The sequence below is a fragment of the Alloyangia mangrovi genome (genome assembly GCF_002300555.2).
Lineage (GTDB): Bacteria > Pseudomonadota > Alphaproteobacteria > Rhodobacterales > Rhodobacteraceae > Salipiger > Salipiger mangrovi.
Genome location: NZ_NTHN02000020.1, coordinates 1 through 56910, shown reverse-complemented (window position 1 = coordinate 56910; position 56910 = coordinate 1). Strand labels below are relative to the sequence as shown.

Genomic DNA, 56910 nt, shown 5'->3' with positions numbered 1-56910 from the left:
AAGGAGGTCGGCGTCTCGGTGCCGCAAATGCGGGCGCTGGCGGTGCTGGCAGAGAGCGGACCCTACACGATCACCGAGCTCTCGGTGCTGACCGTCATCAAGCAGCCGACCCTGTCGCGCACGCTCGATGCGATGGAGAGCGCCGGGCTGGTCCGGCGCGAGGCGCAGGACGGCGACAGCCGGTTCCGCAAGATCAGCCTCACCGACGCGGGCCGCGCCGCCTACGAGACCGCCTGGCCGGCGATGCAGGCGATGCGCGACCGCATGCTGCAGGTGCTCGACGAAGGCGAGCGCGCAACGCTGAACGATCTGCTGCAGCGCGTGCTGCACGACATCCGACACCACGATTTCTGACACGAAAAGACCGGACGGGCCCCACCTCTGAACGGCCCGCGACCGGCACCCAAGGAGACCACCCATGGCCGAGCGTTCCTTTGCCAAGGAAGTCCAGAAGCTGAAGCAGGGCGAGGGCGAGACCTTCACCGGCGAGGGCATCCTCGCGATCACCAAGGCGCTGCTGGAGAATGGCGTCGGCTATGTCGGCGGCTACCAGGGCTCGCCGATCTCGCACCTGATGGACGTGCTGGCCGACGCGCAGGAGATCCTTGGCGAGCTCGGCGTGCATTTCGAGGCCTCGGCCTCGGAGGCCACCGCGACTGCCATGCTCGCCGCCTCGGTGCACTATCCGATCCGCGGCGCGGTCACCTTCAAGTCGGTGGTCGGCACCAACGTCGCCTCGGATGCGCTGTCGAACCTGGCCTCGGGCGGGGTCACCGGCGGCGCGCTGATCATCGTCGGCGAGGATTACGGCGAGGGCTCGTCGATCATGCAGGAGCGCACCTACGCCTTTGCCATGAAGAGCCAGGTCTGGATGCTCGACCCGCGGCCCAACCTGCCCTCGATCGTCAAGGCGGTGGGCGACGGCTTCGAGCTGTCGGAGCTGTCGAACACCCCGGTGATGCTGCAGGTCGGGATCCGCTCGTGCCACGTGCACGGCCATTTCGAGGCCTCGGACAACAAGCGCCCCGAGATGACCGTCTCGGAGGCACTGGAGAACCCCAAGCGCAAGCTCGACCGCATCGTGCTGCCCCCGGCGACCTATATCCACGAGGCCGAGAAGCTCACCAAGCGCAAGCCCGCCGCCGAGACGTTCATCGTCGAGAAGGGCATCAACGAACGCTTCGGCAACGCCGCTGGCAAGGTCGGGCTGATCCTGCAGGGCGGCACCTACAACACCGTGGTGCGGGCGCTGAACCGGCTTGGCCTCGCCGATCTCTACGGCGACACCGAGATCGACATGCTGGTGCTCAACTGCGTCTACCCGCTGGTCGATAGCCAGATCCTCGACTTCTGCGCCGGCAAGGACGCGGTGCTGATCATCGAGGAAGGCCATCCCAACTACATCGAGCAGCAGGTCGCCCACATGCTCTACCAGTCGGGCAAGACGGTGAAGCTCGAGGGCAAGGGCAAGCTGCCGATGGGCGGCGAATACACCGGGCAGGTCATGGTCGAGGGGCTTGGCGCCTTCCTGTCCGAACATGCGCCCGACCTCCTGCCGGTTGCCAAGGTGGCGACCAACGAGGAGCCCGTCGCCATCCCCGACCTGTCGAAGACCCTTCCGGCCCGCCCGCCGGGGTTCTGCACCGGCTGCCCCGAACGCCCGATCTTCGCCGCCACCAAGCTGGTCGAGGAAGAGCTTGGCGCGCACCACATCTCGTCGGACATCGGCTGCCACCTGTTCTCGATCATGCCGCCCTTCGACATCGGCGCGACGACCATGGGCTACGGGCTCGGCCCGGCCTCTGCCGCCGCCTTCCACAACGAGAACAAGAAGGGGCGCCGGGCGATCTCCTTCGTCGGCGACGGCGGCTTCTGGCACAACGGGCTGACCTCCTCGGTCGGCAACGCGGTGTTCAACAAGTCCGACAACGTCATCGTCATCGTCGACAACTTCTATTCCTCGGCGACCGGCGGGCAGGACATCCTGTCGTCGCGCGCGGTCAACAAGACCAAGCAGACGCAGAATTCGATCGTCGACGCAGTAAAGGGCATGGGGGTGAAATGGGTGCGCCAGATCGATCGCACCTATGACGTGACCAAGATGCGCGACACCCTCAAGGAGGCGCTGACCACCGAGGAGGAAGGCCCCAAGGTCATCGTTGCCTCGTCGGAATGCATGCTCAACAAGCAGCGCCGTGTGAAGCCCGAACTGGCCAAGGCCGCCAAGGAGGGCAAGCGCGTGGTCCGTCCCCGCTTCGGCGTTGACGAGGATGTCTGCACCGGCGATCACGCCTGTATGCGTCTGTCCGGCTGCCCGTCGCTCTCGGTCAAGGACACCGGCGATCCGCTGCGCGACGATCCCGTCGCCGCCATCGACCAGAGCTGCGTCGGCTGCGGCAACTGCGGCGAGGTGGCCGATGCCGCCGTGCTCTGCCCCAGCTTCTACCAGGCCGAGATCGTCACCAATCCCACCGAGCGCGAGACGCGCCGCGCCGCGCGCAGCCGCAGGATCATCTCCTGGCTGCAGCGCCGCCGCGACGCCAAGCGCGTCGTCTTTGCCTGAGGCTATGCCCATGAACATGCAGACCAAACCGCTCATCGCGCGCCGCTCCCCGGGACCGGACGGCGAGAAGATCATCACCCTCGCGGCGCTCGCCGTCGGCGGACAGGGCGGCGGCGTGCTGACCAACTGGATCGTCGACGTGGCCGAAGCGAGCGGCTACCGCGCGCAGTCGACCTCGGTCGCGGGCGTGGCGCAGCGCACCGGCGCCACGATCTACTACGTCGAGATGTGCCGCGACACCGGCCGGATGCCGGTGTTCTCGCTCTCGCCTGCCATTGGCGATGTCGACATCCTCATGGCCTCGGAGCTGATGGAGGGCGGGCGGGCGATCCTGCGCGGCTTCGTCACGCCGGGCCGCACCACGATGATCGCCTCGACCCACCGCATCCCCGCCGTCTCCGAGAAGATCGCTCCCGGCGATGGCCGCGCCAACGGCCGCGAGGTGATCGAGGCCATGGGCATCGCCGCCGACCATGTCGTCGCCTTCGACATGGAGACCGTGGCGAAACAGGCGGGCTCGGTGATCTCGTCGTCGCTGCTCGGCGCGCTGGCGGGGTCCGGCGCCCTGCCCTTCCCCCGCGAGAGCTACGAGGAGGTGATCCGCAAGTCGGGCCGCGGGGTTGAGGCCTCGCTGCGCGCCTTCGGTGCCGCCTACGAGATTGCCACCGGAGTGAGCCCTGCGCCGGCCCCCGAGGCCGAGGCAGTGGCCCCGGTGCCGGTCCTGCACGTGCCCGAGAAGCTGCGCGCGCAATGGGCGGCGCTGGAGGCCCGGCTCGCCACCCTGCCTGCCGAGGTCCGCGAGATGGCCGCGCTCGGCCTGAAGAAGGTCGTCGACTACCAGGACATGGCCTATGGCGCCGACTATCTCGGCATGGTCGAGAAGGCCGTCGCCGTCGATGCCGCCCCCTTCACGATGAGCGAGGCCGCGGCCAAGTACTGCGCCCGCGCGCTCTGCTACGATGACATCCTGCGCGTCGCCGACATCAAGACCCGCGCCGCCCGCTTTGCCCGGGTCAAGGACGAGGTGCTGGTGAAGGACGATCAGATCCTCATGCTCACCGAGTATTTCCACCCGCGCTTCGAGGAATTGGCGACGACCATGCCGCGCGGACTCGGCCGCTGGATGCAGTCCCGCAAGGGGCTCGAGGCCTGGTACGGCCGCCACTTCGACAAGGGGCGCCGGGTGCGCACCGACAGCCTCTCGGGGTTTGTGCTGCTCTGGCTTGTGTCGTCGCTGCGGCCGCTGCGCCGCCGCCTGCTGCGCCACGACAGCGAGATGCGCCACGTCTCCGCCTGGTTCGACACGGTGCTGCAGACCGCCGCGAGTGACCGCGCGCTGGCGACGGAGTTGCTGGCCAACTACCGGCTGATCAAGGGATATTCCGACACCCACGCCCGCGGATTGTCGAAATTCGCCAAGGTGATGGGCGCGCGCGACCTGCTTGCCGGACGCCCCGATGCTGCCGATTGGATGCGCCGCCTGCGCACCGCCGCGCTCGACGATGTCGAGGGCACGAAACTCGACGGCGCCCTCGCCACCGTCCGCAGCTTCGCGGCGTGAGCGCCATGCCGGGTCCCATCCTCATTATCGGCGCCGGGATAAACGGGCTGGTCGCCGCCGCGGATCTCGCGGCGCGCGGCAAGCCGGTGCGGGTGCTCGAACGCGGCCCCACCCCGGGCGGCGCGGTGCGCACCGAGGAGCTCACCCTGCCCGGCTTCCGCCACGACGTCGCGGCGATGAACCTGTCGATGTTCGCCGGCTCGGCCTTCATGGCCCGGCACGGCGCCGAGATGGCCCGGCACGGCCTGGAGTTCGTGCCGGTCTCGCACCCCTTCGCGCAGGCGCTGGAACCCGGCGACCATGTCGGCATCTCCACCGACGTCGAGGAGACGCTGGCGGGCTTCGCCTCCGAGGCGGACAAGGTGACCTGGCGCGCGCTGATGGCCGAGTTCCCCGAGCGCGCCGGCGTGCTCGGCGGGCTGCTCGGCACGCCGATGCGCCGCGGTCCGCTGGCCCGGTTTCTCTGGCAGAGCTGGCGCAAGCTCGGCACGGCCCGTAGCCTCGACATGGCGCGCTTTCTCATGACCTCGCCGCGCAGCTGGCTGGAGGAGACTTTCGAGGACCCCCGCCTGCGCACGGCGCTGGCCTCCTGGGGCATGCATCTCGATTTTGCCCCCGACATCGCGGGCGGGGCGATCTTCCCCTACCTCGAGGCGATGGCCGGTCAGGCGATGGGCATGGTGATCGGCAAGGGCGGCGCGGAGGTCGCCACCCGCGCGCTCGTCAGCATGATCGAGGCGCATGGCGGCTCGGTCGAATGCGACGTCGAGGTCGAGCAGATCCTGCATGCGAACGGCCGCGTCACCGGTGTGATCGCGTGCGGTAAAACGATTGAGGCTTCAACCATTCTTGCCGGTCTTGCCCCGAAACACCTGCGCCGGATGCTCGGCGATGGCTCGGGCGATGCGCGCTTCGACCGCGGGCTCGAGAGCTTCCGCCACGCCCCCGGCACGATGATGCTGCACCTCGCGCTCGACGCGCCGGTACCCTGGGCCGCCGAGGCGCTGAAGCGCTACGCCTATGTCCACGTGGGCCGCTCGGTCGAGGTTGCCGCCAAGACCTATGCCGAGGCGCTGGCCGGGCAACTGCCCGCGACGCCGCTGCTGGTGGTGGGTCAGCCGACGCTGTTCGATCCGAGCCGCGCGCCGGAGGGCAAGCACACGCTCTGGGTCCAGGCCCGAGTCGTTCCCGCCGCCATCAGGGGCGATGCCAAGGCAGAGATTGTCCAGAGAAATTGGGAAGATGCGAAGGCACCGATGACCGAGCGCATCCTCGATCTGATCGAGGAACAGGCCCCCGGATTCCGCCAGACCATCCTCGCAAAGACCGCCGTCTCGCCGCTCGATCTCGAGGCCGGCAATCCCAATCTCGTCGGCGGCGACCAGATCTGCGGCTCGCACCACCTGACGCAGAACTTCCTTTTCCGCCCGGTACGCGGCTTTGCCGACGGGCGCACGCCCATCGCCAATCTGCACATGATCGGGGCAGCCTGCTGGCCCGGTGCCGGAACCGGCGCGGGATCGGGCTTCTTTGCGGCGCAGGGCCTCAAGTAGCCCATGCCAGAGGCGCCGAAATGCGCTTTAATTCTTTAAGTACAGACTTTTGAAGACCGAATCCAAATCCACCGAAGAGCCCAGGCAAACCGGGCCACATAGACCAACAGGAGACAGAAAGATGACCTCCAGCCTACCTCTATCCCGGCGCGGCTTCATGGGCGCCTCGGCTGCGCTCACGGCGCTTTTGGCGACCGGCAGCAGCGTGCTCGCAGAGGGTGCCGACAGCCTGACCATCGCCTACAACCTGCCCGTGCAGAGCTGGGATCCGACCACCGGCCCCGCCGCGGTGAACCCGGCGCTGCAGTCGGTCTACCTCGCGGTCTTCGACCGCTACATCGCGCAGGCTCCCGACCTGTCGTTCGGCCCCGGGCTGCTGACCGACTGGGGCTTCAGCGAGGACAAGTCGCAGATCACCATGACCGTCCGCGAGGGCGTCACCTGGCACAATGGCGACGCGCTGACCCCCGAGGACATCGTCTGGTCGCTGGCCCGCGCGGGCGATCCCGCAACCGGCAACCCCATGCAGTTCGTCTGGGGCAAGATCGGCAACTTCAGCGTCGACGGCAACGTCATCACCGCCGACGTCAAGGAATTCGAGCCGGCGCTGTTCAAGTGGATGGCCTTCCTGACGGCCTTCGTGCTGCCCAAGGCCTACTACGAGAAGGTCGGCGCCGAGGGCTTCGAGAAGGCCCCTATCGGGACCGGCCCCTACATGGTCGATGCCTTCGAGCAGGGCGCCTACGTGCGGCTCAAGGCCTACCCCGGCTACTGGGGCGAAAAGCCTGCCTTCGAGACCGTGACCATCAAGTTCGTCACCGACGCCGCCTCGCGCGTGGCCGAGATCGAGTCCGGCAACTCCGACGTCACCTCGAACATCCCCTACGAAGAATACGACCGGCTGATCGCCAAGGACGGGCTCGAGGGCGAAGCCGTGCCGATCACCGACATCGGCATGATCTTCCTCAACGATATCGACGTGATGCTCGACAAGAACGTGCGGCTTGCCGCCCATCACGCCATCGACAAGCAACTGATCATCGATCGCCTTCTGCGCGGCTACGGCGTGCCGCTCTCGACGCTCGAGGTGCCGGGTTATGCCGCCTATGACGAGAGCATCACGGTCGACTACGATCCCGAGAAATCCAAGGAGCTGCTGGCAGCCTCGGGCTACTCCACCGACACCCCGGTGAAATTCACCATCCAGACGACGCGCGGCTTCAAGCCCAAGGACTACGAGATGATCCAGGCGATCGTCGGCATGTGGCGCAAGGTCGGCATCGAGGCCGAGATCGAGGTCTACGAGATCGCCAAGCACTACGAGCTGCGCGCCGCCGACACGCTTGCCCCTGCGGCCTTCTACAACTGGGGCAACTCGATCGGCGATCCCTCAACCTCGACCGGGTTTGCCATGTTCGGCCCCTCTCCGCACGCGGTCTGGGACAGCGCCGACCTGGTCGAGAAGATCGGTCCGCTCTTCGGCGAGCCCGACGAGGACAAGCGCATCGCCGGCTACAAGGACGTCTCGCGCTACATCGCCGAGGAAGGCTACGTCATCCCGCTGCTGCAATACGTAATGCCGGTGGTGTTCCGCAGCGCGGTCGCGGTGACGCCCTATACCTCGGGCGACCTGCTGCCGCAGGCGATCTCCAAGGCCTGATCCCCCGCATCGCGCAAGACCGCCCGGGCCGAGCTTAACCTCGGCTCGGGCGCATTGGAGGGCCCTGACCCCATGCTGCTGAAGACGATCCTGATCCGCCTTCTGACCACCGCTGTCACGCTCTTCGGCGTGGCCGTCGTGGTTTTCGTGCTGGTGCGCGTGGCGCCCGGCAACCCCATCGCGATGATGCTGCCCCCCCGGCGCGACCGAGGCCGACATCGCCACGCTCGAGGCCCTCTACGGCTTCGACAAGAGCCTGCCCGAGCAGTTCGTCATCTGGCTCGGCGGCGTGCTGCAGGGCGATTTCGGCACCTCGATCACCCTGCGCCGCCCGGTCGACGAGCTGGTGCTCTCGCGTCTGCCCGCCACGCTGGAGTTGTCGGTGATGGCGCTGGCCATCGCAGTCGCGCTCGGGGTCGCCATCGCGGTGATCGGCGCGCGCCGCCGCGGCACCGCCACCGAGGTCGGGCTCGACCTGACCAGCGGCGCGGTGCTCTCGGTGCCGGACTTCCTCTGGGGGCTGGTCTTCGTGCTGCTCTTCGGGGTGCTCTGGCCGGTGCTGTCGATCTCGGGCCGGATCGATCCGCAGATCGACGTCGATTTCACGTCCAACTTCTACACGTTCGAGGGGATCGTGCGAGGGCGCTTCGATGTCGTCCAATCGACCCTGTCGCACATGCTGATGCCCGCGCTGGCGCTGGCCCTGCCGCTCGCGGCGATGATCGCGCAGCTGCTGAAGCAGAACCTCAAGGAGGTGCTGCTGCAGGATTACACCACGCTTGCCCGCGTCCGAGGCTTTTCCGAGACCTCGGTGATCCTGCGCGAGGCGCTGCGCAACGCGCTCTTGCCGACGCTCACCCTTGTCGGGGTGCAGTTCACCTTCCTCATCGGCGGCACGGTGATCGTCGAGCGCATCTTTTCCTACGAGGGGCTCGGGAACATGGCGATCGACGCGGTGATCAACCGCGACCTGCCGCTGATCCAGGGCATCGTGCTGCTCTTCGCGGCGCTCTTCATCGTCATCAACCTGCTTGTCGACCTGTCGTACACGCTGCTGAACCCGAGGCTCCGCCATGGCTGACATCACCGCCGCCGCGCCGCGCCGCCGCGCCCGCAGGCTCAACCTCCGGCTCTGGCTGCCACTGCTCTGGCTGGGCGCCGTGGCGCTCGCCGCGATTTTCGCCCCGCTGGTCGCGCCGCAGGATCCGCTGATGCAGGATCTTATGCTCGAGCGGCTGCCTCCCGCGTTCATGGACGGCAGCGAGCCCGGCTACTGGCTGGGCACCGACAGCCTTGGCCGGGACGTGCTGTCGCGGATGATCCACGGCGCGCGCATCGCGCTTTTCGTCAGCCTCGTCGCCGCCACCGCCACCTGTCTCTTCGGCGCGGCGCTCGGTCTGGTCGCGGGCTATTTCGGCGGCTGGTGGGACCGGGTGATCTCGCGACTCGTCGACATCTGGATGGCCTTCCCGCCGGTGCTCTTCGCGGTGCTGCTGGTGGCGGTCATAGGCACGGGACTCACCTCGGTCATTGCCGCGATCGCTCTGATCGACTGGACACGGTTTGCCCGGGTGATCCGCGCCGAGACAATGGTGCAGGCGCGCATGGACTACGTCGACAGCGCCCGCATCGGCGGCGCCCGGCGCCTCACCACGCTGATCAGCGAGATCCTTCCCAACGTGCTGCCCTCCATCATCGCCCTGCTGATGCTCGAGATGGGCATCGCGGTGATCGTCGAGGCGATCCTCAGTTTCGTGAACCTGTCGATCTCCTCGGACGATCCGACCTGGGGCTCGATGATCGCCGAGGGGCGCAACGCCATCCACTTCGCCTGGTGGGTGCTGCTCTTCCCGCTGATCGCGCTCTTCCTGACGGTGCTGAGCTTCTCGACCCTCGGCGAGGGTCTCAAACAACGCTTCGATCCGGTGCTCCAATGACAGGCTCGCACACCCATCCCAACACGCTCGACGTGATGCAGCTCGGCATCGCGCTCCCCAACGGCCACCGCCTGCTGCGCGACGTCTCGCTGAGCCTGCGCCCCGGCGAGGTGCGTGCCCTCGTCGGCGAGAGCGGTGCCGGCAAGTCGATGATCGGCAAGGCGGTGCTCGGCATCCTGCCGCAGAACCTGCGGGTGACCGGGGGCGAGATCCTGCTCGAGGGGCAGCACCTGGGCGCGATGACCCCCTGGACCCGGCGCAAGACCGTGGCGCAGAGCGCCGCGCTCATCCCGCAGGACCCGCTCACCGCGCTGAACCCGGCGCGGCGGATCGGCCCGCAGATCACCGACCCGCTGGTGCGGATCCACGGCTGGAGCCGGGCGAAGGCCCGCGACACCGCGCTGGCGCTGCTGGACCGGGTGCACATCCGCGATCCGAAGCGGGTGATGGAGAGCTACCCCCACGAGCTTTCGGGCGGGATGCGGCAGCGCGTGCTCATCGCCGCGGCCTTTGCCCCTTCGCCCCGGCTCATCGTCGCGGACGAGCCGACCACGGCGCTCGACGTGACGGTGCAGAAGCAGATCCTGCGGCTGATCCGCGAGCTGCAGCAGGAGACCGGCACGGCGGTTCTTTTCGTCACCCACGACATGGGCGTGGTCGCCAAGATCAGCCAGAAGGTCACCGTGCTCTTTGCCGGCAAGGTGATGGAGGACGCGCCGACCGAGCGCATCTTCACCGACCCCGCGCATCCCTACACCCGCGCCCTGATCGCGGCGACGCCGAGCTACGCGGATCTCGACCGGCCCTTCTCGCCGGTGCCGCAGACGCTGATCGCCGAGCTGCAGGGTGCCATCGCCCGGGACGACGCCCGGCACCAAGGAGCCGCGCGATGACCGCTCAGACCCAGACCCGCACGACCGCAAGCGAGGCCGTGGCGCCCGCCCCCAGCCTGTTTTCGGTCCGCGACCTGCGCCTCTCCTTCCCCGACCTCGCGCGCAAACCCCTGCTCGGCGCCGCGCCGCGCAATGAGGTGCTCAAAGGTCTCAGCTTCGACATCCCGGCGGGCCAGATCACCGGCATCGTCGGCGAGAGCGGCTCGGGCAAATCCACCGCCGGCCGGGTGCTGGTGCGGCTGCTGGAGCCGGACTCGGGCAGCGTGCTCTACGAGGGGCGGGACATCGGCCATCTGGACGAGTCGGCGCTGCGGCCGCTCCGGCGCGACCTGCAGATGATCTTCCAGGACCCCATGTCCTCGCTCAACCCGCGGCACAAGGTCTGGCGGATCATCGCCCAGCCGATGAAGCGCTACGGGCTCGGCGGCACCAGGGCCGACGCGATCGCCGCGCTCGGCAAGGTCGGCCTGCCCGCCGCCTTTGCCGAGCGCTACCCGCACGAGCTGTCGGGCGGCCAGCGCCAGCGGGTCGGCATCGCTCGGGCCATCGCGCTGAAGCCGCGGTTCATTCTTGCCGACGAGATCGTCTCGGGGCTCGACGTCTCGAGTCAGGCGCAGGTGCTCTTGCTGCTCAAGCAGCTTGCCCGCGAGATGGGGCTGACCATTGCCTTCATCAGCCATGACCTCTCGGTGATCCGCCACCTCTGCGACCGCGTGATCGTGCTCAACCGTGGCGAGATCGTCGAACAGGGCTCGGTCGATGCGGTCTTCCGCGCTCCGGCCTCGGACGTCACCCGAACGCTGCTCACGGCGATCCCCCTGCCCGAGCTCGACCCCGACTGGTTGAGCTGAGGTCGACGGGATCGCGGCTTGAAAAATTGATGCGTGAAGCAGTTTACCCAGCGTCTGCTTCGCGCGACTTGCCTAAGACCCCAACATTATGGCGCAAAATTAGAATGATTTTGCCCGGTACGAAAAATTCTGATCCAGGATTAAACTTTATACTTGAAATAAAATCGCGCCCGTAGCGTGATGGGTCCAAGACCGGCACCCAGGAGGACTTCATGCTTGGCCCCAGCGCTCACACCGACAGCTTCAGCCGCGACAATCTTCCGGCGGCCGAGCTCCAACCGGTCTTCCTGCTGGAGAATTTCCCCTATCCCGACCACATCAACGCCGCGGTCGAGCTGACCGATCGGATGGTCGAGAGGGGCTTCGGGGACCGTGTCGCATTGGTCGGCCAGGGCCGCAGCCGCACCTATGCCGAGCTTGCCGACTGGACCAGCCGCATCGCCCGCGTCCTGATCGAGGACTACGGCGTGAAGCCCGGCAACCGCATCCTGATCCGCAGCGCCAACACCCCCGCGCTCGTCGCCTGCTGGCTTGGCGCCACCAAGGCCGGCGCGGTGGTGGTCAACACCATGCCGCTGCTGCGCAAGAAGGAGCTGATGCAGCACCTCGACAAGGCAGAGGTCTCGCTGGCGCTCTGCGACACGCGGATGCTCGACGAGCTGGAGGCCTGCCTGCCCGAGAGCCAGTTCCTGAAACGCATCGTCGGCTTTGACGGCAGCTCCGGGCTTGAGGCCGAGCTCGACCGCGCCGCCGCCGCCAAGCCCTCGGGGCCCTGCTGGGTCGAGACCGGGCGCGATGACGTGGCGCTGCTCGGCTTCACCTCGGGCTCGACAGGGGTGCCCAAGGCGACCATGCATTTCCACCGCGACCTGCTGATGATCGCCGACGGCTACGCCCGCGAGGTGCTGGAGGTGCAGCCCGAGGACATCTTCGTCGGCTCGCCGCCGCTGGCCTTCACCTTCGGCCTCGGCGGGCTGGCGATCTTCCCGCTGCGCTTCGGCGCCAGCGCCGTGCTGCTGGAGAAGGCCGCACCGCCCGATCTCATCCGCATCATCGAGCAGCACCGCGCCACCATCTGCTTCACCGCCCCCACCGCGTACCGCGCCATGATGCTGGCGATGGACGAGGGTGCGGACCTGTCGAGCCTGCGCTGCGCCGTCTCGGCGGGCGAGACCCTGCCTGCGCCGGTGTTCGAGGCCTGGGAGCAGAAGACCGGCAAGCCGATCCTCGACGGCATCGGCGGCACCGAGATGCTGCACATCTACATCTCCAACCGCTTCGGCGACGCCAAGCCCGGCTGCACCGGCAAGCCGCTGACCGGCTACGAGGCGAAGATCGTCGACGACGAGATGAACGAGGTGCCGCGCGGCACGCCCGGCCACCTCGCAGTGCGCGGCCCGGTGGGCTGCCGCTACCTCGCCGACGACCGGCAGACCAAGTTCGTCAAGGGCGGCTGGAATCTTCCCGGCGACACTTTCGTGCAGGACGAGGAGGGCTATTTCCACTTCGCCGCGCGCTCGGACGACATGATCGTCTCCTCGGGTTACAATATCGCCGGCCCCGAGGTGGAAGCGGCGCTGCTGGCGCATCCGGACGTGATCGAATGCGGCGTCATCGGCGCCCCCGACGCCGACCGCGGCATCATCGTTCAGGCCCATGTGGTGCTGCGCGAGGGCGTCCCCGCCGATGCGGCCACCGCCAAGGCGCTGCAGGACTTCGTGAAGGCAACCATCGCGCCCTACAAGTACCCGCGCTCGGTGATCTTCACCGAGGCGCTGCCGAAGACCGAGAGCGGCAAAATCCAGCGCTTCCGCCTCAAGGACGCCGCGCCGGCCCCCGCGGGCGCCTGACCGGCGCGCCGCGGGGCGCACCTCACAACGGCTGATCACCCGGCGCACAACCCGAGGCGCCGGGTGGCTCCCTTGTGTCATCGCGGGGAGGAGGGCAGCAATATTTTATTTTAGCTATGAATTTTACAAGGGCTGCGACGGGGCGCCATTCGACACCTCAAATGGCTAATAATCTGCGATATTTGCACAACTTCCACCAGTACGCGCACGCCTCTTAAGTTGACATTTAATTTATGTCTAAAGTAAATGTTTTACGAATGGCCGGAACTAAGGAGCGCATGCGATGTCACGGGCACGAAGCCTGACCTGGGTGATGAAACTCTGCGGCGGCATCTCCGCCACCTCGCTTGCCCTCCTGAGCGTCCTCGTGGTGGGCGATGTCGTCCTGAGGAACACCGGCCTCGTCCGCTGGTCCTGGCTCAACGAGCTGACCGAGTACCTGCTGACCATCTCGACCTTCACCGGCGCGCCCTGGGTGCTGCACAATCATGGCCATGTGAACGTCGACGTGCTGCTGCGCACCGTCAGCGAGGCGAAGGCCCGCTGGCTGATCAAGGCCTCGAACCTCTTCGGCGGCGTGATCTCGGCGATCCTGCTGGTCGTCGCGGTGCGCGTGACCTTCGACAGCTACGCGCTCGGCTCGCTGGTCTTCAAGAACCTCATCTTCCCCGAGTGGTACCTCATGACCCCCATGGTGCTCTGCTTCGGCCTTTGCACGGCCGAGTTCCTGACCCGGATCGTCACCGGGGAGGCCCGGATATGAGCTGGCTCGAGATCATCGCGCTGCTCGGCGGCGTGCTGGCGGTGCTCTTTGCGATCGGCACCCCGGTCGCCCTCGCCTTCCTCGGCGCCAATCTGATCGGCGCCTGGCTGTTCCTCGGCAGCGGCGCGGGCATCGAGCAGCTGGTGCGAAACGCCTCCATGTCGGTCAATTCCTTCTCGCTCGTGCCGATCCCGCTCTTCGTGCTGATGGGCGAGCTGCTGTTCCACTGCGGCCTTGCCTACAAGGCAATCGAGGCGATCGAGCGGCTGCTGCACCGGCTTCCTGCCCGGCTCGGCTGCGTGTCGGTGGTCGGCGGCACCGCCTTTGCAGCGCTCTCGGGTTCGTCGATCGCCAACACCGCGCTGCTCGGCGGCACGCTCTCGCAGGAGATGCTGCGCCGGGGCTATTCGACGACGCTGGCGCTCGGCCCGGTCATGGCGGTGGGCGGCATCGCCGTGCTGATCCCGCCATCGACGCTGGCGGTCATGCTCGGCTCGCTCTCGGGCATCTCGATCACCCAGCTGCTGATCGGCGGGCTGGTGCCGGGGCTGCTGATGGCCGCGCTCTTCCTGCTCTTCGTCATCCTGACCGGCCACTTCCGCCCGCAGAGCGCACCGCGCGACACCAGCGCCAGCGCCTACACGCTGGCCGAGCGGATCGTCCCCTTCCTGCGCGACGTGCTGCCGCTCTTCGGCATCTTCATCGCGGTGATCGGCAGCATGCTGGCCGGCATCGCCACCCCGACCGAGGCCGCGGGACTTGGTGCCTTTGCCGCGCTCATCGCCACCGCCCTCTACCGCAAGCTGAGCTGGGCGGCGCTGACCAAGGCGATGACCGAGACCGCAAAGGTCTCGGTATCGATCCTCTTCATCATCGTCGCCTCGACAACCTTCTCGCAGATCCTGTCGTTCTCCGGCGCCACCTCGGGGATGCTGCAGTTGATCAACGCGGTCGACCCCACTCCGATGACGCTGATCGTCTGCATGCTGCTGATCCTGCTCGTGCTGGGCTGCTTCATCGACCAGATCTCGATGATGATGATCACCCTGCCGATCTTCATGCCGCTCGCCCATGCGGCAGGGATCGAGGTCGTCTGGCTGGGGCTTATGATGCTGGTGGCGATCGAGCTCGGCATGCTGACCCCGCCTTTCGGCATCCTGCTGATGGTCATGCAGGGCGCGAGCCGCTCGGTGCCGCTGGTCAGCATCTACAAGGCGGCTGCCCCCTTCATCCTGATCGAGATCGGCGTGCTGATCCTGATGCTGATGGTGCCGCAGCTCACGCTTTTCCTGCCCGCGCTGGTGCGCTGACAGGCCCCTTTCCCAAGTCCAACAGTCCGGAGAACAACAATGAAAATCCGCTCCCTCAAGACGGCAGGCATGGCCGTGGTGGCAGCCCTCGCGCTCGGCGGCCCGCTCGCCGCGGCAGAGACCACGCTGCGCGCCATCACCGCCTTCCAGCCCGGCACGACCTTCGCCAAGCCCTTCGAGGACTTCGTCTCGAAGGTGAACGCAAAGGGTGAAGGCGTTCTGAAGATCGAAGTGATCGGCGGGCCCGAGGCCATGCCCCCCTTCGAGATCGGCAACGCGCTGCGCAATGGCATCGTCGACATCGCCAACACCACCGCCGTGTTCCACGCCAGCCTCGTGCCCGAGGGCGTCGCCATGACCCTCGCCACCCGCCCGATGTCGGAGCTGCGCGAGAACGGCGGCTACGCGCTGATGAACCAGTTGCACGAGGACAAGGCCCGGATCCACTGGCTCGGCCGCCTGACGCAGGGCATCAACTACCACATCTACCTCAACGAAGCGCCCGAAGGCGGCAAGCTCGACGGGCTGAAACTGCGCTCGGTCCCCGTGTACCAGGCGTTCTTCAAGGACCTCGGCGCCACGCCGATGCAGACCGCCCCGGGCGAGGTCTACACCGCCCTCGAGCGCGGCGTGATCGACGGCTACGGCTGGCCCTCGATCGGCGTCTTCGACCTTGGCTGGCAGGACAAGACCGGCGCCCGGGTGAACCCCGGCTTCTACCAGGTCGAGACCGGCCTTTATCTCAGCCTCAAGACCTGGGAGTCGCTGTCGGAAGAGCAGCAGGCCTTCCTCGAGGGGCTGATGATCGAAACCGAATCCTCCTCCTCGCTGGTGCAGGACCTTGCCGAGGCCGAGAAGGCGAAGCAGATCGAGGCGGGGATCGAGATGATCGACCTCGACGCCGATGCGGCCACCGAGTTCGGCGCTCTTGCGCAGGAGTCCGGCTGGAAGCCGATCCTCGCGACCAGCCCCGAGCACGGCGCGAAGCTGCGCGAGCTCTTCGCCGACTGAGCAAGGACGCGCGCTGCGCTGCATTCTGCCGGGGGCCACAAGCCTCCGGCTTTTTCTATTCCGAACATGAGCCGCGCCGAGGGTGCCGGACGCCTCCGACCGACACACCCGGGCACCGCCGCGCCACAGGCGGATTTCCGGCGATATTCCTGCCCCTACAGCGCGAAGCTTCCTTGTCGGGACAACCTGTGGCAGTCTGTGACTCATATAAAGCATCCGCAGGATTGATCGCGGAGACATCGGAAGGCCAGGACGTCCATGACGACCCAGCACAGCAGACGCGACTTCCTGCGGGGGCAAGTGTCCCGCCCCGCCGCCCCGTTGATGAGACCTCCCGGCGCGCAGACCGGGTTTTCGCAGCTCTGCAATGGGTGTGGCGCCTGCGCCAGTGCCTGTCCCGAAGCGATCATCATCCGCCATGAGGGGCCCGCGGGGCGGTCGACTCCGGTCGTCGATTTCTCGAAGGGCGCCTGCACCTTCTGCGGCGCCTGCGCCGAGGCTTGCGACACCGGCGCGCTGAGCGCCCAAGCCGTGCCCGACTGGCCCTGGCGCGCCATCATCACCGACAGTTGCCTCTCTCTGGGCGGCATCTCCTGCCGCTCCTGCGAGGACGCCTGCGAGCCCCGCGCCATCCGCTTCCGCCTGATGACCGGCGGCCGGGCCGCGCCGGTGCTCGACAGCGCGCAATGCACCGGCTGCGGCGACTGCGCCGCCACCTGCCCCGCCGGAGCGGTGACCTTCGAGCAGCCCGCACCCGCCGCGGAGGGCAGGGCATGAACATCTGCGGCTGCCTTGTCCATGTCCGTCGCGATGCGCTGCCCGCGGCCCGCGCGCAGATGGAAGCACTCAAAGGCGTCGAGGTGCATGCAGCAACCGAGGATGGCCGTCTGGTGGTCGTGGTCGAGGACACCGACGCGGCCTTTGCCTCGGACATCATCATGTCGCTGCACCAGATCCGCGGCGTGATCTCGCTGACCATCAACTACCACCATTTCGAAGAACTCCCGCACCGCCCATCCCCCGCCGCCCCCCATCCGGAGACCTGACCCATGACCATCTCGGACTCGCGCAGGACTTTCCTCAAGGCCACCGCCGCCGCCAGCACCGCCGCCGCGGCGGGCATCTCGCTCGCTCCCGCCGCGCTGGCCCAGACCCCCGGAAACTCCGACATCCGCTGGGACAAGGCCCCTTGCCGGTTCTGCGGCACCGGCTGCTCGGTGCTGGTGGGCACCAAGGAAGGCCGCGTCGTTGCCACCCAAGGCGACCCCGAGGCGCCGGTGAACCGCGGCCTCAACTGCATCAAGGGCTATTTCCTGTCCAAGATCATGTACGGCACCGACCGGCTGACCACGCCGATGCTGCGCAAGTCGGGCGGGAAATACGACAAGAACGGCGAGTTCGAGCCGGTAAGCTGGGACGAGGCCTTCGACGTCATGGCCGAGAAGTGGAAGGCGGCGCTGGCCGCCAATGGGCCGACCTCGGTCGGCATGTTCGGCTCGGGGCAATGGACGGTCTGGGAGGGCTATGCTGCCTCCAAGCTGATGAAGGCGGGCTTCCGGTCGAACAACATCGACCCCAACGCCCGGCACTGCATGGCCTCGGCGGTGGTCGGCTTCATGCGCGCCTTCGGCATCGACGAGCCGATGGGCTGCTACGACGACTTCGAGCAGGCCGACACCTTCGTGCTCTGGGGCTCGAACATGGCCGAGATGCACCCGATCCTCTGGTCGCGGCTGACCGACACCCGGCTGACCAAGCCCGGCGCGCAGGTGCACGTGCTGTCGACCTTCGAGCACCGCAGCTTCGAGCTCGCGGACAACGGCATGGTCTTCACCCCGCAGACGGACCTCGCGATCCTCAACTACATCGCCAATTACATCATCCAGAACGATGCGGTGAACTGGGACTTCCTGGAAAAGCACGTCAACATCACCAAGACCGCCACCGACATCGGCTACGGGCTGCGCGACACCAACCCGCTGCAGCAGGCCGCGGCCAACCCCGACTCCGGCGAGCTGACGCCCATCGATTTCGACGAATACGCCGCTGCGGTCGCGGACTACACGCTGGAGAAGGTCGCCGAGATGTCCGGCGTTCCGGCGCATCAGCTCGAGCGTCTGGCCGAGCAATACGCCGACCCTGACCGCAAGGTCATGTCGCTCTGGACCATGGGATTCAACCAGCACACGCGCGGGTCCTGGGTGAACGGGCTGGTCTACAACGTCCACCTGCTGACCGGGAAGATTTCCGAGCCGGGCAACTCGCCATTCTCGCTGACCGGCCAGCCCTCGGCCTGCGGCACCGCGCGCGAGGTGGGCACCTTCTCGCATCGCCTGCCCGCCGACATGGTGGTCACGAACCCCGAGCACCGCGCCCATGCCGAGGAGATCTGGAAGCTCCCCGAGGGCACCATTCCCGACAAGCCCGGCCTGCACGCCGTGGCGCAGAACCGCGCGCTGAAGGACGGCACGCTCAACGCCTACTGGGTGCAGTGCAACAACAACATGCAGGCCGCCGCCAATATCAACGAGGAAGGCTGGCCGGGCTATCGCAATTCCCAGAACTTCGTGACCGTTTCGGATGCCTACCCGACCGTCACCGCCATGTCGGCGGACCTCATCCTGCCCGCCGCCATGTGGGTCGAGAAAGAGGGTGCCTATGGCAATGCCGAGCGCCGCACGCAGTTCTGGCACCAACAGGTGATGGCGCCGGGAGAGGCCAAGTCGGACCTGTGGCAGCTGATGGAATTCGCCAAGCGCTTCACCGTCGAGGAGGCCTGGGGCGAAGAGCTGGTCGCGAAGATACCCGAGCTGGCCGGCAAGACCCTCTACGAGGTGCTCTATGAGAACGGCCAGGTGAACCAATACCCGACCGAAGAAACCGCGGAGGGTTTCGACAATGTCGAGGCCGAGCATTTCGGCTTCTACGTCCAGAAAGGCCTGTTCGAGGAATACGCCATGTTCGGACGCGGCCACGGCCACGATCTCGCGCCCTTCGAGCAATACCACCAGGCGCGCGGGCTCCGCTGGCCCGTGGTAGATGGCCAGGAGACGCTCTACCGCTTCCGCGAGGGCTACGATCCCTATGTGCCCGAGGGCTCCGAGGTCTCTTTCTACGGCTACCCGGACGGCAAGGCCAAGATCATCTTCGCGCCCTACGAGGCCCCGCCGGAGGCGCCCGACGAGGAATATGATCTCTGGCTCTCCACCGGGCGCGTGCTCGAACATTGGCACTCCGGCTCGATGACCCGGCGGGTGCCCGAACTGCACCGGGCCTTTCCGGCGGCGGTCGTCTTCATGCACCCCGAGGACGCCGAGGCCCGCGGACTCCGGCGCGGCCAGGAGATCAGTATCTCCACCCGCCGCGGCGAGATGCTGAGCCGGCTGGAGACCCGCGGTCGCAACAAGCCGCCCAAGGGACTGGTCTTCGTGCCTTGGTTCGACGAGGGGCAGCTGATCAACAAGCTGACGCTAGACGCCACCTGCCCGCTCTCGAAGCAGACCGACTTCAAGAAGTGCGCCTGCAAGGTCGAGCGCGTCTGAGTCCCGCCCGGGCCCCGCATCACGCCACGGGAGACGCCAGAGGAGGTCCGTCATGCCCGCCGCCACGCCGCTGTCGCCGCAACGCCGCAGGTTCCTGATGGACACCGCGCGGATGGCGGGTGGCTGCGCACTGGCGGGCGGCGCATTGGTCTGGCTGGCGCGGGATGCACGGGCGCTCCCGGCCGAGGCGCTGCGCCCGCCCGGCGCCCTGCCCGAAACCGATTTCCTCGGTGCCTGCATCCGCTGCGGGCTCTGCGTTCGGGACTGCCCCTATGACACGCTGGCACTTGCGGAGCTGGGCGCCGACGGCCCCGCCACCGGTACGCCCTTCTTCACCGCCCGCGACGTGCCCTGCGAGATGTGCGACGACATCCCCTGCGTCACCGCCTGCCCCACCGGCGCGCTCGACCCGGCGCTCACCAATATCGACGACGCCCGCATGGGCACCGCCGTCCTGGTCGACCAGGAGAACTGCCTCAACTTCCTCGGGCTGCGCTGCGACGTCTGCTACCGGGTCTGCCCGGTGATCGACGCGGCGATCACCCTCGAGCTGTCGCACAACGAGCGCTCGGGGCATCACGCAATCTTCGCCCCCACGGTGCACGCCGAGCACTGCACCGGCTGCGGCAAGTGCGAGAAGAGCTGCGTGCTGCCCGAGGCGGCGATCAAGGTGCTGCCGCTGCGCCTCGCGCGCGGCGCGCCGGCCGAGCACTACCGCAAGGGCTGGGAGGAAATGGAGGAACACGGCGGCCCGCTGGTCGAAGGGGTGATCGACCTGCCCGACCGCCTGCCCGGGCCGGGCACCGACAACCTTGCCGCGCCGGGTGGCTTCGAGCCCAGCTTCACGCTGCCAGGAGCGGGCGAATGAAGGAGACGATGAAACTCCCGGTCGGCGAGGAGGCGACCCGCCTCAAGGGGTGGTGGCCCGCGCACCGTTTCCTCGTCCTGCGGCGGCTGTCCCAGGCCTTCTTCCTGGGGCTTTTCCTGCTCGGGCCGTGGTTAGGTCTCTGGTGGGTGGCCGGCACGCTGGCCGGCTCGCGGACCTTCGGCGTCCTGCCGCTGACCGACCCGCTGGTGCTGGCGCAGAGCCTTGTCGCCGGGCACTGGCCCGAGCTCACCGCCCTCATCGGCGCGCTGATCGTGCTCGCCGCCTACGCGCTGATCGGCGGGCGGGTCTATTGCTCCTGGGTCTGCCCGATCAATCCGGTGACCGACGCCGCGCATTGGCTGCACGAGACGCTCGGCCTGCAGAAGGGCTGGCAGCCCAAGCGTCATACAAGGCTCTGGCTGCTGGCCATGGTGCTGATCGTCTCGGCGCTGACCGGCACCATCGCCTGGGAGGTGGTCAACCCGATCACCATGCTGCACCGCGGGCTGGTCTTCGGCATGGGCTTTGCCTGGGCGCTGGTGGCGCTGGTCTTCCTCTTCGATCTGCTGGTCTCGCGCCGGGGATGGTGCGGGCATCTCTGCCCGGTCGGCGCCTTCTATGGCCTGCTGGGCACATACAGCCTGCTGCGGGTCAGCGCACCGCGGCGCGCCGCCTGCGACGACTGCATGGATTGCTTCGCGGTCTGCCCCGAGAACCACGTCATCGCCCCGGCACTGCGAGGCAAGGACGGCGAGACGCCGCTGATCCTCTCGCCCGATTGCACCAACTGTGGCCGCTGCGTCGATGTCTGCTCGGTCAACGTCTTCGAGTTCACCCACCGCTTCGACCAGCACGTCGAAGCCCTGCCACCGCCGGAACGCTCCGGGACAACCGCCGCCTGAGGGGATTTCCCCTGCGAGACAACTAAGGAGAGCGCCCATGAAACTGACGGTCATCGCGAAGATCGCCGCCTTCGCCTCGCCCCTGCTGGTCGCGGGGCTGGTCGTGGCCCAGACGACTGGAGGCATCCACTCCCTGCGCGGCGCGGCCGTCGACCAGGAGCTCGAGCCGCCCGAGGTCTACCCGCAGCAGCTGGGCCGCGAGGTGCGCAACTATCGCCAGCAGCCGCCGACGATCCCCCATTCCATGACCCAGTACCAGATCGACCTGCGCACCAACCAGTGCCTGAGTTGCCACGACTGGACCAACGCCGGCGACCGCGGCGCCCCGACGCTGTCGATGACCCATTACCTCGACCGCAACGGCAACCAGCTCGACACGGTGGCCGGCACCCGCTGGTTCTGTACCCAGTGCCACGTTCCGCAGGCGGATGCGCCGGCGCTTGTCGGCAACGACTTCGAAGCCTCCAGCATCTCGCGCTGACGCAACGACCCAACCGGGAGAGACGACATGCCGGACAAAAACATGCACGGGGACAAGCCCGGCCGACGCAACATCCTGCTGCGCATCTGGGACGCTTTCTGGAGCCCCACCGGCCTATTCAGCGCCGGCTTCCTGCTGATCGCGGGCTTTCTGGGGGGGCATCCTCTTCTGGGGCGGCTTCCACTGGTCGCTGGAGCTGACCAACACCGAGGAGTTCTGCACCTCCTGCCACTCGATGGAGACCAACCTCGGCGAGTACCGCCAGACCGTCCATTACAACAATCACTCCGGGGTGCGGGCGATCTGTTCGGACTGCCACGTCCCGCACGAGTGGCAGTACAAGATGAAGGCCAAGGTCATGGCGGTGAAGGACGTCTACCACGAGGTGATGGGCACCATAAATACTTCGGAGAAATACGAGCACCGGAGGCTCGAGATGGCCGCGGCGGTGTGGAAGAAGATGAAGGCCACCGACAGCCGCGAATGCCGCAACTGCCATGCCTTCGAGTACATGGATTTCACCATCCAGGAGACCCGGGCCGCACAGAACCACCAGCGCGCGGTCGACGAGAACATGACCTGCATCGACTGCCACCAGGGCATCGCGCATGACCTCGCGCCGGGCTATCTCGAGGAGTACCAGCACGTCGTCGAGACCCTCGCGCAGAGCAAGCTGCAGGACGGCTCGGGCGGTGTCGATGTCGCTTCGATCAAGTCCTACCTGGGCATTTCCGCCGATTGATCCAAAAGGCGCCGGCGCGGGCCGCTACAGCCCGCCGCGCCAGCAAACTAGGGAGACACGACCATGCTGAGCCTGCTTGATCTTCTCGGCACCATCGGGGGCAGCATCCTCGGGCTGCCCGGCATCCTGGGTGTCGCGCTCGGCATGACGACGCGCAACTGGATCGTCGCGATGATCCTCGGCGGCGCGATCGGGGTGCTCTCGCCGCTGGTTCTCGGCGGGCACCATTCCGCGCATGTGCCGATCACCACGCTGGAATACAGCGTCTCGACGATCATCGGCCTTCTCGCCGGGCTGGTTGGCTGCGCCATCCGCCACAAGGGCGCGCGGGTCTGACCGGCGGCGGAGCGCCGCGCCGCATGTGAAACCGCTTAAGTCGACTGCCGTCCTGGTGTATCCTTGATCGACCTCGCGCCGGCGCCCAGGCAAACCGCCTCCCTCTGCCCGCGCCCAGGTCTGTTCATTCCAGTATCAGATTTCAGAAGATCGACGCCCGGCCCCGGCCGCCGCTCGGCATTTTCGAGAAGGAGATTGGAATTGTCGAAAAAGATCCTCGCGGTTGCCTCGGCGGGAGGGCATTGGCAACAGCTTCAGCGGATCCGCCACGCCTTCGACGGCGAGAACGTCTTCTTTCTCACCACGCTGCAGGGCTTGCCGGACGATTTCGGCGCCCTGCCCGCCGCGATCATCCCCGACTGCAGCCAAAGCACCCCGCGCGCGGCGGTCCGCTGCTTTGCCGCGGTTTGCCGCATCGTGCTGCGTGAGCGCCCCGACGTCGTTGTCACCACCGGGGCGCTGCCGGGGCTCATTGCCCTTGTCGCCGGGCGTCTGGTCGGCGCCAAGGGGGTGTGGATCGACAGCGTCGCCAACGCCGACTGCCTGTCCACCTCCGGGCGGCTCGCCCGCCATGTCGCGCACCTGCGGCTAAGCCAGTGGGAACACGTGGCCCGGGAGGCGCAGGTCGAATACGCCGGGTCCATCCTGTGATCTTCGCAACCGTCGGCACCCAGCTGCCCTTCCCGCGGCTGATCGATGCACTGGACGCGATCGCCCCGCGGCTCGGCGAGCCGGTGATCGCCCAGGTCGGCGCCTCGCTCACGGGACATTGGGCCAATCTCGACGCGCGCCGGACGCTCGCACCGCAGGAGTTCAGCGCGCTCTTCGGTGAAGCGCGGGTCGTGGTCTCGCACGCCGGAATCGGCTCGATCCTTTCGGCGCGGCGCTTCGGAAAGCCGCTGATCCTGTTTCCCCGGCGCGCCGCGCTCGGTGAGCACCGCAACGACCACCAGATGGCGACGGTCCGCCACGTGAAGGGCCTGCGCGGCGTGCACGTCGCCTTCGAACAGGGCGAGCTCGAACGGCTCCTGTTGGCGGCCGGGCTTGAGTCTGCCGGCGAAGACAGCGCCCCCAGCCCGGCGCATCAGGCGCTGATCGAGCGGCTTCACAGCTTTATTCAGGACCTGCGCTGAGCCTCGCTGCAGCCGGTCCCTGTGAGGGCTTGCGCCACAGCCTCGGTGATCACCGGGGCAATGAGATGTGCCGCCGTGTCCCGGTCAGGATGCAGGCCGTCCCTCGATAGGCCGCGTGCAGAGGGCGGCAGGGCCAGCCACCTCGGGTAAAGATCGATCAGCCCCAGCCCCATCTCCTTGGCCAGGGTCCGATATTGCAGGTAGTGGGCGCGCAGCCGCGGCCGGACCAGGCCGCGCAGCCCCTGCGCCGGGCTCATCGTCATCAGCGCGATCTCCGTACCAGGCGCGGCGCTTCGCAACGCATGGATAAGCGCAACATGCGCCTCCGCCGAGCGCCCGAGCGACACCCCCTCGGTCACATCCGCATCGTTGATCGCGAACTCGACAAGCAGAAGGTCGGGTTTCTCTGCCGCGACCCGCGCCACCTGCGTCATCCCCCAATCCGACCCGGCGCCGCTTTTCGCGACGACCGTGAGTGCCACGGGATGGCCGATGCAGGCGCCCACACGGCCCGCCACCTCGCCCGGCCAGAGCTCTCCCTCGGTCAGACTGGTGCCGAGGATCGTGAGCCTGATCGCCCGACCCTCGGGCAGGGCGACGGAGAAGGGCCGGTCCCCGAGCCGGGGCGCGGAGCGCAGCTCGACGCCTGCCCAGCAGGCCAGCACCATGCCGCCGCCCAGAATGAGACCGAGGGTGAGAAGGATCATGAGCAGAGCGTTCCCGGGCCCCGACTGCAACATCAGGTCTCGCCGGCCGCCGCGAGCCGGCTTTCGGTCTCGTCGGCGGAGGCGAACCGTCCGAACCGCCCCACCTCGATTCCCGAGCGGACGATCTGTGCCGGGTTGCCCGCGACGATGCTTCCCGGGGGGGACGGATTTCGTCACCACCGCACCTGCCGCCACCACGCTGTTGTCGCCGATCTCGACACCCGGCAGGATCAGCGCCCGCCCGCCGACAAAGCAATTCCGGCCCACTCGCGTGTGCAGGTAGAGCCCGCGCGTCATGTCATGGGTCAGGATCCGCGCCTCGAAGGCGACGTAAGTGTCCCTGCCGACATGCACGCCGATCGGAAAGGTCCGGTCGAACTTGGCCGACAGCGAGAACTGGCAGCTCGGATCAAGATCCATCTTCCAGACGTGCACGAGATAGGCGCGGCGCAGCGACACCAGCAGATTGCGCAGCGGCGCGAGCCGGTTGAGTCCCCGCCGGCGCGCCTTTTGCATTTTCGGAACGCTTTGATCCACCATGTAAATTGCCAATTCAGCAAATTTTGAAATTCTTGCAGAGCCGCGCCTCAATTACATGCCGCACCCCTCGAGTACGCCCTCCATAGCATGCAGTGTAAACCAAACAGTAACATTCTAGATAGCGCTGACTCATTATCCAATGACACCAAATTATTCGCCCAAATATATCATATAGATTCGCACGAACATCGCGCCAAGATTCGAATCTTGGCACCAAATGGTATCGCAACTATCCTCGCATTTTACCTGATACGCCATTTCTTGCCGAGCGAGCCTTAATTTCTCGCCGATCACTGCGACACTGTGCTTAATATTATGCTAGGCTACGGCAAGTTCCCCACTTGGCCAGTACGGTCCCGCAGTTGCCGGGCATTTCGACAAGGCTGGAGCCCGTGATGAACTTTCTGAACATCCTTCTGTTGGCTTATCTGGTGACCGTCCTCGTCGCGCTGACCCTCACCCACCGCGAACGCAGGCGTCACGGCCACCGGTCCGCGCTCTACGCGGTGCTCGGCTACGCGCTTTGCCTGGTCTGGCCGCTCGTCGCCGCCGTGATGGTGCTCTTCTACCGGCAGCCGGCATCGCGGACCTAGCCACGAAGGGCTCGCGGGGGGGCGAGGGCGCGGCACCCGCGTCGACCGGCGTATGCGCCTTTCCCGGGGCGACACGGCACCTCAGGCAAAGAGACGACCTTTTCCTCAGTGTCCGGTGCCGGAACAGACAACGAAGACCGTCGCCAGCATGATGCGCAGGTCCGTCTTCAGCGACAGGCCGGTGTTGTAGCCAGTGTCGAAACGGGCACGGTCGGCAAAGGAACTCTGGTTGCGCGCCTCGATCTGCCAGAGCCCGGTGATGCCGGGCCGAAGCTCGAAATAGTCAATGCCGGGGTAAAGCGCACGCTGGGTTTCCAGCATCGGACGCGGGCCGACCACGCTCATGTCGCCAAGGAAGACATTCCAGAACTGCGGCAACTCGTCGAGCGAGGACCGGCGCAGGAAGTGACCGAGCCTGGTGATCCGCGGGTCCTGCTTCAATTTCTGGTCGCGCTCCCACTCCTCGCGCGCTTCGGGACAGGCCGCGAGGTGCGCCTGGAGCAGCTCTTCCGCGTTCGGCACCATCGACCGCAACTTCCACATTCGGAAATGCCGCCCTCCCCGCCCAAGCCGGATCTGGCTGAAAAAGGGGTTGCTGCGGTCCGTCGCAACCAGAAGCGCAAGCGGCAGAAGCAGGACAAGGGTCACCGGGGCAGAGAGCAAGACCAACGTCAGGTCCAAGACCCGCTTGCCGGCCTTGCGGTAGAACTTGTGTCCGAGGCTCCCGTCCCGGGCACCGAAGACCGGGTCGAGCTCCAATGGCCCATTCTGGAGAAGGGTCAACCAGTCAAACGGGATACCAAATCTTCTAATTTTCATATTGGATCCCCCAAAAGGATTTCCAATTAAGACGCGGATCACGCGCCGGAAATCATCGATTCCAGGATGAAAAGCAAAGATCGCTATGGAAATTTTTCACACGACATTTCACAGGGTCCGGGCAATATGCCTTGCGCAGAGCGCGGCTCCTGCCCTTCGTCATCACGTTGACGAAGCACCGTATATGCATGAAATTTACATCGGCGGGCCGCAGAAAGGTTGTTGGAGGTCCCGGAGGCGCCGACTCCCTATAATTAATTCATGGCGCGCCAATTTGCACGTCTAGGTCGTGTCACCTGCGGGATTTCGCTCATGGCGGTTGCTGGACGCATTGCCTTGTCGGGAAAGGCCAATTCGGTGGGCGGGCGAAGGACAATTGCGGTGCGCGCCCTCCGGCCCGGGAAAATCACCGAAACGTTACGGCTGGATATCCCGGTTGGTCGCACGCTCCGAGGCGCCGGTGCGCGGCGCTTGCGCGGAGAGAACGCCCGCCAGGAAGCTCCGGTAGAGATCGAGGCGGCGCATGGCCTCCTGGTTGGCACCCTCGATCTGCGCGGCAAGTTTGTCCCGCGCCTCGAATCCCTCGAGGATCTGCGCCTCGACCTCGGCACTGCTTGCCGCGCGGCAATCGGCGACATGCCCGTAGCCAAGTGTGCCGAACAACCCGATGAACTTGCGGCTGTAGGCCATCGGCAGCACCGGCACGCCCGAGGAAAAGGCGGCGATGCAGGCATGCATCCGCGCGCCGAAAACATAGTCCATGGCCGAGATCAGCCTCTTTGCCTCGCTTGGTCCCGGCGACGGCGGCTCGACGATCACCCCCGGGAATTCCACGCCGAGCTGCTCGCAGGCGCGCTGGTCGTCCTCTCCGGCGCCCGAGGGGCTGTCGATGATCACATGGCCGATGAGATGCACGACGCAGTCACCGCGTTCCGAGAAATGCCGGATCAGGCGCCGCAACAGCGTCGGGTAGTCCATCTTCAGTCCGAACTCGTTCTTGCCGGTGTAGCCGCCCGCGAAAAGCAGGCCCGAGACGTTGATCCCGACATGGGTCTTGCCGTCGGCCTCATGCGCCTTGGGGCGCGGCGCGTAGGGCAGGTGAAAGGCGACATCCGTGGCCTCGAACAGGGTGATGCGGTCATCCTTCAGGCTCCGCACGTAGTCCGAGGACAGGGCATCGCGCGCGCAGACAAACGCCGCGCGGCGCATGATCCAGCCCGCGCCGCGCCGCACCCAGGGGCGGTTGAACGGGCCAATGGTCTGGGGCGCGAAGCCGAGCGGGGTGCCGGTGCTGGTCACCGCCGCCTGCGCCGCAAGCTGCATGACGAAGCGCTTGGGGCCATAGATGTCGGTGAAGCTGTCGCCGCCGCAGATGTCGAGCACCAGATCGCAGCGTCGGGCCATCGCCCGCAGTCCCTCGGGGCGCAGGATGAACCCGCGGGACAGCGGGTGATAGCGCAGGTTCGGTCGCTCGATGTAGACCGGGTGCGGCTCGTGCCAGGCGGTCAGCTCGAAGCGGATATCCCGTCCGAGCGTCGCTGCCACCTCCTCGAGAATGCGGATGTCGGAAAGGGTCAGCGCGCCGATCCCGAGGTTCGACGAGGTGACCGTGTGTCCTAGCAGGCCGATGACCAGCGCCCTGCTCGGGTCCCGCGGCATTGGGCTGATGCGCGTCATGACCGGCGGGTCTCCAGCGCGGCGGCCGCGGGCGTCCTGCCCTGGCGCGACGGGTCCGGCGCCGAGACGGCGTCCAACAAGGTCATCGAGACACCCTCGTAGCTCGACAGGCCCGGCGTCGGCCCGATCATTTCAACCAGGCGCCGGTTGCTTTCGGCAAAGGCCCCCGCGTAGCGGATGCGTGCAGCGTCGAGCACCGGGCGGTGGCCCGCCGCGTAGCGCCGCAGCGGCGGCAATTGGAAGAGTTTCGCGGTGCCCCGGTGCAGCCAATGTCCGGCCGCACCCAGATCCACCAGCGTCGCCGTCGAGGCCGGCCCGCCGCGCAACCGGTTCACCAGGCGCAGCGCGCCGACCGCCGCCTCGGGCGCGCTGGCGCCGACCCGCGTGCTGCTGACCTGTCGCGGAAGGGCGGCGCCGCTGAAGGTCGCCACCTCGGTCGCCACGGCCATGGCGTCCGTCGCCAGCGCCTCGTTGGTGACCACCAGCACGTCGCCCGCCCCGAAGAGCCGCCGGTATTCCGCCACCAGCCGGTCGTACTGGAAGTGCCTGTGGTCGAAGGCGCCGTAGCCCGGCTCGACCCGGGCGTCGTAGAAGTCCTGCGGCGACAGCGTCCCCGCGCGACGCAGATATTGCATGTAGGTCGAGACGATGGCGGCAATCTGCTCGCGGATGGTGATGAGGATCCGCGCAGTCGGGAAACAGGTCTTCAGCCGCTCGGCGCAGAGCAGGCAGTCGCGCGCGCCAAAGAACGGATTGCCCGACAGGATCTCGGAAGAGAGCATCGGCACGCAGCCCTCAGGCAACCGCGCGAGCGGGCCGGCGATGCGCGCGGCGACCTCTTCGGGGTCGAAGGCCAGCGGGTAGGGCCTGACCAGCGTTTCGAAAATCTCTTGGTGATCGAGGAGCTGGAAATAACCGTTCTCCGGCACGAAGAGCCTTCGCTGGAACCAGGTCGTCCCGGTCTTGTGGTAGCCGATGTGGATGAGGAGCGGCCGTTCCGCCCGGACACTATCCATTCGCAGGGCCCTTCTTTGCGCTTGGGGCGGCGCTCCGCTTCAGCCGCAACGACAGGAAGCGCAGCGCGTCCTGCATGGTCATCGCGCTGCACAGCAGGGCGACGAGCAGCAGCAGGCTCCGGAGACTGAAGATGTGGCGCGGATCCGCGGGGATCGGCGAGATCCCGGTGATCAGGACCAGCAGGGCGAAACTCGCCCCGGCCAGGGCGAGAGGCCAGGTCATCACCCCGGCCCTCAGGCCGACGCGGTGCCGCACCAACGCGATCGAGGTGAGGTAAGACATGACCTCGCCGACGATCGAGATGAGCACGATCTGCTGCAGATCCGCCTCGAGCCAGACCGCCGCCGCCAGCGCGAGCGGCAGCACGCTGACCCGCACCAGGCTGGCGAGCATCGGATTGCTGGTCTGGCCTGTCGCCACCGCAATGGTCGAGGGACCGGAGCGCGCGACGCGCATTCCCTGAGCGATGCAGAGCAGCACCAGAATGTCGACGGCGGCGGCGAACTTCGTGCCGAAAAGGGTGACGAAGAGCCACGGACCGATGATGGACATCAGGACCGCAAAGGCCAGTCCGGCCAGCAGCGAGAGCTGCAGCGAGACCTGCACCACCTCCTGGAAGCCGGCGCCCGCGTTTCGCCGCCGCGAGAGCAGCGGCAGCATCAGCGTCTGCAGGGTCTTGCCGATGATCAGCGTCGGGGTCAGCGCCAGCGTCAAGGCGGCGCTGAACCAGCCCAGGTCGGCTGGCCCCATCCGGTTCGCGACGATCAACCGATCGCCGTTCATCACCACGAACATCAGCGCCCCGTTGATCATCAGCGGCAGGCCGAAGCTGACGATGCGCAGCACCAGGTCCCGGTCGAAGACCGCGCCGTAGCGGCGCTCGGCATAGACGTGCGACAGCAGCACCATCAGCGCATGCTGGATCAGGATCGACAGCATCATCGCCCGGTGGTCCTGCAGCCAGTAGGCCAGCGGCACCACGGCGAGACAGGCGATCAGCTGCGCGAGCAGCGGCGTCATGACGATGCCGCGGAAATCCCGCCTCCGCTGCACGCGGAAGATATCGAGGTGCCGGAAGCCGCGGATCATCGGCACCAGCGCCAGCGTCTTGAAAGCCGGCAGCGCCTCCGGAGCCTGGAAGAAGTCCGCCAGCGGCGGCGCCAGCACGAAGAGCAGCAGCGCCAGCCCCATGCCCCGGACGATCTCGAGCAGGTGCATCGTGTTCTCGAGCCGCGGATCGTCGCCGTCTTCGGCCTGCACCAGCATCCGGTCGCCAGCCATGTTCGAGGCCAGCTCCAGCACCGCCACGATGATCGCGAAGGTCATCGCCACGCCGTAGTCCTCGAGCGGCAGCAGCCTGGCGAGGAAGACGTTGCGCACGAAGAGGAACAGCGCGCCGAGCGCGTTGCCGAGGAAGATGAAGAGGCCGCTGCGGATCATCGCGGCTCTCCGGTGACAGGCGCGCGGCAAGGCGGCTGCGCTCTCCGTTCAAGCTTCATCAAGGGGCCTCCCCATCGCTTGCCGCAGCATCCAGCCGGCGCGGGCGAAGCGCAGCCGGAACAGGGTCGAGGCCGCCCGCCCCCGCTCCGCCGCCGAGCCGAGCCGCGGCGACAGCAGCACCTTGGGCAGATGTCCGAAGGGCGAAAGCGTGACCACCGCCGCGCGGGCGACCCAGGGCAGCCTTCCGCCCGGTGCCGGATGGGCAAGGGCATAGCTCTCGCGGGTGAGCCGCAACCACTTCCTGCGCAGCGCCGGCCAGTCGGAGCGGCTGGGGTGGGCGACGACGAGATCGGGCGCATAGTCGATCCGGTAGCCCTTGGCGCGCGCGCGATGGCACCAGTCCTTGTCCTCGGCGAGCCCATGGATCAGCGGTCCGGTGTCCTCGTAGATGTCGCGCCAGGTCAACAGGTTGGCAGTCACGGCAAAACCGTGGCGCCGAACGTAGTCTTCTTGCTGGAAGGCGAAGACGGACTCGAAGGCCTGCGCACCGCTGCGCGGCGGCGGGGTTTCGTCGAAGATCCGCACGGCCCCGCCGACGATCTGCGCCGTCTCCAGGCGCCGGAAGGCCACAGACACCCAGTCCTCGGCAGGCACACAGTCGGCATCGAGAAAGAAGAGCCGCGGCGCGCGGCTCTCGGCGACGCCGCGGTTGCGCGCGGTGGCCGCGCCGCGCCCGGGCTCTGTGAGAAAGCGGACCTCCGGGTGGCGCGCGGCCAGCCCCTCGAGGCTCTCGCTCGAGCCGTTGTCGACCACCAGAACCTCCACGGGCAGGGGCCGCGGGTTGCGCTCCAGCGCCTCGAGGCAGCGCGCGAGGCGGGCCCGGTCGTCGTAATGGGGGATGATGACCGCCGCGGCCGGGCTGATGGCCAGGCTCATCCCGTGCTCCTTTCGTCGGGCGCCACGCGGGGCTCCGGGCTGTCCTCGATGACCTTCAGATCCGCCAACTTCTGGGGCCACGGCGGCCTGCGTTGCCCGACCACCCGCGCCGGGGCACCCGCGATGATCGAGAAGGGCGGAAAGCGGCCCCGCACCACGCTGCCCGCGCCGACCACGCAGCCATCGCCGATCTCTGATCCCGCCAGCACCGTCACCCCGCTGCCCAGCCAGACGTCGCGCCCGATGAGGACATCGTGCTCTTCCATATCCTGATCGGTCACCGGCTGGCCGTCGTTGAACCGGTAGCTCGCCGCCGTGACCATGACGTTCGGACCGAAGAGCGCGTTCTCGCCCACGATGATCGATCCGGTCGAGGGCCCGGCCCAGAGAATGCAGCCGCCGTTGACATGCACGCCGTCGCCAAGCCGTATCCGCTCCGGCTCGGAGAACCATGCCGTGGGCGAGATGGTCACCCCCCCTGCCCCGGTGGACGCGGCGCAACGGCGTGACATGGCTGTAGTTGTAGAAATTCATCACCTTGACCATGTGCAGGTAGGCGCGCGGGTCGATCACCGAGCCGAGCAGCCTCAGGAACCTGCGAAAGCGGGACATCGCATTCTTCTTCGACATGAAACGTCGCCCCCAAGAATGAATCTATCTAATCCTGAATTTCCCCATACCCCTTCAACCAAAGATTGCGCTCGCGCCAAACCCGATCCCAGGTGAGTCGCCCCGGAAGATCCGGCCTGCCCAGAACCAGGGCCTGCAACCTGTAGAAGAAAAACCGCACCGCGGACCAAAGCCACAGAAGGAAAAGACCTATTGGCACGCTCCAGGGCGCCCAATGCTCGCGGATCAGTGTAGCACGGGCCTGCCCGACGAGGAGGATCTTCTCGGCGCGCACGTTCGTGGAGGCGCCGACAAGGTGCATGATCGTCGCCTCGGGGGTCACCATGGGCGTGTAACCGAGCGCCCGCGCGCGATGGCACAGGTCCGCCTCTTCGCCGTACATGAAGTATTTGAGATCGAAGCCGCCCAGCCTGTCCCAGAGCGCCTTGGGGATCATCAGGAAGCAGCCGACGACGACATCCACACGCCGCTCGCTGTCGCGCTTCCAGTTGCCGATCGCCTCGGCGTTGAAGAAGCCGCTGCGTGGGAAGAGCTTGTCGAGGTAGAGCGCGCGGCAGAGCTGGCTGTGGATCGAGATCCGGTTGCAGCAGGAGCCCGGGTTGAGCGAGCCGTCGGGAAAGACCGTCCGGCCGCCGTAGATCCCGCCCTGCGGGTTGCGGCGGGCAAAGGCCAGCAGGTTCGCCACCGCGTTGTCATAGGTCTCGGTGTCGGGGTTGAGCAGAAGCAGCATCCCGGCGTGGGCGAGCCTGCTCGCCAGGTTGTTGGCCTTGGCGAAGCCGAGGTTCTCGGACGAGGCAACGGTGTGGATCCGGGGAAATTTCTCGCGGATCGCCTCGGCCGAGCCGTCGTGCGAGGCGTTGTCGTAGACGATGACCTCGGCCAAAACGTCACCGCCCGCGTCGAGCAGAGTCTCGATCGCCTTCAGCGTCAGCGCGCGGGTGTTGTAGCTCACGATGAGGATCGACACCTCGGGTGGGCCGAGGCGTGCTGCTTCGGCGGCGGACCACAGGCGCAGCGGCCTTGGACCAGCCGCCATGGTCCGCCCGCTGCCCGCCTCCTGCCGAGGTGGGTCCTGGGCGATGGCCTCTGCCGTCCGGGCTGCGGGGAGGTGTGACATGGGCACTCCAATCGAAAGCATGGGGGTCAGGCGGACCGGGAGGAAGACGGCATTGTGGTCAGCACGGGAAACTTCGGGAAAAGGTCACGGGTGGCATAGTCTTGGGCTTGTCGCTCGTCGGGGAGTCGGGCTCGAGCATCCAGGACCCGCTGCCCAACAGGAAGATCACGAGGGCATAGGCCTCGCGCCAGACGTGCACCGTCCAGAGCGCAAGGAAGAGCGCGGTGAACGTGACGACATAGCTCTCGCGGTAGGCCCGCACCCGCGGGTCCATGATCTCGCGGCGCGTCAGGGTCAGTGGCAGCCAGAGAAAGCCAATGAGCATCAGGAGCCCCGCGGGAATGCCGTGCCGCAGCGCCACCAGCATCCAGAACATGTCGATGCTGTCGGACATGCCCGGCAGGTTGGCCCAGTCGTTGAGTCCAATGCCGAACAGCGGTGCCGCGCGGATATTCGCGAGTGCGAAGCCGAAGATCCGGACCCGGTTGAAGGCCGTGTCCGGGTTGAAGGCAATCTTGTTTATGACGAGGTTGAGGAAGAAGCCGGTCGACAGCTCGAAGACCACGAGACCGCCCGCGATGAGCGCCAGCAGCAGCCAGCGGTCGCGAAGCGGCTTGGCGATGGCGCCCCAGGCAAAGAGCGCGACCTGAAGCACCATCGCGATGAGCGCCCCGGATGACAGCGACAGGAAGGCGACGACCCCCACCAGCCCGGCCCGCCCGTAGCGCAGCAAGGCTGGCTGGCCGTAACCCAGCACCCGGAAAGTCAGCGCGACGAAGGCGCCGATGCAGATGCCGAAATGGATCGGGTGATCGAGCGTCGCCTGCACCCGCTCGAGACCGAGCCGGCGCAGCGGCGGCACCTCGGGTTGCGAGGGCAGGATCGCATTTGTCAGGTGCAGCAGGAGGTTGTAGCCGGTCACCGTTTCGAGCAGGGCAAAGGGCGTCAGGAAAAGCACGATGCCGAACATCACCCGGACCATCGCGGCAAAGCTCTCGGCATCGCGGATCATGCAGCGCCCGAGGAAATAGGCGCCCAGCGTCTCGATCGTGTTGATGCCGCCGAACTCGATGGCCTCCGCAAGCCCGTGGCGCACCACCATGCTCAGGAAGACCCAGACACAGAAGGCGACCATCGCCACATCGGAGACCAGCAGCCGCCCCGCCCTGCCGCGCAGCAGCCGCAGCGTCAAGGGCACCAGCAGCACCAGGAGCAGGCTGCGCGAGGCCGAGAGCTTCAGCGGCCCAAGGCTGATCTGGAAGGCGACGAAAAGCGACACTAGGAAGAGGCTCACCGAAAGCGGCAGGATCCTAGGCACGGCGGCCGCGGCCATCCGCCCTTCGGCGCGGCGCCTCGGCCCGCCCTTGAGCGCCTCAACCGACATCGGAGCGCATGTCCCGGTTCAGCGGCAGCAGCTTGATCTTCGATCCCGCGTTGACACGCCGTCCCTCCTGCGCTGCGCCGCCCTCGGCCGGCGCCGCGTCGCGCCCCGGGGTGACGCCGTAGTCGAGCGGCCCGCGCCCGTAGAGCTCGGACAGGAACTGCGGCGGGCAATCGTTGACGAAGGCCCCGATCAGATGGTCCCCGCCCCGCTCGAGCAGCGCCACGGCGGACTTCGTCCGCGCCAGCCCGGCATGGCCGTGGCGCACCACCAGCACGGTGCCGTCGAGCTGCGGCGCCAGCGCCTCGGCGTCGGCGGTCATGCAGACCGGCGGCATGTCGCAGACCACCAGATCGAAGGTCTCGCGCAGCCGGGTCAACAGCTGCGTCATGTGCAGCGAGGCCAGCATCTCGGTCGGGGACCGCGAGGCCTCGACGCTCGGCAGGATGTAGAGCGGCTGCGCGCCCTCGCCGCGCTCCTCGACGAAATAGGCGTCCGGGCCGCGCCCCGAGGCCAGAAGGTCCGCGAGACCGGGCTGCTCGGGGGCGGCGGTGGCGCGTGACTGGGGATGCCTCAGGTCCGCCTCGATGAGCACGGTGCGCAGCCCGCTGCGCGCCGCCGCCCGTGCGAACTCCCGGGCGACCAGCGTCTTGCCCTCTTGCGCCGCCCCCGAGGTGAAGCCGATCGCCACAGGGCCCCTGCGCAGGTCCACCACCACCAGTGACAGCAACCGGCGGATCGACTCGTCGAAGAGCGGCCGGCTCCTGCCCCGGTCCGGCGCCGCCGCCAGCACGTGCAGCCCGAGCTCGTCGAACTGCCGCGGATAGCGCAGCTTCTTGTTCAGCAGCTCGCGCAGCGCGAAAACGAGCGACGCGGCGATGAAGGTGGCGACAAGCGCGGCCAGCGCGAACCGAACCGGACCTGCGGCGGCGGGCTCGGTCGGCACGGTCGCCCTGCTGACCACGCGGATAGGGTGCGACTGGATGTTCTGCAACTGCTGCACCTCGTTGCGGCGCTTGAGCAGGTCGCGGTAGAGCCCCACGTCCGCATCGTGGGTCATCTGCCGCAGCGCGACGGCATTGCTGCTGAGGTCGGTCTCCTCGGACTGGATCCGCGTCCGGATGCCCTGCAGCTGCGCTTCGAGCCAGCCGACCATCTCGGCGCTGGCCGCGTTGACCCGGCCATTGTGCTCGAGCAGGAAGGCTTCGGGCAGGTGGTTGGCGATCCGCGCGGCGGCCTGCGGATCGGGCGAGGAGACGGTGATCGAGATGAGCTGGGTAAGCTCGTTGGTGTTGGTCTTGATCACCGCCGCGAGTTGCTGGATCACCTCGAGCGGCGTGTCCGCCGCCGTGCCTCCGGACGGCGTGACGGGAATGTCCTCATCATTGCCCGCAAAGAGCGCGGCGGGCAGCACCGCCTTGATGCGGTCCTTCAACGTTTCCTTGAGGAGCACCCGATTGGAGCGGAGCGTCTCGGGCTGCTGCACCAGGTCGAGATCGTTCACCACCCGCGTCAGCACTGGCACCGACTGGATGATCGCCGCCTCCTTCACGATCGGCGCCACCTCGTTGACCCATGTCACCTTGGTGTCGTCGGCCAGCGCCGAGAAGGCGGAGTCGGAGGTCAGCAGCCGTTCCTCGCGCTCGTCGAACCACACGATGGAGGTGGCGCTGTAGATCGGCGGCATCGGCAGCAGCACGAGGTATGCGACCCCGCCCACGACGAGCCCGGCGAACAGGCTGACCAGGCTCTTCTTCTTCACCGCCTGCAGGATATCCAGCGCCGAGAGCGTCAGCCCGGTGTCGATCTTTCCACGGTCGGTCATCGCTGCCTCCAGTCCCGCCGCGACGGGCATTTCCGAGGGGTCTCCCGCGCCGCCCGCGCGGCACAGGGGGGCTTGGCGTCCCGGGTCATGATTTCAGTCCCAGTTCACGGATGAGCATCCCCGAGAACTGCCGCAGATTCTGCCTGAAGCCGGCCTGCCGGGCGTTCCGGGCGAGGAAGAAGCCGTCGTAGCTGGGCGCCCATTTCAGCAGCGCCCGCATCGCCATCAGCCGGGCCAGCAGGAACCGCCGCTTGCGGACCTGCCCGGGCTGCATCGGCTCGAGCGTCCTTATGTCGAAGGGCTGCGTGCGAACCGCGCCCTGCGCCTCGGCCTCCTGCAGGCAGCGCGCGCCGAGCTCGGTGCGGGCGATCACGAGGCTGGTGCCCTCGCCCTCCTCGAAGCTGGGATAGCCTTCGGCGTCGGTGTGCCAGGCGTCGGCGCAGACGAGATCGGCAAAGCTGCCGATCCCGTCCGGGCAAAGCTTGCAGCGCTTCTGCACGTGGCGCGACAATATCGCGCCCCAGCTGTCGCGGTAGCTCATCCGCACCTCGCTGCCATCCTTCTGCGTCGCGGTGGCGAACCCCGGCCAGCCATCGCCGCGGTAGCGGAAGGCGGCGAGCTGGCTTGGATCGACCCCCATCTTCCCGAGCACCTCGCGCGCGCCCGCGGCACTGGGGATGCCAGCACAGAAAAACGACAGCGTGATCCGCACCTGCCGGTCGATCCGCGGGTCGAGTTTGGCCATCTGGCGCAGGGTGGCCACGTCGCAGGGCTTGCCGACAAAGGCGATCCGGCGACCACTCTCAAGTGCCCGCTCGAGCTCGAGCAGCGGCGCCGAGGGCGCATAGCGCGAGCCTGCCGCAGCGAAGACCTCGTCACGGTGGGTGCTGTGCACCCCACGCGTGCCCGTCGGCTCCGCCAGCGAGGCCGCGGTCTGCACCACCTCGTCCACCGCGCCGCTCTCGAGCAGATGCACCAGCAGCCCCGACAGCACGCCGCCCGAGGAGCCATTGCGGCGGAGCGCCGAATCCGTCGCATGGCCGGTGCGCAGGGCGACATAAGGGCCCCAGAGCAGGTGCTCCTCGCGCCCCTCTGACGCGAGCGCCAGATGCCGCCCGGGGCAGACCAGCCGGATGGCGCGCTCCTGCTGCGGCGAGAGCTCGGCCTGCTGCACCGGACGCAGGTAGCCGGGCGGGGTCATCGCCATCTGCACGGCGCCGCCCGCCAGAATGGCGCAGGCACCGCATCCGGCACAGGTGTCCGACGCCATCACCTGATGGAGCGTCGCCGAGCGGACCCTCGGTACGGAGTTCGGAGTCAGGGCGTTCATTGCCTCTCCCCAGCGCCCGCGCGCCAGCCCCCTCGGGCCGCGCGCCGGGCTTGTTGCCACTTCATTCTTCCGGGACCGAAGCGGGCGGCCGAGGCGCCCGCGGGTCGCACGTCACGTCAGAACTCGGGAAACAGAGTAAACTTTCGCACACACAAGCGCCGCGCACCGCCCGGCGTCACAAGGTGCGGCCGCCCGCGCTCCCTGCCCGTGCTACTGGCCGGGCAGGGGGGCAGCGCTGAGCCGCACTTCGACGAGATCGCCTGGAAGAAGCGCCATGTCCTCTTCGCCGCCAAGCTCGAATGTCTCTTCCTCCACCCCTGCGCCGCGGCGCAGGGTGATGCTCACCACGCCTTTCTCCAGCGCGTCCGCATAGTCGGCGCTCAGCAGCAAGAGCTGCTGGCGGGCGGCCGTGAGCTGGGCGCGTGTCGTCTCGCGGTCCACCAGCGCATCGCTCAGCAGCTCCAGCGCGTCGCGGCGGGCCTCGTCTTCGAAATCGCCGAGGTCGAAGTTGATCCGGGCGAGATCCTTTTCGGCGGCGGCGAGATCGCTGGCGGTGTCGAGCCGACGGGTGGCCGACGCGAGCAGGGAGCGCCGGGTCTCGGTGACCCGGTCGACCTCGACGAGGCCGCGCTCGCGCAGGGTACGGATGCGGTCGTATTCCTGCTGGTCGGCCTGCTCGCCCTCGAGCTCGGCGTCGAGCTGCTGGCGCAGGACGCCGATCTGGTGGGAGACCGCCTCGCGCGCCTCAAGCAGGTAGGCGCGCTTGCTCTGCGTGCCCGCGACCCCGGCGACAAGCCGCTGGGTCTCGACCTCTTCGACGGTCTCGGTGCCGGGCGCGGCGGTGATCGCCGCGTCATCGCCGGGATCGAGCTCGGCCTGGTAGCGCCGCACGCGCACATCGAGCGCCGCCAGCTCGGCCCCGAAGGCATCGATATTGCCCTGCACTTGCGCAATCTGTGCCATCGGGTCGCGCGCGTAGCCAAGGTCCTGGCCGACCCCGCCCGAGAGCGTCAGTGCCCGCCGCACCGTCAGCCCGGGCGTGAAGGCGAAGGCCCCCGGCGCCTTCACGTCGCCCGAGACGTAGACCGGGCGAAACTCGGTGACCGACAGGCTGACCTCGCTGGGCGAGATGGGAAACAGCGTCTCGCGCCCGTCGAGATTGCGCTGGCGAAAGGCGACCTCGCCAAAGCGCCGGGCCACGTCCTGCTCGGCGGCGCCGACCGTCTGGCCGCGCAGCGTGACCCGGCCGATCAGCGGCAGCGAGATGGTGCCGTCCTCGCCGATCCTCAGGTCGCGGTCGAGATTGGGCAGCCCGGCAACCCGGATGTCGACGCGGTCGCCCGGCTGCAGCACGTAGCCCTCGGCCCGCGCGGGCAACGGCAGGACCAGCGCCGCGAGCAGCGGCCAGAGACGGGCGGTCAGAGGCATTGGGCGACGCCCTCCCGGTCTTCTTCCGGCTTACATGGCGTCTTGGGCAGCGCGATCTCGCGCCCCGGCGCGCTTGTCCCGTCGGCAGGGCGCTGCCCCATCGCGGCCTCGATCTCTGCGAGGGTTCGGTCATAGCGGAAGAGCATGGCGCCCTCCTCGGACAGCACCGTGCCAGCCTCCCGATCGCGGCGGGTGAACCTGTTGCCGCGCACCTCCCAGCCGAGCGCCGCGCCCTCGGCCAGGGAAGCGTAGCCCTGCACTGTGGCATAGTTCCGCGACAGGTCGGGCAGCAGGTTGTCGCCGACCCGCACCCCCGAGGACCGCCGGGCAATCGACAGGATCGGCGTCGCGACCTTGTCCGGCCCTGCGCCCGGCTCCTGCAGCAGCAGGTTGCCGCTCACGGAAAGCCCGATGCTCTCGCCCACCACCAGCGCGTTGATATGGGCGGAGAGGATCACATTGTCCTCGATCACCAAGTCCCGGAAGAAGAACTCCTCCGACGCATCATCCGCCTCGGCCTTGGAATTTCGCATGAAAATGCCCTGCGCCCTGTCGTTCTCACCCACTGCGCGCTGCACCAGCAGGTTGCCGCGGATGACCACGTCGCGGGTCGCCGCGTCGGAATTGGTCGTCCAGAACTGCATGAGGTCGGGATGATCGCCCCGGTGCTCCGCCTCGGCGTGGCGCCATGGGTGCAGGTCCCGTACGATGTTGCGCTCGATGCGCGCGTGCTCGAGCTGGCCGAAGGTCATCCCGTCCGAGCGGACGTCGTGCACGAGATTGCCCGAGACCTCGAGCCCCGCCACCCTCTCGAGGGAAAAGCCGCGGTAGACACCGGTGACCTCGTTGCCGGTCACCGTGACGTCCTCGGCGTTCTGCATGCGGATCCCCATACCCGCGTAGTTGCCGGTGACGAGCCCCTGCTGCCGTGCCACCGCCACCGCGTCGCGCGGATCGGCCCCGATGCCGTCCGCGACAGGCGCACCGGCAAAGCGGCAGCCCCGCACCGTGATCCCGCGCGCAGGGTCATCGCCGGAGCCGCGCACCTCCAGCATGGCCATCAGTTTGCCCTCGCCCGCCTCGGGCTGGTGATGGAAGTCGAGTTGCTCGAGGACGAGATTGCGGGCGCCGCGCAGCGCGATCCGCTCGAAGCGGGCCCGGTCGTCGGGATCGGCGGACCTGAGCGTGACCGGACGGTCGAAGGACGCCGCCGCCCCGCGCAGCCCAAGGGTGCCGTAGTCGCCGGGCGCCAGCGCGATGACCTCACCCCCACGCGCCCGCGCCAGCGCGGCGCGCAGCTCCTGCGGGCCCGCGACCCTCAGCACGGTCTGGCTGTCGGTCGCCCCCGGCGGCTCCGTCTCTGAGGATGGCGTCTGCGCCCATACCGGCTGCGCCGCAAGCGACACGGACCCCAGCAGCATGGCAAGCGCAAGGCAGACCAGCCGCCGGCGCGGAGCGCACGAATGGGGCCGGGGCTGCGTGCTGCCGCGAGTCGGCCCGGCGGGGATCGGCACGCCATCGTGCCGGCCAGCAACCATGAGCCATTCTCCTTTGTCGCGATGCCGAAATTCCTGACACGGTGCTAAAAGATCACTGTGTGCGGCCAAGGCTGGCGCGAAAAAAAACGAGACCAGAATAGCACGATCAACGCCGATGCAGGGAAAACTTGCCGTGTGCGCGGGCCTCCTCCGGCGCACCGGCGGAGAACTGCTCCCCGATCGGGCAACCCGGGGCGGGTCGGCGCCGTCGATGCTCCCTCGCGGGGGCATCGACCGTGCGGCGCCTACATCATCCCCGGCAGCCAGAGCGACAACTGCGGGATCGCCACAAGCAGGCCGAGCGTCACCAGCATCGCCAGCCAGAAAGGGATCACCCCCCAGAAGATCTCGACCAATGGTACGTTCTTGGCCACCGATTTCACGATGAAGACATTGATCCCCACCGGCGGCGAGATCAGCCCCATCTCGAGCGTCAGCACCACCAGCACGCCGAACCAGATCGGATCGATGCCCAGCGACAGCACCACCGGCATGAAGATCGGCAAGGTCAGCACCAGCATGGCCAGCCCTTCGAGGAAGCAGCCCAGCACGAGGTAGATCGCGAGGATCAGCACCAGCGTGCCATAGGCCCCGAGGTCAAAGGAGACGAGCATCCGGCTCACCTCGGCCGGCAGGTGGCTCAGCGCGATGAACGGGTTGATCAGATGCGCCGCGATCAGGATCAGCATGACCGAGGCGGTGGTGACCACGCTGCTTTGCGCCGCCTGCCAGAAGCTGCGCAGGTCGAGCGTGCCGCTCAGCGCGCCGATGCCGATGACCAGCGCCGCGCCGACCCCCGCCGCCTCGGTGGGCGAGAAGATGCCGGTGTAGATGCCGCCGATGGTCAGCAGGATCACCACGAGGATCGGGATCGCGCCGAGGAAGGCCCGGCGTTTCTCGGCAAGGGTGGTGGACGGCCCCTTTGGCCCCAGCGCCGGTTTCAGCGTGCAAAGCAGCAGGACGGTCAGCAGGAAGAGCGTCAGCAGCAGGATGCCCGGCAGGATGCCCGCCATGAACAGCCGCCCGATGCTCTGTTCGGTCAGGATCGCGTAGATCACGAAGCCGGTCGAGGGCGGGATCAGAATGCCCAGCGTGCCGCCGGCGGCGACCACGCCGGTCGACAGGCGCGGGTCGTAGTTGAAGCGGTCCATCTCGGCCAGCGCCGTGCGGCCCATGGTCAGCGCCGAGGCGACCGACGAGCCCGAGAGCGCGGCAAATCCGCCGCAGCCGATCACCGTCGCCGCCGCCAGCCCGCCGCGCACCTGCCCGATGGTGGCATAGGCGGCCTCGTAGAGCCGTCGGCTCATCCCCGTCACGCTCGCCACATTGCCCATCAGGATGAACAGCGGCACCACGATCAGCTCGGAGTTGGAGGCAAGCGCGAAGGTCTCCGACGACAGAAGGCCCGTCGCCGCCTGCAGGCCGTTGAGCAGCCAGATGCCGGCAAAGCCGATGGTGAACATGGCAAAGGCCACCGGGATGCGCAGCAGGAGCAGCACCAGAAGCAGCACGAAACCGGTGCTGCCGACAAGGACGGGGCTCATGGTGTCTCCTGTCCCGAAGCGGGTGCGGGGCGGATCCCCAGCGCCGAGCAGGCCGCCCGCATCATCAGCGCCAGCGCCGCCACCAGCGAGAGCGCGCAGAGCGCGTATTGGAACCACGCCGTCGGCAGGCGCAGCAGGTTGGTGGAGAGATTCAGCATCTGGCTCAGCTGCGCGCTCTTGAAGACCGTGTAGGCGATGAGCACGAAGATCACCGCCCCGAGCAGCCCTGCCCCCACGTCGATCGCCCGGTTCAACCGCGGCGAGAAATGCGGCTCGAAGATGTCGACGACGATATGCCCGTCATCGCGTGCGCAAAGCGCCATGCCACCGAAGACGATGATCACCATGGTCATGATGACCAGATCCTGCGCGCCGTAGAGCGGCATGCCGAAGTTGCGGCCGATCACGTCGACCACGATCACCCCGACCACGAAGAGCAGCCCCAGCGTGCCGAGAAACGCGGACAGGCTGATCAGCCCGTCCGCGGTCTTTTGCAGCATGGCGCGCATCACTCGCCCCGCATCGCGGCCAGTGCCGCCGCGCCGCCGACCTCGGCGACATAGGCGTCGGTCACCTGCGCCAGCGCATCGTCGAAGGCCTTGCTCTGCGCCGCGTCGAGATCGTTGACGGTGATCTCGCTCGAGGCCCGCGCGGCGTCGAGCGCCTCGGCCGCGGTGGCCACCCAGGCCTCCTCGGTCTGCTTGGAGATCGCCTCGCCCTTGACCGCGTCGAGCGCCGCCTTGGCCTCCCCCGAGAGCCCGTCGTAGACCGGCTTGTTCATCACCGTGTAGAAGGTCAGCCGCCCGAGGTTCGGCCCGGTGGTGACGCTCGAGACGACCTCGCTGAGCTTGAAGTCCGACAGCACCGAGGCGCCGCTGACCAGCCCGTCGATCAGCCCGGTCTGCAGGCCGTTGTAGACCTGCGTCATCGGCAGCTGCACCGGTGTCGCGCCAAGCGCTTCCATGGCCTCGGCGGCGATCGAGCCTGCGACGCGGATCTTGAGACCCTTGAGGTCGCCCGGGCTGGTGACCTGCTTGTCCTTCATCATCAGGATGTTCGGCTCGGCGCCCCAGAGGGCGATGGCCTCGGTCATCGGGAACTCGGACTTCAGCTCACCCTCGTAGGCGCGCCAGAGCGCGGCATAGCCCGGCTGGTCCAGCGGCAGCGCGCCGGGCAGTTCGAGGATCAGCGTCTTGGGGAACTGCGACGAGGTGTAGCCCGGCAGACCCCAGCCCATGTCCGCCGTGCCCTGCACGATGCGCACGTATTGGTCCGCGGGGCCCGCGCCCAGCTCGCCGCCGTGGAAGGCGCGCAGGGTCACCGCGCCCGAGGTGCCCTCGTCGATGGCCTTGGCCAGCGGCTCGATCTGCGCCTCGGTGATGGTGTGGAACGGCGGTGCCCAGTTGGCGTATTTCAGCTCCTGCGCGCCAGCGGTGGCTGCCAGGGTGACGGCAAAGGCCGCTCCCAAGGTGACTGATGCGATCTTCATGGTTCTCCTCCCGTTTGAACCTTTGTCTTTCAGGTGCCCTGCCCGTCCAAAGCCGGTGCACCCCGCCGCCGGTCAGGCGGCAAACCGTGACCGCCGCCCTCAGGCGGCGATGACCTCTTCCAGCACCGAAAGGTCCGCCGCCGCGCCCGAGGCCAGCAACCGCCGCGCCTTCATGTGCACCCGCGCGTTGTTGACGGTCTCGACCGCGGCAAGGCCGCGCGCGTCGAACCGGGCAACGACCCCCTCGGAGACGACCTCCTCTGTCGCCCCCGGACCGGCGTAGCCGGCGATCTGCAATTTCTGATCGCCCTGGTCGACCAGAACCAGGGCAGCGCGGCGTAGTCCGCGGTCTCTCCCTTGGCAATGCGCGCGGCGATGAGCCGGGCATGATCCGTGGCCGCCTGCACGCTCTCGAGCCGCACCGGCGCGCCGGTGCGTGGATCGGGGAAACAGGCGACATCACCGAGCGCGAAGATTGCCGGATCCGACGTGCGCAGCCCCGCGTCCACCATCACCCCGTTGGAGATGACCAGCCCTGCCGCCTCGGCCAGTTCGCTGTTGGGGCGCACCCCGGCGGCCAGCAGCACGAACTCCGCCGCCACATGCGCGCCATCGGCCAGCGTCACGCCTTCGGCATCCACGGCGATGGCGGGCTGGCCGAGGTGCAAGCCCACGCCCTGCGCCCGGTGCCAGCGCGCGAAATGCTCCGACATGGCCGAAGAGACCGCGCGACCCATCAGTCGCGGCGCAGCCTCGATCACGCTGACCTCATGGCCGAGCTTGCGCGCGACCGCGGCGAACTCGAGCCCGATGAACCCGCCGCCGATGACCGCGATGCGCTGCGGATAGGCGAGCACCATGCGCAGCGCCGCCGCATCCGCCAGCGTGCGCAGATCCAGCGCGCGCTCCAGCCCCGCGATCGGCGGGCGCAGGTTGCGCGTCCCGGTGGCGAGGATCAGGTGTTCATAGGGCAGGCGCCGAGCGCCGTCCGGCCCGCTCACCCGTACCTCGCGCGCGGTGCGGTCGATCTCCTCGGCGCGGGTCTGCGGCAGGTAGCGCACCTGCTTCGAGGTAAAGAAGCTCTCGGGCCGCAGCGCGAGCGCGTCGGCATCGCCCTCGAGCAGGTAGGCCTTGGACAGCGGCGGGCGCTGATAGGGCAGCCCCGGCTCGGCACCGACCAGCGTCACCGCCCCGGCGTAGCCTGCCTGGCGCAGGCTGATCGCGGCCTGCAGACCGCCCTGCCCGGCCCCGAGGATCAGGACCCCCGGCTGGCTCAAAGCTGTTCCTCGGGCAGGTGCACCACCAGCCCGTCGAGCCCGGGCTGCAGCCTGATCTGGCACGACAGGCGCGAGCGTTCGGTCACTTCGTCCGCGGCACCCTCGAGCATCTCCTCCTCGTCCGACGAACGTTCCCCGGTGCGCTCTGCCCAGGCCTCGTCGACGTAGCAGTGGCAGGTCGCGCACATCATCGAACCGCCGCATTCGCCGACAATCCCGTCGAGGTCGTTCGACACCGCCGCCTGCATGACGCTGGTGCCCTCTTCGGCCTCGATGGTGGTCGCGGTTCCGTCTTGTGCGACGTAGGTCACCTTGATCATCTGTCTCTCCTCCTGGATTTGCGCCTGGCCGGGCTCAGTTCAGCACCACCGGCAAGTTGATCGGGCCGCGGAAGCCGAAGCCCTTCCAGATCACCGCCTCCGGGTCCGGCAGCGTCATGTTCGGGAAGCGGTCGAACAGCATGGGCAGGATGATCTTGCCCACCGTCCGCCGCGCCACATGCGCGCCGGCGCAATGGTGCGGGCCGTTGCCGAATGCCTGATGCGGGTTCTTGTCACGGAAGACGAAGAAATTCTCGCCGTCCTCGTAGATCTCCTCGTCGCGGTTGGCCGAGGCCTGGACGGTCATCACCGTGTCACCCTTGAGGATGTCGCAGCCACCCAACTCGGTGTCCTCGAGCGCCCGGCGCGAGCTGACCTGGATCGGCGCGACCCAGCGGATACCCTCCTCGAAGGCCTTGTCCCAGGCCTCCTGCGCGCGCACCTCGGCGAGTTGGTCGGGGTTGGTCAGCAGCCCGTATACGATGGTCGCCAACGCGTCCCGCGGCTCGTTGATGCCGCCGCCGATGGCGATCTTGATGTTGGAATAGATCTGGCTCATCGGGATCGGGTCGTCGGCGTTGAGCATGACCGAATAGGCCGAGCCGTCCGGCTCGGCGCGGCGCTTGGGCTCGAGCGCGGCAAACAGCGCATCCATCTCGTCATTCGCCGCATCGGAAGCGGCAAAGAGCTCGGGCTTCCAGCCGAAGTTTCCGGCCCCGTCGATCAGCACCTGCGACCAGCGCTGCATCTGCTCGTCATTGGCCTCGGGGATGCCGAGGATATGCGCGAGAATGCGCGCCGCCAGCGGCCCGCAGAGCTCGGAGAAGAGATCGACCGTCTCGCCGCGCGGCAGGCGCGCGACGTACTCTTCGGCCAGCTGCTCGTAGAGCGGGCCCCAGTCGGTCTTGATCATCTTCGGCGTCAGCGCCTTGGAGATCGCCTTGCGCTCTACGAAGTGGGCCTGGCCGTCCTTGCGCATCAACGTATGCGCCCGGAAGGCCGGCTTCATCGGCGTGTGCGGATCGTCGCTGCTGAAGAGCTCGGGATTTTCCTTCACCGCCTTGGTCAGCGCAGCCTTGGTCAGCAGCGTGCGGCCGGTCGCCGCGACCCGCAGCACGGGGCTTTCGGCCCGAAGCCTTCGGTAGATCGGATAGGGATCCGAACTCAGTTGATCGAGGGTGATCGACTCGTCGAGCGGTGCTAGTGCCATGAACTCCTCCCAAAGCTCTCCTCCGGAAGCTGAATAGAAGAAGTGGGGCTTGCCGATCAATGCGATGGAATGATTAACTCCCATCAAATAATTTGATGCTCAATCCGCAGTTGAAGGAAAGCCCATGCCGCCGCCCCCGCCGAACCCGGCCAGCATCGATTTCGCCGCGCTGAACCTGCTGCGCGTGGTGCATGAGCTCGGCTCCTTCACCGCCGCCGCCGAGAAACTGAACGTCAACCAATCCGCGGTCAGCTACACGATCGCCAAGCTGCGCGCCTGCTTCCAAGATCCGCTGTTCGTGCGCGAGGGCGGGCGACAGGTGGCCACCGAGCGCTGCGAGGATATCCTTGCCCGGTCGCTGCAGATGCTCGGGATGCTCGACGAGATGCTGCAGCCCGACGCCTTCGAGCCCGGGCAGGCGACGCAGAACGTGACCATCGCCTGCAACTACTACGAGCGCATGCTGATGATCCCCGGCATCGTCAGCGCGATCCGGCGGCACGCACCGGGGATGACGGTAAAGGTGATCAGCTCGCTGGGCGACGGGCACCTTCGGTTGCTGCGGCGCGAGGCCGACGTGCTGATTGGCCCCTTTGCCCGCGCCGAGTCGGGCTTCCATTCGCGTCGCCTCTATTCCGAGGAATACGCCTGCCTGATGGATGCAGCGCATCCGCTCGCCGGGGCGAGGCTCGACGCCGACACCTACCTGTCGCTGAACCACGTGCTGATCGACTACGGCGCGGGTTGGCAGTCGGCCTACCTGCGCGAGCTGGAAGCGGCGGGACACAGGCTCCTGCCGACCATCACGACGCCGAGCCCCGCCGGCCTGGGCACGCTGATCTCGGGCTCGGATCTTGTGGCCACCATCCCGCGGCGGCTCGGCGAGGGGAATTTCGAGGATCTCAGGGTGACCGACTGCCCCTTCCCGGGGGCTTTCGATGTCTCGCTGGTCTGGGCCGCGCATACCAATGCCTCGGCGATGCACCGCTGGCTGCGCGACCTCATCTGGACCGCCTGCCGCGGCTGACGGCAGGCCCCTCGCCTCAGGCCGCGTCCGCGCTCCAGACCGTCCAGCCCTCGCGGCTGCCGCGGCCGAAGAGTTCGAGGAACGGCCCCCAGCTGCAGCGCTCGATGAGACCGTATTGCGCGTCGGGCTTCAGCGCCAGGGCAGGATCGCCGCCCTCGCCGGGCTGGATGAAGTTCACCGTGCTGCGCGCCGGCGCCAAGGTCCGCACGTTCTTGCCCCGGATGCCGAAGAGCAGAAGCGCGGTGGCATCGGTGAAGATCTCCGGCCCTTCTTCGCCCTGCAGATCCGAGGACTTCTGCCAGACGATGTTGCTGGTGTACTTGAAGCCCCAGGATTGCAGCAGCTTCATCCCCTCGGGCAACAGCGCGTTGGGCACCCAGAGATAGCAATGCGCGCGGTCTTCCATGTGCTCGGCGACCGGCAGCGCGCAGAGGTCCTCGAAGGCGCCCCCGCCGAGGCTCTCCGCCGGGCGATCCCGGAACGGATCCGCCAGGACGCATCCGAATTTCTGCCCCTCGAGGAAGGCGGTCAGCTGGGTCGCGGGGCGCGCAGAGTCATCCATCGGTCATGTCCTTGTTTCGCAGCCCCGGTATCTTGGGAATGGCCCGGAAAGTCGACCCTTGATCCACCGCGACACCGCGTCGGAAGCCGAAGGTGCAGCCCGATCGCAGCACCCAGCCGGGCGGGCGCTAACGCGGCAGCGTGAACAGATCGATGAAGGCCCGCATCATCGCCGGATCGCCCTCGGCGCGCACTCCAGCCTTCTCGGGCGGCGTCTCGCCGTAGAAAACTGCGGCAAGTTGCGGCGCCGAGGCAGCTTCGAAGTAGAGGTCGGGCGACGGGGGCTCCCCACGCGTCACCGGCATCGTGCCCTGCGCAAGCCGGGCGGTGAAGCGCGCGCTGCCGATGGCGAAGGCCGCCACAACCTCCATTTCCCGCGCCGCGACCGGATCGAGCATGGTCCGCAGCGAGAGCATGAAGGAAACCGGCGAGAGCGGAAGCGTCGGGTCGTGCATCGGCGAGGCGGCGGCCCAGCGGCCAAGCGCCTGCAGGACCGGCTCGGCGGCGTAGCCCCAGTCCGTCAGCCCGTAAAGCTGCGCCGGCGAGGGCTCGGGGGCGGTCTCGCGGGCGATCACCGCGTTCGCTTCAAGCCCGGCAAGACGTTCGGTCAGCACCTTGGCGCTGATCCCCGGCAGGCTGGCGCGGAGATCGCTGAAGCGGCGCGGCCCGAGCATCAGCTCGCGCACCACCAGCAGCGCCCAGCGTTCCCCAAGCAACTCGAGCCCGAAGGCGGAGCCGCAGGCATCGCCGTACCAGCGCCCATGGGGGGATTTCGCCAACTGAGTTACATTAGGTGACTTAATAGTTGCTTTTTGTAACTCCTAGGGCGTAGCCTGTCCACAGGAAACACGCGACTCGGGAGGACACGCGATGTCACAGATGATCTTCATCAACCTGCCGGTGGCCGACCTGGACCGGTCCGTCGCCTTTTACGAGGCGATCGGCTTCACCAGGGATGCCAAGTTCAGCAATGAGCTTGCCGCCAGCATGGTGCTCTCGGAAGAGATCCGGGTGATGCTGCTGACCCACGGCTTCTGGTCCAACTTCACCGACCGACGCCGGGTCGACCCGGCCACCGAGGCGCAGGTTCTGCTTTGCATCAGCCGCAAGGACCGGGCGGCGGTCGATGCGATCACCGAGGCCGCTGTCGCGGCCGGCGGCACCGCCGACCCCTGCCCGGCGCAGGATCACGGCTTCATGTACGGGCGCAGCTTTGCCGACCCCGACGGGCACATCTGGGAGCCCATGTGGATGAGCGCCGAGGCGGTCGAAGCCGGCCCAGCTGCGATGAGCGAGGCGGGCTGAGCGCCACGGGCGGCCCCGGTCACGCCGATTGGCGCTCGACGATCTCGAAGCCGAGGTCGATGACCGAGGGGCCGTCGCCCGCGCCTTGCAGCCGTGCCAGCATGGCCTGCGCGGCGGCACGGCCAAAGGCCGCCATGTCGACCCGCACCGTGGTGATGCCGGGCTCGACCGTAGCGGCGAAATCCTGATCGCCGAAGCCGATCACCGCGATCTGCCCTGGCACGTCGAGCCCCTGGGCCCGCGCCTCGATCAGCACACCATGCGCCAGCAGATCCGACGAGCAATGCACCACGCCGCCGGTGAAGCCCTGCGCCAGCAGCCCGCGCAGCCCGGCGCGGCCGTTGGCCAGCGAAGCTTGCGCATCGAACAGCATCTTCGCGACCGGCGCGCCGCCGATGCGCTCCCACTCGCGGGCAAAGGCCTCGCTGCGCCGCCGGGCGCGCTCGTCCCCGGCCGAGACCACGCCCGCCTGCGGATAGCCCTTGCGCCGGGCATATTCAGCGGCGGCCCGGCCGGTCTCGGCATGATTGAAGCCGACGCAGAAATCGATGGGGCTGTCGGTGATGTCCCAGACCTCGGCCACCGGGATCTCGGCTCCGAGCAGCATCCGGCGCGCCTGCGCGCTGTGGTGGATGCCGGTCAGGAACATCGCGTCTGGCCGCCGCGACAGGTGCGCCGCGATGAGCTTTTCCTCGTCCTCGGGGCCGAAGCCCGTCTCGGAGAGCAGGATCTGGTAACCTGCCCCGCGCATCTCCTCGGAGAAGGCCTTCACCATCGAGGAATAGACAATGTTGGTGATCGAGGGCACCAGCGCCGAGATCAGCATCGACTTGCTGGAAGCCAGCGCCCCGGCCAGCGCGTTCGGCACGAAGCCGGTCTGGGCGATCGCCTCCTGGATCTTGGCCAGCGTCGCGGGGGAGACCTTGGAGGGATCCGACAGCGCGCGCGACACCGTCACCTGACTGACGCCAGCCAGCCGTCCCACCGTCTCCATGGTGACGCCGCGGCCCTGCCCTTTCCGGGCCGCCCGCGGCTTTTTCGCTTGATCGTCATTCATCGCGCGCATCTTTGATCCAGCCGGTGCCGGGCGCAAGCCTCAGACGGGCTCTTCCGCGACCTGCCGGTTCTTTTTCGCCATGAGCACCGCCCCTGCCACCGAGCCGATGATCAGCACCCAGAGGATCACCGCGATCCAGCTCTTGGTGAAGAAGATCGTCACGTCGCCGAAGCTCTCGAGGCTCTTGATGAAGTAGATCTCCGCCGACGGCCCGAGGATGAAGCCGATGATGAAGGGCGCGACCTCGAGCCTCAGCTTGGTGAACAGCCAGCCCAGCACCCCGAAGATCAGCAGCGTCCAGACGTCGAACATGATGCCATAGTTGATCGTGTAGGCGCCGATCACGCACATCATCAGGATCACCGGGAAGAGGATGTGCTTGGGGATGGTCACCACCAGCGCGAAGTAGCGGATGGCGAAATACATCATGGCGAACATCGCGATATTGGCGATCAGCATGGCGATGATCATCGCGTCCCAGGTGCCCGGGTTGTTGCCGATGAAGAGCGGGCCGACCTGGATGCCCTGGAGGGTGAAGGCGCCGATCAGCAGCGCGGTCGTCGAATCTCCCGGGATGCCGAGCGACAGCAGCGGCACCAGCGCGCCGCCGGTCAGCCCGTTGTTGCCCGACTCCGAGGCGATGATCCCCGCCGGCTCACCCTTGCCGAAGTTCTCCGGGCGCTTCGAGAAGGTCTTGGCGTTGGTGTAGCTGATGATCGAGGCCGCCGAGCCGCCGACGCCGGGCAGGATGCCGACGAAGGTGCCGATCAGCGAGGAGCGCAGCAGGTTGAAGCTCTCACCCTTGAACACCCCGAAGGAGAAGCGCGTGTGCTTACCGACCTTGACCTCGCTCGCCGAGTGCCCCTTGGGCACGCCGATCTCGGCCTGCTCGAGGATCGCCGCGAGGCCGAAGAGGCCGATCAGCACCGGCAGCAGCGAGAATCCACTCTCCAACCAGTATTCGGTCCCCGGCGGCACCAGCCGCAGTTCACCATTGCCCCCGCGCGAAATGTCATAGGTGCCGATCAGGCTGACGAAGATCCCCAGAACCCCCGAGAAGATGCCCAAGAGCATGTCCGACGAGAGCGCCGCCATGACAGTGAGCGCGAAGAAGATGATCAGGAATTTCTCGACGTAGGAGAACTTGATGGCGAAATCCGCCAGCGTCGGCGCGAAGAGATCGAGCACCAGCAGCGAGATGAGACCGCCGACCAGCGACGAGACGATGCCGATGCGCAGCGCCTTCTCGCCCTCGCCCCTCTGGGCCATGGGATAGCCGTCAAATGTGGTGGTGATCGAACTTGGCGTGCCCGGGATGCCAAGCAGGATGGCGGGCACCAGCCCGCCCGAGATACCGCCGACGTAAAGCCCGAGCAGCAGCGCCAGCCCGTTGTCGAGGCCGAGCGAGTAGGTCAGCGGCAGGCAGACGGCGACGGCCATGGTCGCGGTCATGCCGGGAATGGCGCCGAAGATGATGCCGATCAGCGTGCCGCCGACGATCAGCGAGATGAAAAGAGGAGTGATGATCTCGAACATGACGGCTTCCTCAGGGCAGGGTCAGGAAGAGCGGATAGGTGAAGAGCCACCACACGAAGGTCGGCCCGACCAGCGCGACGATGAGCAGCGGCAGCACCTGCCGGATCCCGCGCTCGTGCATGAACAGCAGGCCGGTCGCGAGCAGGTAGGGGATCGAGCACAGCAGGAAGCCCATGCCGGTATTGGGCCAGATGTCGCCCACGGGGACCATCAGCGAGAAGTAGAGCAGCGTCAGTGCCAGCGCGCCGAGGAAGCGCGGCTTGTCCATGGCTGACCAGGTGCGGCACCAGGTGCCGCCAGCGGCGGCGATGCGCGCGCGGTCGCGGATCACGATCGCCAGCCCGAGCAGGCCGAGAAGGATGGCGATGAGCGTGGGGAAAATCAGGTGCGACGTGTCGAAGTCGATGGTCACACGGGTCAGGTCGCCCATTGGGTCCTCCCTATGGGGTGCGAAAGTCTGCGGCGCCGGCCGAGGGCGTCCCGGCCGGTCCTTGGGTCACAGGGCTATCAGGAGCCGGACGCGATGTCCTCGATCACCGTCTTGTAGGTGTCGCGCTTCTGGGTCAGATGCGCCCGCGCGTCCTCGGTCGACAGGTAGTTGGGGATGAAGAAGGCCGCTTTCTGGCGCTCCTGGATCTGCCCTTCCTCGAAGATCTCGGCCAGCGCGCCGTCGATGGCGTCGATCACCTCCGGATCCATGTCCTTATTGAACAGGAAGAAGAATTCCTTGTCGAAGGTGAAGTCCTCGCTGTCGCTCACCGGCACCGAGGTCTCGGGGCTGGCATAGCTGAGCATGTCGTCGCGGGTGGTGCCGCCCATTCCCGCCTCGGGAGCCTGTTCGAGCGTGCCGGGGCGCGCGGTGATCCAGACGAAGCGCATCGCCTTCTCGTCCGAGGGGTCGAGCTGGGTGAACTGCTCGTTGGCCTGGATCGAGCCGTTGATCACGTCGGCCAGATCATCCCACATCGCCTGGTTCTTGTCGGACTGCGAGCCGGTGTTGACCGCGACGATGTTCTCTTCCGAGCCCGGCGCGCGCAGCTTGGCGGCGTTTTTCAGCGCCGAGAAGCCGATCTCCGACACGCCGCCCGGCTGGATGGCGACCCGCACGCGGGTGCCGGCCTCGGCCGCCGCGAGGATGTCTTCCATCGTCTGATAGGGGCTGTCGGCGGGCACCAGGTAGGCGTTGCCCGGGTTGATCGCCACGGTCGGGCCAACCGCGTAGTTGGCGAAGGGATCGTCGTATCCGGACACCCCGTAGAGGTTGCCGAGGTAGCTCTGGTCATGGAAGATCATGATGGTGGTGCCGCGCTTGTCGCGGCCGAGCGCCTTGAAGGCCTCGGATGCGCCGACGGCGTCGACCTTGATGTTGATGCCCAGCTTCTCGGACAGCGCCTCGGCGACGATGGCCGAGTTCTGGTAGGTGTCGCCGCCGGTCGACTTCGAGCCGATCACCATGCGCATGTTGCGCGGCAGGTTCTGCGCCTCTGCCGCCAGCGGGGCTGCGAGCATGGCCGCGGCGGACGCTGCGGCAAGAAGGGTTCTGCGGGTAAATTTCATCGTTTCCTCCCGATGGGCCGCTTTGCGGCCGGCTATCTCGTGGCCGGGCGGTCTCCTGTCTCGCGCCCGACTTGCGTGGCCATACGCTATGTAAGCGCATACATTGTTGAAGACCACATCCGCGCGCCTCCTGTCAAGGATTTCCTCCAGTCGAGGATTTCACGCAGGATTCACCTTCAATTGCTTGACGCTTGATTGTGTATGCGCATACACCCACAGCAAGAGACCGCGATGAGACGGAGGAGAATCATGTCGCACAAGCACCGCAAGACACCGGAACAGCTGCGCTCCGCGCGCTGGTTTGCGCCTGATGACCTGCGCAGCTTCGGGCATCGCTCGCGGATGATGCAGCTCGGCTATGCCGAGGAGGATTTCCGCGACAAGCCAATCATCGGCATCCTCAACACCTGGTCAGAGCTGAACTCCTGCCACAGCCATTTCCCCGAGCGCGTGAAGGACGTGAAACGCGGCGTGCTGCAGGCGGGCGGCCTGCCGGTCGAGATGCCCGCGCTGTCGGTGGACGAGAGCTTCACCAAGCCGACCTCGATGCTCTACCGCAACATGCTGGCGATGGAGACCGAAGAGCAGATCCGCGCCCACCCGCTCGACGGCGTGGTGCTGATGGGCGGCTGCGACAAGACCACGCCGGGGCTCGTCATGGGCGCCATCTCGGCAGGCGTGCCCTTCATCTTCCTGCCCGCCGGGCCGATGCTGCGTGGCAATTACGCGGGCAAGATCCTCGGCTCGGGTTCGGATGCCTGGAAGTACTGGGACGAGCGCCGCGCCGGCAATATCACCGACGAGGAATGGCTCGGCCTGCAGGGTGGCATCGCCCGCTCGGCCGGCACCTGCATGACCATGGGCACCGCCTCGACGATGACCGCGATCACCGATGCCATGGGGCTCAGCCTGACCGGCGCCTCGTCGATCCCCGCCTCGGATTCCGGCCACCAGCGCATGGGCGCCGACTGCGGCCGCCGCGTGGTCGAGATGGTCTGGGAGGACATGACCCCCGAGCAGATCATCACCCCCGCCGCGGTGCAGAACGCCGCGAAGGTCGCCATGGCCACCGGCTGCTCGACCAATGCCGTCGTCCACCTCATCGCCATGGCCCGCCGCGCCGGGGTCGACCTGACGCTCGACCATCTCGACGCGCTCGGTCGGATCACCCCGCTGATCGCCAACGTCCGCCCCTCGGGCAAGGACTACCTGATGGAGGACTTCTACTACGCCGGGGGCCTGCGCGCGCTGATGAAACAGATGGACGAGATGCTCGATCTCTCCTGCGTCACCGTCACCGGCCGCACGCTCGGCGAAGAGATCGCCACCGCCGAGGTCTACAATGACGACGTGATCCGCCCGCTGTCGAACCCGGTCTACCACGAGGGCTCGCTGGCGCTGCTGCGCGGCAACCTCTGCCCCGACGGCGCGGTGATCAAGCCCGCCGCCTGCGATCCCAAGTACCACGTGCACGAGGGGCCGGCGCTGGTCTTCGACAGCTACCCCGAGATGAAGGCGGCGGTGGATGACGAAAACCTCGAGGTCACCCCCGACCACGTCATGGTGTTGCGCAACGCCGGGCCGCTCGGCGGTCCGGGGTTCCCCGAGTGGGGCATGCTGCCGATCCCCAAGGCGCTGATCAAGCAGGGTCACCGTGACATGCTGCGGATCTCCGACGCGCGCATGTCGGGCACCTCCTACGGCGCCTGCGTGCTGCATGTGGCCCCCGAGAGCTTTGTCGGCGGGCCGCTGGCGCTGCTCAAGACCGGCGACATCGTGCGGCTCGACTTGCCGAACCGCAGCCTCGACATGCTGGTGGACGACGAGGAAATCGCCCGCCGCAAGGCCGCATGGACGCCGCCGGAGCCGCGCTTCGAGCGGGGCTGGGGCTACATGTTCTCGCGCCACGTGACACAGGCCGACAAGGGCTGCGACTTCGACTACCTCGAGCGCGACTTCGGCCGCGCCGCCGGTGAGCCCGACATTTTCTGAACCCGACAGTTTCCGAGAAAGGACCGACATGCTCGATCTCGACACCGCCCTCGCCGGCATTTCCGGCATCCTCGTCACCCCCTATGACGAGGCGGGCGAGATTGCCCCGGCCAAGCTCTCGCCGATCATCGACCGTGCGCTTGGTGCCGGGCTGCACATGCCCGTGGTCAATGGCAACACCGGCGAGTTCTACGCGCTGACCACCGACGAGGCCTGCGTCATGGCCCGCGAGGTCTGCGCCATGGTCGACGGCCGCGCGCCAGTGCTGGCCGGCATCGGCCGCGGCATCCGCGATGCCTGCGCCTTGGCCAAGGCCAGCGCCGAGGCCGGCGCCACCGCGCTGATGATCCACCAGCCGCCCGACCCCTTCGTCGCGCCGCGCGGTACGGTCGACTACGTCAAGGCCATCGCCGACGCGTCGGGCGGGCTGCCGATGATGCTCTACCTGCGCAACGACGCGATCGGCACCGGCGCGATCGCCGACCTCTGTGCCGTGCCGGGGGTGAAGGGCGTGAAATGGGCCACCCCGAACCCACAGAAGCTCGCCGCCGCCAAGGCCGCCTGCGATCCGTCCATCACCTGGGTCGGCGGTCTTGCCGAGGTCTGGGCACCGACCTTCTACGCGGTGGGCGCGCGCGGCTTCACCTCGGGGCTGATCAACGTCTGGCCCGAGCGCTCGCTGGCGATCCATGCCGCGCTCGAGGCGTCGGACTACGTCGAGGCCAACCGGCTGATCGGCGAGATGCAGGCCTTCGAAGACATCCGCGCCGAAGAGCTGAACGGCACCAATGTGACCGGCGTGAAGGCTGCGCTGCAGGCCACCGGGCTCGACTGCGGCGCCACGCGCCCGCCCTCGGCCTGGCCGCTGACCCCGGCGCAACAGGACAAGCTGCAGGTCTTCCTCAAGACCAACGGCCTGATCTGATCCACCCGTGGGGCGCCGACCGGCGACCCCGAAACCTCCCCTGCCCCCGAAAGGACCTTTCCCCATGGACGGCGCGACCCCGATCTTCACCCCGCACGGCAAGCACCTGATCGCGGGTTCGTGGGTGGCTGGCGAGACCAGCTTCACCTCCGAGCCGGCGCATGGCCCGAGCCACG

The 56910-nt window shown here is 67.5% G+C and carries 53 protein-coding genes and 1 pseudogene (1 of these 54 only partly in view); 28 read left to right on the top strand and 26 right to left on the bottom strand.

The window, feature by feature from the left end:
• The 23 genes from CLG85_RS12575 to CLG85_RS12465 form a co-directional block, all read left to right on the top strand.
• A protein-coding gene (locus CLG85_RS12575) for a MarR family winged helix-turn-helix transcriptional regulator (protein ID WP_095884042.1) crosses the window boundary here: on the top strand, window positions 1-354 show its 3' portion. 93 nt of this gene lie to the left of the window's left edge; only the last 354 of its 447 coding nucleotides appear in the window; the start codon falls outside the window, past its left edge; the stop codon is at window positions 352-354.
• 64 nt (window positions 355-418) lie between these two features.
• Window positions 419-2563, top strand: a complete 2145-nt coding sequence (locus CLG85_RS12570) for a thiamine pyrophosphate-dependent enzyme (protein ID WP_095884041.1) — start codon at window positions 419-421, stop codon at window positions 2561-2563.
• A 10-nt stretch (window positions 2564-2573) separates the two neighbouring features.
• Window positions 2574-4124 (top strand): indolepyruvate oxidoreductase subunit beta family protein, encoded by a 1551-nt coding sequence (locus CLG85_RS12565; protein WP_095884040.1) that lies wholly within the window; start codon window positions 2574-2576, stop codon window positions 4122-4124.
• 5 nt (window positions 4125-4129) lie between these two features.
• Window positions 4130-5677: a phytoene desaturase family protein gene (locus CLG85_RS12560; protein WP_260349007.1), complete on the top strand. Its 1548-nt coding sequence runs from the start codon at window positions 4130-4132 to the stop codon at window positions 5675-5677.
• 121 nt (window positions 5678-5798) lie between these two features.
• Window positions 5799-7337 (top strand): ABC transporter substrate-binding protein, encoded by a 1539-nt coding sequence (locus CLG85_RS12555; RefSeq protein ID WP_095883594.1) that lies wholly within the window; start codon window positions 5799-5801, stop codon window positions 7335-7337.
• A gap of 289 nt (window positions 7338-7626) precedes the next feature.
• A complete protein-coding gene (locus tag CLG85_RS12550; RefSeq protein ID WP_260349005.1) occupies window positions 7627-8418 on the top strand; it encodes an ABC transporter permease in 792 nt (263 codons plus the stop codon).
• Window positions 8411-9274 (top strand): ABC transporter permease, encoded by an 864-nt coding sequence (locus CLG85_RS12545; protein WP_095883592.1) that lies wholly within the window; start codon window positions 8411-8413, stop codon window positions 9272-9274. Before CLG85_RS12550 ends, CLG85_RS12545 begins: the two co-directional genes overlap by 8 nt.
• Window positions 9271-10167, top strand: a complete 897-nt coding sequence (locus CLG85_RS12540) for an ABC transporter ATP-binding protein (protein ID WP_095883591.1) — start codon at window positions 9271-9273, stop codon at window positions 10165-10167. Before CLG85_RS12545 ends, CLG85_RS12540 begins: the two co-directional genes overlap by 4 nt.
• Window positions 10164-11018, top strand: coding sequence for an ATP-binding cassette domain-containing protein (locus CLG85_RS12535; protein ID WP_095883590.1), 855 nt, complete (start codon window positions 10164-10166; stop codon window positions 11016-11018). The genes CLG85_RS12540 and CLG85_RS12535 overlap by 4 nt, the downstream gene beginning before the upstream one ends.
• 212 nt (window positions 11019-11230) lie before the next feature.
• The gene (locus tag CLG85_RS12530) at window positions 11231-12868 is read left to right on the top strand and encodes an AMP-binding protein (protein ID WP_095883589.1); all 1638 of its coding nucleotides are present in this window, start codon (window positions 11231-11233) and stop codon (window positions 12866-12868) included.
• 283 nt (window positions 12869-13151) lie between these two features.
• Complete coding sequence (locus CLG85_RS12525) at window positions 13152-13631, top strand: TRAP transporter small permease (protein WP_095883588.1); 480 nt, start codon at window positions 13152-13154, stop codon at window positions 13629-13631.
• Window positions 13628-14941: a TRAP transporter large permease gene (locus tag CLG85_RS12520; protein ID WP_095883587.1), complete on the top strand. Its 1314-nt coding sequence runs from the start codon at window positions 13628-13630 to the stop codon at window positions 14939-14941. Before CLG85_RS12525 ends, CLG85_RS12520 begins: the two co-directional genes overlap by 4 nt.
• Before the next feature lie 39 nt (window positions 14942-14980).
• On the top strand, window positions 14981-15952 hold the full coding sequence (dctP, locus tag CLG85_RS12515; RefSeq protein ID WP_095883586.1) for a TRAP transporter substrate-binding protein DctP: 972 nt from the start codon (window positions 14981-14983) through the stop codon (window positions 15950-15952).
• A 258-nt stretch (window positions 15953-16210) separates the two neighbouring features.
• Window positions 16211-16729, top strand: coding sequence for a ferredoxin-type protein NapF (gene napF / locus CLG85_RS12510; RefSeq protein WP_224848744.1), 519 nt, complete (start codon window positions 16211-16213; stop codon window positions 16727-16729).
• Window positions 16726-16998, top strand: coding sequence for a chaperone NapD (locus CLG85_RS12505; protein ID WP_095884386.1), 273 nt, complete (start codon window positions 16726-16728; stop codon window positions 16996-16998). The genes napF and CLG85_RS12505 overlap by 4 nt, the downstream gene beginning before the upstream one ends.
• 3 nt (window positions 16999-17001) lie before the next feature.
• Window positions 17002-19494: a nitrate reductase catalytic subunit NapA gene (gene napA, locus CLG85_RS12500; protein ID WP_217989814.1), complete on the top strand. Its 2493-nt coding sequence runs from the start codon at window positions 17002-17004 to the stop codon at window positions 19492-19494.
• Window positions 19495-19546: 52 nt separating this feature from the next.
• On the top strand, window positions 19547-20362 hold the full coding sequence (napG, locus tag CLG85_RS12495; protein ID WP_260349000.1) for a ferredoxin-type protein NapG: 816 nt from the start codon (window positions 19547-19549) through the stop codon (window positions 20360-20362).
• Window positions 20359-21264 (top strand): quinol dehydrogenase ferredoxin subunit NapH, encoded by a 906-nt coding sequence (gene napH / locus CLG85_RS12490; protein WP_235865409.1) that lies wholly within the window; start codon window positions 20359-20361, stop codon window positions 21262-21264. The genes napG and napH overlap by 4 nt, the downstream gene beginning before the upstream one ends.
• Before the next feature lie 37 nt (window positions 21265-21301).
• Complete coding sequence (locus tag CLG85_RS12485; protein ID WP_095882597.1) at window positions 21302-21745, top strand: nitrate reductase cytochrome c-type subunit; 444 nt, start codon at window positions 21302-21304, stop codon at window positions 21743-21745.
• Window positions 21746-21905: 160 nt separating this feature from the next.
• Window positions 21906-22487 carry a NapC/NirT family cytochrome c gene (locus CLG85_RS12480; protein ID WP_311734993.1) on the top strand — a complete coding sequence of 194 codons (582 nt, stop codon included), beginning with the start codon at window positions 21906-21908 and terminating at the stop codon, window positions 22485-22487.
• Between the two features lie 63 nt (window positions 22488-22550).
• Entirely contained in the window at window positions 22551-22823 is a 273-nt protein-coding gene (locus CLG85_RS12475) for a hypothetical protein (protein ID WP_224848754.1), read from the top strand.
• 201 nt (window positions 22824-23024) lie between these two features.
• Window positions 23025-23474 carry a glycosyltransferase family protein gene (locus CLG85_RS12470; protein WP_095882596.1) on the top strand — a complete coding sequence of 150 codons (450 nt, stop codon included), beginning with the start codon at window positions 23025-23027 and terminating at the stop codon, window positions 23472-23474.
• Window positions 23471-23956: a glycosyltransferase gene (locus CLG85_RS12465; protein WP_095882595.1), complete on the top strand. Its 486-nt coding sequence runs from the start codon at window positions 23471-23473 to the stop codon at window positions 23954-23956. Before CLG85_RS12470 ends, CLG85_RS12465 begins: the two co-directional genes overlap by 4 nt.
• Here CLG85_RS12465 and CLG85_RS27425 read toward each other — a convergent pair.
• Window positions 23941-25179, bottom strand: a complete 1239-nt coding sequence (locus tag CLG85_RS27425) for a GDSL-type esterase/lipase family protein (RefSeq protein WP_311734990.1) — start codon at window positions 25177-25179, stop codon at window positions 23941-23943. The genes CLG85_RS12465 and CLG85_RS27425 overlap by 16 nt on opposite strands.
• 419 nt (window positions 25180-25598) lie before the next feature.
• Between CLG85_RS27425 and CLG85_RS12450 the strand changes: the two genes are divergently transcribed.
• Window positions 25599-25796, top strand: coding sequence for a hypothetical protein (locus CLG85_RS12450; protein WP_095882592.1), 198 nt, complete (start codon window positions 25599-25601; stop codon window positions 25794-25796).
• A gap of 105 nt (window positions 25797-25901) precedes the next feature.
• Here the strand turns inward: CLG85_RS12450 and CLG85_RS12445 are convergent, their stop codons facing one another.
• The 19 genes and pseudogenes from CLG85_RS12445 to CLG85_RS12355 all read right to left on the bottom strand — a co-directional run bounded on the left by CLG85_RS12445 (window position 25902) and on the right by CLG85_RS12355 (window position 46774).
• The gene (locus tag CLG85_RS12445; protein WP_235865408.1) at window positions 25902-26555 is read right to left on the bottom strand and encodes a sugar transferase; all 654 of its coding nucleotides are present in this window, start codon (window positions 26553-26555) and stop codon (window positions 25902-25904) included.
• A gap of 477 nt (window positions 26556-27032) precedes the next feature.
• Window positions 27033-28292 (bottom strand): polysaccharide pyruvyl transferase family protein, encoded by a 1260-nt coding sequence (locus CLG85_RS12440; RefSeq protein ID WP_095882590.1) that lies wholly within the window; start codon window positions 28290-28292, stop codon window positions 27033-27035.
• A complete protein-coding gene (locus CLG85_RS12435; RefSeq protein ID WP_260348997.1) occupies window positions 28289-29308 on the bottom strand; it encodes a sulfotransferase in 1020 nt (339 codons plus the stop codon). The genes CLG85_RS12440 and CLG85_RS12435 overlap by 4 nt, the downstream gene beginning before the upstream one ends.
• A complete protein-coding gene (locus CLG85_RS12430) occupies window positions 29301-30749 on the bottom strand; it encodes an oligosaccharide flippase family protein (protein ID WP_095884349.1) in 1449 nt (482 codons plus the stop codon). The genes CLG85_RS12435 and CLG85_RS12430 overlap by 8 nt, the downstream gene beginning before the upstream one ends.
• A 48-nt stretch (window positions 30750-30797) precedes the next feature.
• A complete protein-coding gene (locus tag CLG85_RS12425) occupies window positions 30798-31685 on the bottom strand; it encodes a glycosyltransferase family 2 protein (protein ID WP_260348996.1) in 888 nt (295 codons plus the stop codon).
• Window positions 31682-32158 (bottom strand): acyltransferase, encoded by a 477-nt coding sequence (locus tag CLG85_RS12420; protein ID WP_260348995.1) that lies wholly within the window; start codon window positions 32156-32158, stop codon window positions 31682-31684. The genes CLG85_RS12425 and CLG85_RS12420 overlap by 4 nt, the downstream gene beginning before the upstream one ends.
• Window positions 32159-32343: 185 nt before the next feature.
• Entirely contained in the window at window positions 32344-33432 is a 1089-nt protein-coding gene (locus tag CLG85_RS12415) for a glycosyltransferase family 2 protein (RefSeq protein WP_235865463.1), read from the bottom strand.
• Window positions 33433-33490: 58 nt separating this feature from the next.
• The gene (locus tag CLG85_RS12410) at window positions 33491-34816 is read right to left on the bottom strand and encodes an O-antigen ligase family protein (protein WP_095883411.1); all 1326 of its coding nucleotides are present in this window, start codon (window positions 34814-34816) and stop codon (window positions 33491-33493) included.
• Entirely contained in the window at window positions 34806-36638 is a 1833-nt protein-coding gene (locus CLG85_RS12405) for a hypothetical protein (RefSeq protein WP_260348994.1), read from the bottom strand. The genes CLG85_RS12410 and CLG85_RS12405 overlap by 11 nt, the downstream gene beginning before the upstream one ends.
• 85 nt (window positions 36639-36723) lie before the next feature.
• Window positions 36724-37968, bottom strand: a complete 1245-nt coding sequence (locus CLG85_RS12400) for a Coenzyme F420 hydrogenase/dehydrogenase, beta subunit C-terminal domain (RefSeq protein WP_095884294.1) — start codon at window positions 37966-37968, stop codon at window positions 36724-36726.
• A 210-nt stretch (window positions 37969-38178) separates the two neighbouring features.
• A complete protein-coding gene (locus tag CLG85_RS12395) occupies window positions 38179-39396 on the bottom strand; it encodes a polysaccharide biosynthesis/export family protein (RefSeq protein ID WP_095884295.1) in 1218 nt (405 codons plus the stop codon).
• The gene (locus CLG85_RS12390; protein WP_260348993.1) at window positions 39387-40934 is read right to left on the bottom strand and encodes a right-handed parallel beta-helix repeat-containing protein; all 1548 of its coding nucleotides are present in this window, start codon (window positions 40932-40934) and stop codon (window positions 39387-39389) included. Before CLG85_RS12390 ends, CLG85_RS12395 begins: the two co-directional genes overlap by 10 nt.
• 245 nt (window positions 40935-41179) lie before the next feature.
• Entirely contained in the window at window positions 41180-42478 is a 1299-nt protein-coding gene (locus CLG85_RS12385; protein ID WP_260348992.1) for a TRAP transporter large permease, read from the bottom strand.
• A complete protein-coding gene (locus tag CLG85_RS12380) occupies window positions 42475-42978 on the bottom strand; it encodes a TRAP transporter small permease (protein ID WP_235865371.1) in 504 nt (167 codons plus the stop codon). Before CLG85_RS12380 ends, CLG85_RS12385 begins: the two co-directional genes overlap by 4 nt.
• 8 nt (window positions 42979-42986) lie before the next feature.
• Complete coding sequence (locus CLG85_RS12375) at window positions 42987-43967, bottom strand: TRAP transporter substrate-binding protein (protein WP_095881902.1); 981 nt, start codon at window positions 43965-43967, stop codon at window positions 42987-42989.
• Between the two features lie 99 nt (window positions 43968-44066).
• Window positions 44067-44264, bottom strand: a complete 198-nt coding sequence (locus CLG85_RS12370; protein ID WP_260348991.1) for an oxidoreductase C-terminal domain-containing protein — start codon at window positions 44262-44264, stop codon at window positions 44067-44069.
• A 146-nt stretch (window positions 44265-44410) separates the two neighbouring features.
• Window positions 44411-45307: pseudogene (locus tag CLG85_RS12365) on the bottom strand (NAD(P)/FAD-dependent oxidoreductase); the annotation flags it as partial.
• A complete protein-coding gene (locus tag CLG85_RS12360; RefSeq protein ID WP_095881900.1) occupies window positions 45241-45564 on the bottom strand; it encodes a 2Fe-2S iron-sulfur cluster-binding protein in 324 nt (107 codons plus the stop codon). The gene CLG85_RS12360 and the pseudogene CLG85_RS12365, both read right to left, overlap by 67 nt.
• A gap of 34 nt (window positions 45565-45598) precedes the next feature.
• Window positions 45599-46774, bottom strand: coding sequence for a cytochrome P450 (locus tag CLG85_RS12355; protein ID WP_095881899.1), 1176 nt, complete (start codon window positions 46772-46774; stop codon window positions 45599-45601).
• A gap of 124 nt (window positions 46775-46898) precedes the next feature.
• Here CLG85_RS12355 and CLG85_RS12350 point away from each other — a divergent pair, with 124 nt between their 5' ends.
• Window positions 46899-47801, top strand: coding sequence for a LysR family transcriptional regulator (locus CLG85_RS12350; protein ID WP_224848787.1), 903 nt, complete (start codon window positions 46899-46901; stop codon window positions 47799-47801).
• 16 nt (window positions 47802-47817) lie between these two features.
• Here CLG85_RS12350 and CLG85_RS12345 read toward each other — a convergent pair whose 3' ends face one another.
• Window positions 47818-48363: an MT-A70 family methyltransferase gene (locus CLG85_RS12345; protein ID WP_095881898.1), complete on the bottom strand. Its 546-nt coding sequence runs from the start codon at window positions 48361-48363 to the stop codon at window positions 47818-47820.
• A gap of 127 nt (window positions 48364-48490) precedes the next feature.
• The gene (locus tag CLG85_RS12340) at window positions 48491-49141 is read right to left on the bottom strand and encodes a winged helix-turn-helix transcriptional regulator (RefSeq protein ID WP_235865370.1); all 651 of its coding nucleotides are present in this window, start codon (window positions 49139-49141) and stop codon (window positions 48491-48493) included.
• A 91-nt stretch (window positions 49142-49232) separates the two neighbouring features.
• On the opposite strand from CLG85_RS12340, the gene CLG85_RS12335 reads away from it, so the two are divergent.
• Entirely contained in the window at window positions 49233-49667 is a 435-nt protein-coding gene (locus CLG85_RS12335) for a VOC family protein (protein ID WP_224848795.1), read from the top strand.
• Between the two features lie 19 nt (window positions 49668-49686).
• On the opposite strand, the gene CLG85_RS12330 is transcribed toward CLG85_RS12335, so the two are convergent.
• The 4 genes from CLG85_RS12330 to CLG85_RS12315 form a co-directional block, all read right to left on the bottom strand.
• Window positions 49687-50724 carry a LacI family DNA-binding transcriptional regulator gene (locus CLG85_RS12330; RefSeq protein ID WP_224918328.1) on the bottom strand — a complete coding sequence of 346 codons (1038 nt, stop codon included), beginning with the start codon at window positions 50722-50724 and terminating at the stop codon, window positions 49687-49689.
• Window positions 50725-50763: 39 nt separating this feature from the next.
• Window positions 50764-52260 (bottom strand): tripartite tricarboxylate transporter permease, encoded by a 1497-nt coding sequence (locus CLG85_RS12325; protein WP_095884173.1) that lies wholly within the window; start codon window positions 52258-52260, stop codon window positions 50764-50766.
• Window positions 52261-52270: 10 nt separating this feature from the next.
• Window positions 52271-52690, bottom strand: a complete 420-nt coding sequence (locus CLG85_RS12320) for a tripartite tricarboxylate transporter TctB family protein (RefSeq protein WP_095884174.1) — start codon at window positions 52688-52690, stop codon at window positions 52271-52273.
• A gap of 77 nt (window positions 52691-52767) precedes the next feature.
• Window positions 52768-53817 (bottom strand): type 2 periplasmic-binding domain-containing protein, encoded by a 1050-nt coding sequence (locus CLG85_RS12315; RefSeq protein WP_095884175.1) that lies wholly within the window; start codon window positions 53815-53817, stop codon window positions 52768-52770.
• A gap of 249 nt (window positions 53818-54066) precedes the next feature.
• Here CLG85_RS12315 and araD point away from each other — a divergent pair, with 249 nt between their 5' ends.
• Window positions 54067-55809: an L-arabinonate dehydratase gene (araD, locus tag CLG85_RS12310; protein WP_260348989.1), complete on the top strand. Its 1743-nt coding sequence runs from the start codon at window positions 54067-54069 to the stop codon at window positions 55807-55809.
• A 28-nt stretch (window positions 55810-55837) separates the two neighbouring features.
• The gene (locus tag CLG85_RS12305) at window positions 55838-56734 is read left to right on the top strand and encodes a dihydrodipicolinate synthase family protein (RefSeq protein WP_260348987.1); all 897 of its coding nucleotides are present in this window, start codon (window positions 55838-55840) and stop codon (window positions 56732-56734) included.
• The last annotated feature ends 176 nt before the right edge of the window (window positions 56735-56910 follow it).

What these genes read in the sequence shown, in the direction of transcription:
- CLG85_RS12560 (WP_260349007.1), top strand. Translation starts at nt 4,130, where the DNA reads ATGCCGGGTCCCATCCTCATTATCGGCGCCGGGATAAACGGGCTGGTC.
- CLG85_RS12320 (WP_095884174.1), bottom strand. Translation starts at nt 52,690, where the DNA reads ATGGGCGACCTGACCCGTGTGACCATCGACTTCGACACGTCGCACCTG.
- CLG85_RS27425 (WP_311734990.1), bottom strand. Translation starts at nt 25,179, where the DNA reads ATGCAAAAGGCGCGCCGGCGGGGACTCAACCGGCTCGCGCCGCTGCGC.
- CLG85_RS12350 (WP_224848787.1), top strand. Translation starts at nt 46,899, where the DNA reads ATGCCGCCGCCCCCGCCGAACCCGGCCAGCATCGATTTCGCCGCGCTG.
- CLG85_RS12380 (WP_235865371.1), bottom strand. Translation starts at nt 42,978, where the DNA reads ATGCTGCAAAAGACCGCGGACGGGCTGATCAGCCTGTCCGCGTTTCTC.
- CLG85_RS12540 (WP_095883591.1), top strand. Translation starts at nt 9,271, where the DNA reads ATGACAGGCTCGCACACCCATCCCAACACGCTCGACGTGATGCAGCTC.
- CLG85_RS12425 (WP_260348996.1), bottom strand. Translation starts at nt 31,685, where the DNA reads ATGAGCCTGGCCATCAGCCCGGCCGCGGCGGTCATCATCCCCCATTAC.
- CLG85_RS12415 (WP_235865463.1), bottom strand. Translation starts at nt 33,432, where the DNA reads ATGTCACACCTCCCCGCAGCCCGGACGGCAGAGGCCATCGCCCAGGAC.
- CLG85_RS12335 (WP_224848795.1), top strand. Translation starts at nt 49,233, where the DNA reads ATGTCACAGATGATCTTCATCAACCTGCCGGTGGCCGACCTGGACCGG.
- CLG85_RS12355 (WP_095881899.1), bottom strand. Translation starts at nt 46,774, where the DNA reads ATGGCACTAGCACCGCTCGACGAGTCGATCACCCTCGATCAACTGAGT.
- CLG85_RS12565 (WP_095884040.1), top strand. Translation starts at nt 2,574, where the DNA reads ATGAACATGCAGACCAAACCGCTCATCGCGCGCCGCTCCCCGGGACCG.
- CLG85_RS12345 (WP_095881898.1), bottom strand. Translation starts at nt 48,363, where the DNA reads ATGGATGACTCTGCGCGCCCCGCGACCCAGCTGACCGCCTTCCTCGAG.
- CLG85_RS12535 (WP_095883590.1), top strand. Translation starts at nt 10,164, where the DNA reads ATGACCGCTCAGACCCAGACCCGCACGACCGCAAGCGAGGCCGTGGCG.
- napH (WP_235865409.1), top strand. Translation starts at nt 20,359, where the DNA reads ATGAAGGAGACGATGAAACTCCCGGTCGGCGAGGAGGCGACCCGCCTC.
- CLG85_RS12570 (WP_095884041.1), top strand. Translation starts at nt 419, where the DNA reads ATGGCCGAGCGTTCCTTTGCCAAGGAAGTCCAGAAGCTGAAGCAGGGC.
- CLG85_RS12530 (WP_095883589.1), top strand. Translation starts at nt 11,231, where the DNA reads ATGCTTGGCCCCAGCGCTCACACCGACAGCTTCAGCCGCGACAATCTT.
- CLG85_RS12505 (WP_095884386.1), top strand. Translation starts at nt 16,726, where the DNA reads ATGAACATCTGCGGCTGCCTTGTCCATGTCCGTCGCGATGCGCTGCCC.
- CLG85_RS12430 (WP_095884349.1), bottom strand. Translation starts at nt 30,749, where the DNA reads ATGATCCGCAGCGGCCTCTTCATCTTCCTCGGCAACGCGCTCGGCGCG.
- CLG85_RS12435 (WP_260348997.1), bottom strand. Translation starts at nt 29,308, where the DNA reads ATGGATAGTGTCCGGGCGGAACGGCCGCTCCTCATCCACATCGGCTAC.
- CLG85_RS12385 (WP_260348992.1), bottom strand. Translation starts at nt 42,478, where the DNA reads ATGAGCCCCGTCCTTGTCGGCAGCACCGGTTTCGTGCTGCTTCTGGTG.
- CLG85_RS12410 (WP_095883411.1), bottom strand. Translation starts at nt 34,816, where the DNA reads ATGTCGGTTGAGGCGCTCAAGGGCGGGCCGAGGCGCCGCGCCGAAGGG.
- CLG85_RS12405 (WP_260348994.1), bottom strand. Translation starts at nt 36,638, where the DNA reads ATGACCGACCGTGGAAAGATCGACACCGGGCTGACGCTCTCGGCGCTG.
- CLG85_RS12520 (WP_095883587.1), top strand. Translation starts at nt 13,628, where the DNA reads ATGAGCTGGCTCGAGATCATCGCGCTGCTCGGCGGCGTGCTGGCGGTG.
- CLG85_RS12375 (WP_095881902.1), bottom strand. Translation starts at nt 43,967, where the DNA reads ATGAAGATCGCATCAGTCACCTTGGGAGCGGCCTTTGCCGTCACCCTG.
- napF (WP_224848744.1), top strand. Translation starts at nt 16,211, where the DNA reads ATGACGACCCAGCACAGCAGACGCGACTTCCTGCGGGGGCAAGTGTCC.
- CLG85_RS12390 (WP_260348993.1), bottom strand. Translation starts at nt 40,934, where the DNA reads ATGGTTGCTGGCCGGCACGATGGCGTGCCGATCCCCGCCGGGCCGACT.
- CLG85_RS12315 (WP_095884175.1), bottom strand. Translation starts at nt 53,817, where the DNA reads ATGAAATTTACCCGCAGAACCCTTCTTGCCGCAGCGTCCGCCGCGGCC.
- CLG85_RS12395 (WP_095884295.1), bottom strand. Translation starts at nt 39,396, where the DNA reads ATGCCTCTGACCGCCCGTCTCTGGCCGCTGCTCGCGGCGCTGGTCCTG.
- CLG85_RS12360 (WP_095881900.1), bottom strand. Translation starts at nt 45,564, where the DNA reads ATGATCAAGGTGACCTACGTCGCACAAGACGGAACCGCGACCACCATC.
- CLG85_RS12555 (WP_095883594.1), top strand. Translation starts at nt 5,799, where the DNA reads ATGACCTCCAGCCTACCTCTATCCCGGCGCGGCTTCATGGGCGCCTCG.
- CLG85_RS12485 (WP_095882597.1), top strand. Translation starts at nt 21,302, where the DNA reads ATGAAACTGACGGTCATCGCGAAGATCGCCGCCTTCGCCTCGCCCCTG.
- CLG85_RS12525 (WP_095883588.1), top strand. Translation starts at nt 13,152, where the DNA reads ATGTCACGGGCACGAAGCCTGACCTGGGTGATGAAACTCTGCGGCGGC.
- CLG85_RS12450 (WP_095882592.1), top strand. Translation starts at nt 25,599, where the DNA reads ATGAACTTTCTGAACATCCTTCTGTTGGCTTATCTGGTGACCGTCCTC.
- CLG85_RS12440 (WP_095882590.1), bottom strand. Translation starts at nt 28,292, where the DNA reads ATGACGCGCATCAGCCCAATGCCGCGGGACCCGAGCAGGGCGCTGGTC.
- napA (WP_217989814.1), top strand. Translation starts at nt 17,002, where the DNA reads ATGACCATCTCGGACTCGCGCAGGACTTTCCTCAAGGCCACCGCCGCC.
- CLG85_RS12545 (WP_095883592.1), top strand. Translation starts at nt 8,411, where the DNA reads ATGGCTGACATCACCGCCGCCGCGCCGCGCCGCCGCGCCCGCAGGCTC.
- CLG85_RS12475 (WP_224848754.1), top strand. Translation starts at nt 22,551, where the DNA reads ATGCTGAGCCTGCTTGATCTTCTCGGCACCATCGGGGGCAGCATCCTC.
- CLG85_RS12330 (WP_224918328.1), bottom strand. Translation starts at nt 50,724, where the DNA reads ATGAATGACGATCAAGCGAAAAAGCCGCGGGCGGCCCGGAAAGGGCAG.
- napG (WP_260349000.1), top strand. Translation starts at nt 19,547, where the DNA reads ATGCCCGCCGCCACGCCGCTGTCGCCGCAACGCCGCAGGTTCCTGATG.
- CLG85_RS12400 (WP_095884294.1), bottom strand. Translation starts at nt 37,968, where the DNA reads ATGAACGCCCTGACTCCGAACTCCGTACCGAGGGTCCGCTCGGCGACG.
- araD (WP_260348989.1), top strand. Translation starts at nt 54,067, where the DNA reads ATGTCGCACAAGCACCGCAAGACACCGGAACAGCTGCGCTCCGCGCGC.
- CLG85_RS12305 (WP_260348987.1), top strand. Translation starts at nt 55,838, where the DNA reads ATGCTCGATCTCGACACCGCCCTCGCCGGCATTTCCGGCATCCTCGTC.
- CLG85_RS12325 (WP_095884173.1), bottom strand. Translation starts at nt 52,260, where the DNA reads ATGTTCGAGATCATCACTCCTCTTTTCATCTCGCTGATCGTCGGCGGC.
- dctP (WP_095883586.1), top strand. Translation starts at nt 14,981, where the DNA reads ATGAAAATCCGCTCCCTCAAGACGGCAGGCATGGCCGTGGTGGCAGCC.